The sequence below is a fragment of the Stenotrophomonas sp. 2201_Sma genome (assembly GCF_056486685.1).
The window spans coordinates 1,628,078-1,682,827 of sequence record NZ_CM151329.1; the positions used below are offsets into that span (position 1 = coordinate 1,628,078).

The 54,750-nt window shown below is 66.3% G+C and carries 51 protein-coding genes, 9 tRNA genes, 1 pseudogene and 1 riboswitch (2 of these 62 only partly in view); of the genes and pseudogenes, 45 read left to right on the top strand and 16 right to left on the bottom strand.

Translation table 11 applies throughout. From position 1 onward, the window contains the following. From ACZLIF_RS07625 to ACZLIF_RS07640, 4 genes are all read right to left on the bottom strand, one after another. On the bottom strand, nt 1-213 hold the 5' portion of the coding sequence (locus ACZLIF_RS07625; RefSeq protein WP_053516603.1) for a DUF3301 domain-containing protein. 138 nt of this gene lie to the left of the window's left edge; the window shows 213 of its 351 coding nt (coding positions 1-213); the start codon lies at nt 211-213; its stop codon lies off the left edge, out of view. Between the two features lie 68 nt (nt 214-281). Further along, entirely contained in the window at nt 282-1,268 is a 987-nt protein-coding gene (locus ACZLIF_RS07630; RefSeq protein ID WP_053516604.1) for a DUF2272 domain-containing protein, read from the bottom strand. Between the two features lie 168 nt (nt 1,269-1,436). Beyond that, complete coding sequence (nadC, locus tag ACZLIF_RS07635; RefSeq protein WP_111186038.1) at nt 1,437-2,288, bottom strand: carboxylating nicotinate-nucleotide diphosphorylase; 852 nt, start codon at nt 2,286-2,288, stop codon at nt 1,437-1,439. Then, the gene (locus ACZLIF_RS07640) at nt 2,285-2,554 is read right to left on the bottom strand and encodes a Trm112 family protein (RefSeq protein ID WP_005408847.1); all 270 of its coding nucleotides are present in this window, start codon (nt 2,552-2,554) and stop codon (nt 2,285-2,287) included. Before ACZLIF_RS07640 ends, nadC begins: the two co-directional genes overlap by 4 nt. Before the next feature lie 58 nt (nt 2,555-2,612). Here ACZLIF_RS07640 and purE point away from each other — a divergent pair, with 58 nt between their 5' ends. The 3 genes from purE to ACZLIF_RS07655 all read left to right on the top strand — a co-directional run bounded on the left by purE (nt 2,613) and on the right by ACZLIF_RS07655 (nt 4,697). Beyond that, entirely contained in the window at nt 2,613-3,116 is a 504-nt protein-coding gene (purE, locus tag ACZLIF_RS07645; RefSeq protein WP_053516607.1) for a 5-(carboxyamino)imidazole ribonucleotide mutase, read from the top strand. Then, entirely contained in the window at nt 3,113-4,258 is a 1,146-nt protein-coding gene (locus tag ACZLIF_RS07650; RefSeq protein WP_128989559.1) for a 5-(carboxyamino)imidazole ribonucleotide synthase, read from the top strand. The genes purE and ACZLIF_RS07650 overlap by 4 nt, the downstream gene beginning before the upstream one ends. 97 nt (nt 4,259-4,355) lie before the next feature. Continuing rightward, nucleotides 4,356-4,697, top strand: coding sequence for a carboxymuconolactone decarboxylase family protein (locus ACZLIF_RS07655; RefSeq protein ID WP_111186039.1), 342 nt, complete (start codon nt 4,356-4,358; stop codon nt 4,695-4,697). 58 nt (nt 4,698-4,755) lie between these two features. Here ACZLIF_RS07655 and ACZLIF_RS07660 read toward each other — a convergent pair whose 3' ends face one another. Beyond that, nucleotides 4,756-5,334, bottom strand: coding sequence for a superoxide dismutase (locus tag ACZLIF_RS07660; protein WP_128989561.1), 579 nt, complete (start codon nt 5,332-5,334; stop codon nt 4,756-4,758). A 121-nt stretch (nt 5,335-5,455) separates the two neighbouring features. Between ACZLIF_RS07660 and grxD the strand changes: the two genes are divergently transcribed. From grxD to ACZLIF_RS07715, 11 genes are all read left to right on the top strand, one after another. Beyond that, a complete protein-coding gene (gene grxD, locus ACZLIF_RS07665) occupies nt 5,456-5,776 on the top strand; it encodes a Grx4 family monothiol glutaredoxin (RefSeq protein ID WP_053516610.1) in 321 nt (106 codons plus the stop codon). Continuing rightward, nucleotides 5,773-6,549, top strand: a complete 777-nt coding sequence (locus tag ACZLIF_RS07670) for an SDR family NAD(P)-dependent oxidoreductase (protein WP_128989563.1) — start codon at nt 5,773-5,775, stop codon at nt 6,547-6,549. Before grxD ends, ACZLIF_RS07670 begins: the two co-directional genes overlap by 4 nt. Nucleotides 6,550-6,784: 235 nt before the next feature. Beyond that, nucleotides 6,785-10,018, top strand: coding sequence for a TonB-dependent receptor (locus tag ACZLIF_RS07675; protein WP_128989565.1), 3,234 nt, complete (start codon nt 6,785-6,787; stop codon nt 10,016-10,018). Between the two features lie 252 nt (nt 10,019-10,270). Further along, the gene (ppnN, locus tag ACZLIF_RS07680) at nt 10,271-11,659 is read left to right on the top strand and encodes a nucleotide 5'-monophosphate nucleosidase PpnN (protein WP_053516614.1); all 1,389 of its coding nucleotides are present in this window, start codon (nt 10,271-10,273) and stop codon (nt 11,657-11,659) included. Between the two features lie 162 nt (nt 11,660-11,821). Continuing rightward, nucleotides 11,822-12,340: a GspH/FimT family pseudopilin gene (locus tag ACZLIF_RS07685; RefSeq protein WP_065181387.1), complete on the top strand. Its 519-nt coding sequence runs from the start codon at nt 11,822-11,824 to the stop codon at nt 12,338-12,340. Beyond that, nucleotides 12,337-12,804, top strand: coding sequence for a type IV pilus modification protein PilV (pilV, locus tag ACZLIF_RS07690; RefSeq protein ID WP_128989567.1), 468 nt, complete (start codon nt 12,337-12,339; stop codon nt 12,802-12,804). The genes ACZLIF_RS07685 and pilV overlap by 4 nt, the downstream gene beginning before the upstream one ends. Next, a complete protein-coding gene (locus ACZLIF_RS07695) occupies nt 12,804-13,991 on the top strand; it encodes a PilW family protein (RefSeq protein WP_239519813.1) in 1,188 nt (395 codons plus the stop codon). Before pilV ends, ACZLIF_RS07695 begins: the two co-directional genes overlap by 1 nt. Nucleotides 13,992-13,998: 7 nt before the next feature. Further along, nucleotides 13,999-14,487 carry a pilus assembly PilX family protein gene (locus ACZLIF_RS07700; protein ID WP_065181230.1) on the top strand — a complete coding sequence of 163 codons (489 nt, stop codon included), beginning with the start codon at nt 13,999-14,001 and terminating at the stop codon, nt 14,485-14,487. After that, nucleotides 14,484-19,061 carry a pilus assembly protein gene (locus ACZLIF_RS07705; RefSeq protein ID WP_128989569.1) on the top strand — a complete coding sequence of 1,526 codons (4,578 nt, stop codon included), beginning with the start codon at nt 14,484-14,486 and terminating at the stop codon, nt 19,059-19,061. The genes ACZLIF_RS07700 and ACZLIF_RS07705 overlap by 4 nt, the downstream gene beginning before the upstream one ends. Nucleotides 19,062-19,084: 23 nt before the next feature. Continuing rightward, on the top strand, nt 19,085-19,438 hold the full coding sequence (locus tag ACZLIF_RS07710; RefSeq protein WP_478462496.1) for a type IV pilin protein: 354 nt from the start codon (nt 19,085-19,087) through the stop codon (nt 19,436-19,438). Nucleotides 19,439-19,562: 124 nt separating this feature from the next. Further along, a tRNA-Asn gene (locus ACZLIF_RS07715) sits at nt 19,563-19,639 on the top strand. 57 nt (nt 19,640-19,696) lie between these two features. On the opposite strand, the gene ACZLIF_RS07720 is transcribed toward ACZLIF_RS07715, so the two are convergent. Further along, nucleotides 19,697-20,227: a GspH/FimT family pseudopilin gene (locus ACZLIF_RS07720; protein ID WP_128989573.1), complete on the bottom strand. Its 531-nt coding sequence runs from the start codon at nt 20,225-20,227 to the stop codon at nt 19,697-19,699. Between the two features lie 128 nt (nt 20,228-20,355). Here ACZLIF_RS07720 and uvrB point away from each other — a divergent pair, with 128 nt between their 5' ends. From uvrB to ACZLIF_RS07735, 3 genes are all read left to right on the top strand, one after another. Next, entirely contained in the window at nt 20,356-22,380 is a 2,025-nt protein-coding gene (gene uvrB / locus ACZLIF_RS07725; protein WP_128989575.1) for an excinuclease ABC subunit UvrB, read from the top strand. 105 nt (nt 22,381-22,485) lie between these two features. Further along, nucleotides 22,486-22,560, top strand: a tRNA-Val gene (locus ACZLIF_RS07730). Nucleotides 22,561-22,657: 97 nt separating this feature from the next. Then, nucleotides 22,658-22,732, top strand: a tRNA-Val gene (locus ACZLIF_RS07735). Nucleotides 22,733-22,825: 93 nt separating this feature from the next. On the opposite strand, the gene ACZLIF_RS07740 is transcribed toward ACZLIF_RS07735, so the two are convergent. After that, entirely contained in the window at nt 22,826-23,167 is a 342-nt protein-coding gene (locus ACZLIF_RS07740; protein ID WP_053519972.1) for a hypothetical protein, read from the bottom strand. A 181-nt stretch (nt 23,168-23,348) separates the two neighbouring features. On the opposite strand from ACZLIF_RS07740, the gene ACZLIF_RS07745 reads away from it, so the two are divergent. Beyond that, nucleotides 23,349-23,489 (top strand): hypothetical protein, encoded by a 141-nt coding sequence (locus ACZLIF_RS07745; protein WP_164972405.1) that lies wholly within the window; start codon nt 23,349-23,351, stop codon nt 23,487-23,489. An 84-nt stretch (nt 23,490-23,573) separates the two neighbouring features. Here the strand turns inward: ACZLIF_RS07745 and ACZLIF_RS07750 are convergent, their stop codons facing one another. Both ACZLIF_RS07750 and ACZLIF_RS07755 read right to left on the bottom strand, forming a co-directional pair. After that, nucleotides 23,574-23,858: a hypothetical protein gene (locus ACZLIF_RS07750; RefSeq protein WP_065175865.1), complete on the bottom strand. Its 285-nt coding sequence runs from the start codon at nt 23,856-23,858 to the stop codon at nt 23,574-23,576. A gap of 28 nt (nt 23,859-23,886) precedes the next feature. Next, nucleotides 23,887-24,654 (bottom strand): MipA/OmpV family protein, encoded by a 768-nt coding sequence (locus ACZLIF_RS07755; protein WP_128990403.1) that lies wholly within the window; start codon nt 24,652-24,654, stop codon nt 23,887-23,889. A 137-nt stretch (nt 24,655-24,791) separates the two neighbouring features. Here ACZLIF_RS07755 and ACZLIF_RS07760 point away from each other — a divergent pair, with 137 nt between their 5' ends. The 19 genes and pseudogenes from ACZLIF_RS07760 to ACZLIF_RS07850 all read left to right on the top strand — a co-directional run bounded on the left by ACZLIF_RS07760 (nt 24,792) and on the right by ACZLIF_RS07850 (nt 43,233). Then, on the top strand, nt 24,792-25,463 hold the full coding sequence (locus tag ACZLIF_RS07760; protein ID WP_065175867.1) for a response regulator transcription factor: 672 nt from the start codon (nt 24,792-24,794) through the stop codon (nt 25,461-25,463). A gap of 1 nt (nt 25,464) precedes the next feature. Beyond that, nucleotides 25,465-26,808 carry a sensor histidine kinase gene (locus ACZLIF_RS07765; RefSeq protein WP_053519968.1) on the top strand — a complete coding sequence of 448 codons (1,344 nt, stop codon included), beginning with the start codon at nt 25,465-25,467 and terminating at the stop codon, nt 26,806-26,808. A 59-nt stretch (nt 26,809-26,867) separates the two neighbouring features. Continuing rightward, nucleotides 26,868-29,266, top strand: a pseudogene (locus ACZLIF_RS07770) (DNA internalization-related competence protein ComEC/Rec2). A 3-nt stretch (nt 29,267-29,269) separates the two neighbouring features. After that, a complete protein-coding gene (locus ACZLIF_RS07775) occupies nt 29,270-29,938 on the top strand; it encodes a MotA/TolQ/ExbB proton channel family protein (RefSeq protein WP_053519966.1) in 669 nt (222 codons plus the stop codon). Nucleotides 29,939-29,941: 3 nt separating this feature from the next. Beyond that, nucleotides 29,942-30,364: an ExbD/TolR family protein gene (locus tag ACZLIF_RS07780; RefSeq protein WP_111186049.1), complete on the top strand. Its 423-nt coding sequence runs from the start codon at nt 29,942-29,944 to the stop codon at nt 30,362-30,364. After that, a complete protein-coding gene (msbA, locus tag ACZLIF_RS07785) occupies nt 30,361-32,109 on the top strand; it encodes a lipid A export permease/ATP-binding protein MsbA (RefSeq protein WP_053519964.1) in 1,749 nt (582 codons plus the stop codon). Before ACZLIF_RS07780 ends, msbA begins: the two co-directional genes overlap by 4 nt. After that, on the top strand, nt 32,109-33,128 hold the full coding sequence (gene lpxK, locus ACZLIF_RS07790; RefSeq protein WP_053519963.1) for a tetraacyldisaccharide 4'-kinase: 1,020 nt from the start codon (nt 32,109-32,111) through the stop codon (nt 33,126-33,128). Before msbA ends, lpxK begins: the two co-directional genes overlap by 1 nt. A 75-nt stretch (nt 33,129-33,203) precedes the next feature. Continuing rightward, a complete protein-coding gene (gene kdsB, locus ACZLIF_RS07795; protein WP_111186050.1) occupies nt 33,204-33,977 on the top strand; it encodes a 3-deoxy-manno-octulosonate cytidylyltransferase in 774 nt (257 codons plus the stop codon). Next, nucleotides 33,974-34,462, top strand: a complete 489-nt coding sequence (locus ACZLIF_RS07800) for a low molecular weight protein-tyrosine-phosphatase (RefSeq protein WP_065175871.1) — start codon at nt 33,974-33,976, stop codon at nt 34,460-34,462. Before kdsB ends, ACZLIF_RS07800 begins: the two co-directional genes overlap by 4 nt. After that, nucleotides 34,459-35,871, top strand: coding sequence for a hypothetical protein (locus ACZLIF_RS07805; protein WP_128990401.1), 1,413 nt, complete (start codon nt 34,459-34,461; stop codon nt 35,869-35,871). Before ACZLIF_RS07800 ends, ACZLIF_RS07805 begins: the two co-directional genes overlap by 4 nt. Continuing rightward, nucleotides 35,868-37,712, top strand: a complete 1,845-nt coding sequence (uvrC, locus tag ACZLIF_RS07810; RefSeq protein WP_128990399.1) for an excinuclease ABC subunit UvrC — start codon at nt 35,868-35,870, stop codon at nt 37,710-37,712. Before ACZLIF_RS07805 ends, uvrC begins: the two co-directional genes overlap by 4 nt. Before the next feature lie 18 nt (nt 37,713-37,730). Next, nucleotides 37,731-38,360 (top strand): CDP-diacylglycerol--glycerol-3-phosphate 3-phosphatidyltransferase, encoded by a 630-nt coding sequence (gene pgsA / locus ACZLIF_RS07815; RefSeq protein ID WP_053519958.1) that lies wholly within the window; start codon nt 37,731-37,733, stop codon nt 38,358-38,360. 113 nt (nt 38,361-38,473) lie between these two features. Beyond that, nucleotides 38,474-38,549: transfer RNA gene (locus ACZLIF_RS07820), tRNA-Gly, on the top strand. Between the two features lie 179 nt (nt 38,550-38,728). After that, nucleotides 38,729-38,804: transfer RNA gene (locus ACZLIF_RS07825), tRNA-Gly, on the top strand. Between the two features lie 155 nt (nt 38,805-38,959). Further along, nucleotides 38,960-42,271, top strand: coding sequence for a hypothetical protein (locus ACZLIF_RS07830; protein ID WP_164972376.1), 3,312 nt, complete (start codon nt 38,960-38,962; stop codon nt 42,269-42,271). Between the two features lie 55 nt (nt 42,272-42,326). Beyond that, nucleotides 42,327-42,402 (top strand) — tRNA-Gly (locus ACZLIF_RS07835). A 155-nt stretch (nt 42,403-42,557) separates the two neighbouring features. Continuing rightward, nucleotides 42,558-42,633, top strand: a tRNA-Gly gene (locus ACZLIF_RS07840). Nucleotides 42,634-42,700: 67 nt separating this feature from the next. Further along, a tRNA-Cys gene (locus ACZLIF_RS07845) sits at nt 42,701-42,774 on the top strand. A 189-nt stretch (nt 42,775-42,963) separates the two neighbouring features. Beyond that, nucleotides 42,964-43,233 (top strand): hypothetical protein, encoded by a 270-nt coding sequence (locus tag ACZLIF_RS07850; protein ID WP_053520307.1) that lies wholly within the window; start codon nt 42,964-42,966, stop codon nt 43,231-43,233. On the opposite strand, the gene ACZLIF_RS07855 is transcribed toward ACZLIF_RS07850, so the two are convergent. Both ACZLIF_RS07855 and ACZLIF_RS07860 read right to left on the bottom strand, forming a co-directional pair. Then, nucleotides 43,230-44,309 (bottom strand): alpha/beta hydrolase, encoded by a 1,080-nt coding sequence (locus tag ACZLIF_RS07855; protein WP_111186054.1) that lies wholly within the window; start codon nt 44,307-44,309, stop codon nt 43,230-43,232. The two genes, ACZLIF_RS07850 and ACZLIF_RS07855, sit on opposite strands and share 4 nt — an antisense overlap. A 73-nt stretch (nt 44,310-44,382) precedes the next feature. Then, nucleotides 44,383-44,877: a DUF6265 family protein gene (locus ACZLIF_RS07860; RefSeq protein ID WP_128989009.1), complete on the bottom strand. Its 495-nt coding sequence runs from the start codon at nt 44,875-44,877 to the stop codon at nt 44,383-44,385. 133 nt (nt 44,878-45,010) lie between these two features. Between ACZLIF_RS07860 and ACZLIF_RS07865 the strand changes: the two genes are divergently transcribed. Further along, nucleotides 45,011-45,844, top strand: coding sequence for an AraC family transcriptional regulator (locus tag ACZLIF_RS07865; RefSeq protein WP_128989011.1), 834 nt, complete (start codon nt 45,011-45,013; stop codon nt 45,842-45,844). 4 nt (nt 45,845-45,848) lie between these two features. Here the strand turns inward: ACZLIF_RS07865 and crcB are convergent, their stop codons facing one another. Continuing rightward, on the bottom strand, nt 45,849-46,241 hold the full coding sequence (gene crcB, locus ACZLIF_RS07870; protein ID WP_053520303.1) for a fluoride efflux transporter CrcB: 393 nt from the start codon (nt 46,239-46,241) through the stop codon (nt 45,849-45,851). A gap of 81 nt (nt 46,242-46,322) precedes the next feature. Continuing rightward, nucleotides 46,323-46,386: riboswitch (Fluoride riboswitch) on the bottom strand. Between the two features lie 22 nt (nt 46,387-46,408). Further along, nucleotides 46,409-46,810, bottom strand: coding sequence for a hypothetical protein (locus tag ACZLIF_RS07875; RefSeq protein ID WP_053520302.1), 402 nt, complete (start codon nt 46,808-46,810; stop codon nt 46,409-46,411). Between the two features lie 111 nt (nt 46,811-46,921). Between ACZLIF_RS07875 and ACZLIF_RS07880 the strand changes: the two genes are divergently transcribed. Together ACZLIF_RS07880 and ACZLIF_RS07885 are read left to right on the top strand one after the other, a co-directional pair. Continuing rightward, a complete protein-coding gene (locus ACZLIF_RS07880) occupies nt 46,922-47,131 on the top strand; it encodes a helix-turn-helix domain-containing protein (protein ID WP_065175879.1) in 210 nt (69 codons plus the stop codon). A 349-nt stretch (nt 47,132-47,480) separates the two neighbouring features. After that, complete coding sequence (locus ACZLIF_RS07885) at nt 47,481-47,717, top strand: hypothetical protein (protein ID WP_019337197.1); 237 nt, start codon at nt 47,481-47,483, stop codon at nt 47,715-47,717. A 1-nt stretch (nt 47,718) separates the two neighbouring features. Here ACZLIF_RS07885 and ACZLIF_RS07890 read toward each other — a convergent pair whose 3' ends face one another. Further along, complete coding sequence (locus ACZLIF_RS07890; protein ID WP_478462501.1) at nt 47,719-48,765, bottom strand: 4Fe-4S dicluster domain-containing protein; 1,047 nt, start codon at nt 48,763-48,765, stop codon at nt 47,719-47,721. After that, nucleotides 48,762-49,049, bottom strand: coding sequence for a hypothetical protein (locus ACZLIF_RS07895; protein ID WP_053520310.1), 288 nt, complete (start codon nt 49,047-49,049; stop codon nt 48,762-48,764). The genes ACZLIF_RS07890 and ACZLIF_RS07895 overlap by 4 nt, the downstream gene beginning before the upstream one ends. A gap of 180 nt (nt 49,050-49,229) precedes the next feature. Here ACZLIF_RS07895 and ACZLIF_RS07900 point away from each other — a divergent pair, with 180 nt between their 5' ends. Further along, nucleotides 49,230-49,670: a group III truncated hemoglobin gene (locus tag ACZLIF_RS07900; protein WP_128989015.1), complete on the top strand. Its 441-nt coding sequence runs from the start codon at nt 49,230-49,232 to the stop codon at nt 49,668-49,670. Nucleotides 49,671-49,714: 44 nt separating this feature from the next. Beyond that, on the top strand, nt 49,715-51,124 hold the full coding sequence (gene hemN, locus ACZLIF_RS07905) for an oxygen-independent coproporphyrinogen III oxidase (RefSeq protein WP_128989017.1): 1,410 nt from the start codon (nt 49,715-49,717) through the stop codon (nt 51,122-51,124). Between the two features lie 50 nt (nt 51,125-51,174). Here the strand turns inward: hemN and ACZLIF_RS07910 are convergent. Further along, nucleotides 51,175-51,261, bottom strand: a tRNA-Leu gene (locus tag ACZLIF_RS07910). 131 nt (nt 51,262-51,392) lie between these two features. On the opposite strand from ACZLIF_RS07910, the gene ACZLIF_RS07915 reads away from it, so the two are divergent. The 3 genes from ACZLIF_RS07915 to ACZLIF_RS07925 all read left to right on the top strand — a co-directional run. Next, the gene (locus ACZLIF_RS07915; RefSeq protein WP_128989019.1) at nt 51,393-51,827 is read left to right on the top strand and encodes a BLUF domain-containing protein; all 435 of its coding nucleotides are present in this window, start codon (nt 51,393-51,395) and stop codon (nt 51,825-51,827) included. 135 nt (nt 51,828-51,962) lie between these two features. After that, entirely contained in the window at nt 51,963-53,249 is a 1,287-nt protein-coding gene (locus tag ACZLIF_RS07920; RefSeq protein ID WP_128989047.1) for a nucleotide sugar dehydrogenase, read from the top strand. 55 nt (nt 53,250-53,304) lie between these two features. Beyond that, nucleotides 53,305-54,750 carry the 5' portion of an FMN-binding glutamate synthase family protein gene (locus tag ACZLIF_RS07925; protein ID WP_128989021.1) on the top strand. 177 nt of this gene lie beyond the right edge of the window, so only the first 1,446 of its 1,623 coding nucleotides appear in the window; its start codon is at nt 53,305-53,307; the stop codon falls past the right edge of the window.

A 54,750-nucleotide genomic window follows, 5' to 3' on the forward strand; every position in this document is an offset into this window, starting at 1 on the left:
GAATTTGAAGGTGCGCTCGAAACCGAGCCGGCCATCCTCGCCGCGCGACAGGCGCAGGCCGGTGGCATGCACCGCCTGGTCCAGCCACTGCACATTGGCGGCGCGGCAGGCGTTGCGTCCCAGCTCGACCGCGCGCTCGGCGGCGGAGCGGGCAGCGTTCCAGAAGAAGTAGACGATGGCGCCGGCAATCAGCAACAGCAGCAGGGTGGGCATGGTTCCAGGGCGTCGGGTGTCGATGCGGCAAAGATGGCGGCGAATGCCTGCTGGATCAAGCAGAAGATTCAGTTCATCCGCTGCGGATCACCGGAAGCCGGCTGCACTGCGGGCGCTGTGGTCATCGGTGGCGTTGCCGCTGCCGGTGCCGGTGCGATCAACGGCGCGGTCGCAGTCAGCTGCAGCAGTGCGGCCCAGTCCTGGCGGTTGAAACTGCATTCGTCCTCGCGCCCCGGCGTGCAGCTGGGCTCGATGCCGGTGCTGTCGCGTTCGCGGGCCGCAGGCAACTGGATCAGTCCGGTCCGATCCAGCGGCAGCAGCCGCATCGCCACGGTGTTCATGACGTTGCCGCCTACCAGGTACAAGGTCTGGTCACCGCCGAGATTGGCCGCGACCACCACTTCGCAGTGCGACTTCCAATGGCCGACCGAGCCATTGCCAAGCGCCTGTACCAGTCCGCTGTAGCTGAGCGTGGTGCTGCGGTCGCGCAGGAAGCACAGAAGATCACCGGGGGCCGGCTTAGCCGTGGCTGGATCGGCCAGCCGGTAAGGCACGCCGGAAGGGCCACCCTGGTAGGCAGCACGGATGTAGTCGATGTGGCGCGGCGAGGTGTTGAAGCCGGGGACACCGGCACGCACCATCACCCAGGAAATGAAGGCAGCCGACCAGGGATTGTCGATCAGGAAGGCACGGCAGTCGCTGTCGGTATAGCGCGAGCCCAGTGGTGCGGCACAACTGCTGGCACCGGCGATGCTGCCCATGGCGTTGAGCGTGCCGCTGTCACGCCAGTAGTGGGAGACGCGCTGCCAGGCAATCAGGCCGTTGTCGGCCAGATGCTCGTTCTCGGCTTCCGTGACGCTGAGGCTGGCGGCGCGGCCATCGCGGTCGATGAAGGGGCGGAACCACAGCCGATGCTCGTTGCACGCCGCGTTGCGGATGGCAATGGCCAAGGGGCTCAGGCCGAAGCGCGGCGGGACATCACAGGCCTCGGCCGCTGCGGCGGACAAGGGCATTGACGCGAGCAGCAGACAGGCAGGCAACAGCATCCGGCGCATGCGCGGCTCCAGTGGGGGATGCGCGCAGCGTCGCAGCGCCGTCGTGAACGCCGGGTGGATCCGTCAATGTCGGCCGGTCATGGCCGGGCGCTCCCCAGTGCATGACGCGTCCGGTAGCGCCGGGCCATGCCCGGCGGGCAACGCGGTTGCGTCAGGCGTTACCGGGCCTCAACCCGGCGGTGGGCCCAGCTTCAGTGACAGATCGATGGCCTGTACATGCTTGGTCAGGCCGCCGATGGAGATGCAGTCCACGCCGTCCTCCGCGATCGAGCGCAGGCCGCCAAGGCCGACGCTGCCGGACACCTCCAGCGGAATGCGGCCGGCGGTGATGCGTACGGCTTCACGGCGCAGGTCGGGGCTGAAATCATCGAGCAGGATGCGCTCGCAGCCGGACTCCAGCGCCTGACGGAGCTGGGTCAGGTCTTCGACCTCGACCACCAGTGGTAACCGTGGCCATTGCCGACGCGCGGCCGCCACCGCAGCGGCCAGCGAACCGGCGGCACGGATATGGTTTTCTTTCAGCATCACCGTGTCGTACAGGCCGAAACGATGGTTTTCCCCGCCTCCGCAGCGCACTGCGTATTTCTGTGCAAGGCGCAGGCCGGGCAGGGTCTTGCGGGTGTCGAGAATGCGCGTGCCGGTGCCGGCCACGGCGGCCACGTAGCGTGCCGTGGTGGTAGCGGTGCCGGACAGGGTCTGCAGGAAGTTCAGCGACGTGCGCTCGGCGCTGACCAGGCTGCGGCTGCGGCCGTGCAGCAGCGCAAGTACCGTACCAGCAGTGACGGACTCGCCTTCGGCGATGCGCCATTCGATGCGCACGTCCGGGTCGAGCGCGCGGTGGGTGGCATCGAACCACGGCCGGCCGGCAATCACCGCATCCTGTTTGCACAGCAGGTAGGCGCTGTCAGCCTGGTCGGGCAGCAGGGCGGCGGTGACGTCGCCGCTGCCCAGATCTTCTGCCAGTGCGCGGGCGACATCGGCGGCGACGACGGCCGCATCCGGCGTCGGCAGCATGCTCATGCGGCCGGGAAGTCAGCGATCTGCGCGGTTGGAATGGCCTCCTCGGCCAGCAGCACCGGGATGCCGTCGTCGACCCGGAACACCTGCTTGCGGTCACGGGTGACCAGGGCCTCGCGCAGCGGCTGTGCCAGCGGGTTGCCGTCGGCCTTGTTCACCGCGCCGGCGGAAATCGCCTTGTTGAGGGCTTCCAGGCCCTTGCCATCCAGCAGGGACAAGGGCTGGCGGGTGTCCGGCGACACCAGCAGGTCGAGCAGCTTGCGATCCATGGTTCTTCGTCTTGCGTGGAAGACGGCTAGAATACGTCTTTAAGGCAGGTGACGGCCAATGACCCCCAATCCGAACGCGCCGCTCGTCGGCATCGTCATGGGTTCCCGCTCCGACTGGGAAACCATGCAGCACGCCGCCCAGAAGCTTGAGGCCCTGGGTGTTCCGTTTGAAGTGAAGGTGGTGTCCGCCCATCGGACGCCGGATGTGTTGTTCAGCTATGCCGAACAGGCGGGCGGACGTGGCCTGCGCGCGATCATCGCCGGCGCCGGCGGTGCCGCGCATCTGCCGGGCATGATCGCGGCCAAGACCGCGGTTCCGGTGCTGGGCGTACCGGTGCAGTCCAAGGCGCTCAATGGCATGGACTCGCTGCTGTCGATCGTGCAGATGCCGGCCGGCATTCCGGTGGCTACCTTCGCCATCGGCAATGCGGGTGCCTCCAACGCCGCGCTGTTCGCCGCCGCGATGCTGGCCAGCGACCAGCCGGCCATCGGCCAGGCGCTGGATGCCTTCCGCACGCGCCAGACCGAAGATGTGATGGCCCACGACGACCCGCGCCAATGAACCTGACTGTCGGCATCCTCGGCGGCGGCCAGCTGGCCCGCATGATGGTCCTGGCCGGTGCGCCGCTGGGACTGCGCTTCGAACTGTACGATCCGGCGGCGGACGCCTGCAGCGGGCCGCTGGCACCGCTCACCGTCGGTGCCTTCGATGACCGCCAGGCGCTGGCGGACTTCGCCGCCAAGGTCGATGTTGTGACATTCGACTTCGAGAATGTGCCCGCGGACAGTGCGCAGTGGCTGGCCGAGCGGGTGCCGGTGTATCCGCCGCCCGCAGCGCTGGCTGTAGCGCAGGACCGCCTGAGCGAGAAGACACTGTTCCAGCAGCTGGGCATTCCGCTGCCGCCGTTCGCCGATATCCGCAGCCGCGAGGAGCTCGCCGCGAAGGCGGCCGCGTTCGGCCTGCCGTGCATCCTCAAGACCCGTCGCCTCGGCTATGACGGCAAGGGCCAGTTCCGGTTGCGCAGCGAAGCCGACATCGACGCTGCCTGGCAGGCCCTGGGCGCCCAGGTCGAGCATACCGGCCTGATCCTGGAGGGCTTCGTGGCTTTCCAGCGCGAGGTCAGCGTGGTGGCCGTGCGCGGCCGTGACGGCGGTTTCCAGGCCTGGCCGGTGACCGGCAACTGGCATGTGGATGGCGTGCTGTCGGCCAGTGTGGCGCCTGCCGTGCTGTCGGCCGCCGAACAGGACGCCGCCATCGGCTATGCCCGTCGCCTTGCCGAACATCTGCAGTACGTGGGCGTGTTCGCCCTGGAGCTGTTCTGCCGCGACGGCGAACTTCTGGCCAACGAGATGGCGCCGCGCGTGCACAATTCCGGCCATTGGACCATCGAAGGCAGCGAGACCTCGCAGTTCGAGAATCATCTTCGTGCCGTGCTCGGCCTGCCGCTGGGCAGTACCCGCATGCTCGGCCACGCCTGCATGCTCAACTGGCTGGGCGAGATGCCGGACCCGGCGCCAGTGTTGGCCCAGGCCAGCGGCCATTGGCACGATTATGGAAAGCAGCCCCGCGACGGCCGCAAGGTGGGTCACGCCACGCTGCGCGACGACCAGGCCGGCGCACTGGCCACGGCGCTGGAACAGGTGGGCGAGGCACTGGGGCGCCAGTTGCAGGTCGAACCGGCCGTGCGGTCGCTGCGCGGTTGACCGCGACGCGGAAGCGCAACGCTGTGGCGCGCCGATGCACGCATCGGCGCATCATCCAGGGTGATAGCGTGAGGCTCCTTTCCCCGGAGTCATTGTCATGCTCGACTGGAACGCATATCGCAAGGAACTGAAGGGCCGTATCGGCGAGATCGGCAAGCTCTCGCCGGATACCATCAAGGGCTACGCCACGCTGGCCAATGCCGGTGCCCAGACCCACCATCTCGATGCAAAAACCCGCGAGCTGATCGCGCTGGCGGTCGCCGTGACCACCCGTTGCGATGGCTGCATCACGGTGCACGTCGATGCCGCGCTCAAGCAGGGCGCCAGCCGTGAGGAGATCGCCGAGGCGCTCGGGGTGGCAGTTTCGCTCAACGCCGGTGCGGCACTGGTGTACTCGGCCCGGGTCATGGATGCGGTGGCGGCGCACGAGAGCGCCTGATGCCCGCCGTGTCGCCAGGCATGGCCCGGTGCTGCCGGGCCGCGCCCGGCGGATGCTCTCAGCGCAGCCGGCTCTCGGCGAATTCCCAGTTGGTCAGCTGCCAGAATGCCTCCAGGTAGCGTGCACGGTCGTTCTGGTAGTCGGTGTAGTACGCGTGTTCCCACACGTCGCAGCACAGCAGCGGCGTGCTGTCGCCGGTCAGCGGGGTGCCGGCGTTGCGGGTGGCCTGGATGCCAAGCTGGCCGCCCGGATGCTGCACCAGCCACACCCAGCCGGAGCCGAACAGGCCCAGCGCGGTGCGGTTGAACTCCTCGCGCAGGCGCTGCACGTCGCCAAACTGGCGCTTGACCAGCTCGCCCAGCCGTCCCTGCGGCTCACCGCCGCCGCGCGGGCGCAGGCACTGCCAATAGAACCCGTGGTTCCAGGCCTGGGCCGCGGCGTCGAACAGAGCGCCCTGGGCATGGCGGACGATCTCCTCCAGCGAGGCCTCTTCCCATTCGGTACCAAGGATGCCTGCATTGACCGTATCGACGTAGGCACGGTGGTGCCCGCCGTGATGCAGTTCCACGGTCTGCGCGGAAAGATGGGGCTGCAGGGAGCCGGACAGGTAGGGCAGGGCAGGCAGTTCGACGGGCATGGACAGGTTCGTGGCCAGAGGGGCGGCGGCAGCCGGTTCCATCCGCTTACAATGGCGGCTACCTTGGGCAGTCTAGCCGACCATCGCGGTCGGTTTGTCCGGCGAAGCAAGGAGTGTGGTTGTGGCGGTAATGCAGCAAATCCAGGCCGAGGTCGATCGTTACCCGCTCGTGCTGTTCATGAAGGGCACCCCGCAATACCCGACGTGCGGCTTCTCCAGCCGCGCCGTACAGGCGCTGATGGCTGCCGGCGCCGTCTCCCTGCGCACCGTCAACGTGCTGGAGGAGCCGGAAATCCGCGCGAACCTGCCGCGTTTTTCCAACCTGCCGACGTTTCCGCAGCTGTTCATCAACGGCGAGCTGATCGGCGGCTGCGACATCATCATGGAGCTGTTCGAATCCGGCGAGCTCAAGCGCATCGTCGAAGAGGCGACCCTGGGATGAGTGCGCAGCCATCGACGTCACCGACCAACGGGGCGCTCGATGGCCGTCCGTTGCAGGACCGCGTGGTGCTGGTGGCCGGTGCCGGTGGTGGCCTCGGAAGTGCCGCCGCGGTGGCCGCCGCCAGCGCAGGCGCGACCGTGGTCCTGCTGGGGCGCAAGCCGCGCCGGCTGGACCGGGTCTACGCCCAGGTGCAGGCAGCCGGTCCCGAGCCCCTGCTGTATCCGCTGGATCTGGAAGGGGCCGGTCCCGATGACTATGCCGACCTTGCCCAGGCGCTGCAGACGGAGCTGGGGCGACTGGACGGGCTACTTGTCTGCGCCGCCCACTTTCCGGGCTTGACCCCGTTCGAACTGGCCGACCCGGCAAGTTTCGCCCGCGCCGTCCACGTCACCCTGACCGCACCCGCCTGGCTGGCGCAGGCCTGCCTGCCGCTGCTGCGCCAGCGCGACGACGCGGCGCTGGTGTTCACGGTCGACGCCCCGGAACGGGTGGGGCAGGCCTACTGGGGAGGCTATGGCGCCGCCCAGCATGGCCTGCGCGGCCTGATTGCCAGCCTGCATGATGAGCTGGGCCGCAGTCCGGTCCGGGTCAGCGGGCTGTACCCGGGGCCCCTGCGCACGGCCCTGCGCGCCCGCGCCTATTCGATCGACCAGGACCCGGCTGCGCAGGGGCCCGAGGCCGCCGCCGCCGCGGCCGTGACCCTGCTGTCCAGCGCCGGCTCGGCCTGGCGGGGGCAGATCCTGGATGCAGGCAGCGCACGCCCGGCAGGGTGAAGGGCGACGTAAGGCGGGATGAAGATCCCGTCATGATTGCGTTGCGATCCGGTGCCGTTTGTCGCACAACCGTCACATTGATGGCGTAGCGTGTTAATCTAGTGTTAACCGTTATGGCTGCCTTCAGCCAACACGGTCGGGAACCCCAGATCACTGTCCAGTCGGCCACCCGCAAGGCCGCTTGGATGCGCCTTTTTTTTTCCGCCATCGCCAACTCGTATCGAGGCTACCCTAGATGACCCACCCACTCCGGATGTCCAAGCTCACCCTTGGTCTCGTGGCCGCACTTGCTGCCGCTCCCGCCTTCGCCCAGAGCACCTCTGCAGGTGTCGGCGGCCAGGTCGTGTCCGCCGCAGGCCAGCCTGTCGCCGGTGCTGAAGTCACCATCACCCACACCGAGTCGGGCACCGTTTCGCGCGCCACGACCGATGCGTCGGGTCGTTACAACGCGCGCGGCCTGCGCGTGGGTGGTCCGTACACCATCACCATCACCAAGCCGGGTGAAGGCACCAAGACCGAAGAGGGTGTCTACCTGAACCTGAACCAGGTCAACACCGTCAATGCCAACCTGACCGGCGACGTGGCGGCCACCAACCTGGACGCCGTGAACGTTGTCGCCACCGCGGGCGGCCTGGACATCTTCAGCGCCACCAAGATGGGTACCGGCTCGAACGTGACCCGCGAAACGATGGACGCGCTGCCGTCGGCCAACCGCAACATCCAGGACTACATCCGCCTGGACCCGCGCATCTCGCAGGTCAGCAAGGCTGACGGCGCGATCTCGGCTGGCGGTCAGAACACCCGCTACAACGCGATCCGTATCGACGGCATCAGTGCCTCCGATCCGTTCGGCCTGGGCTCCAACAACCTGCCGACCGAGCGTCAGCCGGTGTCGATGGATGCCATCCAGGAAATCAACATCGATCTCGCGAACTACGACACCACCATCGCCGGTGGTACCGGTGCGGTGATCAATGCCGTGACCAAGTCGGGTACCAACGAGTTCCATGGCACTGTCTACGGTTCCTACCGCGACAAGGACATGGTCCGCGAGGAACTGCGTGGCGAGAAGTTCAACGGCTTCGAGGACGAGAAGACCTACGGCATGACCTTCGGCGGCCCGATCGTCAAGGACAAGCTGTTCTTCTTCAGCAACTACGAGAAGTACGAGCGTTCGGCCGCTGGCATCAGCCTGAGCGACACCCCGATCGGCAAGGGCACCATCACCCAGCAGCAGATCACCGACGTCCAGAATTTCCTGGGTGGACTTGGCTATGACCCGGGCAGCCTGACGGCACCGAACAGCAAGACCGAAATCGAAGAGTACGCGGTCAAGCTGGACTGGAACATCAATGAAAACCACCGTGCGGCCCTGCGCTACAACAAGATGGAGCAGAACGTCGTCCGCTTCCCGCAGGTCAGCACCAGTGCGATCTCGCTGAGCAACTTCTGGTACCAGCAGCCGACCGAATACGAAACCTGGATGGGCGAACTGTTCAGCGACTGGTCCGAGAACTTCTCGACCGAGTTCAAGGTCTCGCACAAGGATTACTCGGCCAACCGCGTTCCGCTGGTCGACATGCCGCAGATCCGCATCCGTTCGGGTAACGACTCGCTGTACGTCGGTACCGAGCAGAACACGCACGTCAACATCGTGGAATCGAAGGAACTGAGCGCCTTCGGTGCCGGTACCTGGTACATCGGCGATCACACCGTCAAGTTCGGCTTCGATTACTCGAAGAACGACCTGATGAACTTCTACGGCCGCAACCTCAACGGCGTCTACGAGTTCAACAGCGTCGAGGACTTCCTGAACGGTCGCATCGCGCGCTACCAGCTGCGTGCCCCGCGCGCCGGCGGCAGCCGCAGTGATATCCCGGCAGACTTCACCCTGAAGAACACCGGTGTGTTCGTCCAGGATACCTGGGCGATCAACTACAACCTCAGCCTGATGTTCGGTGTCCGCGTCGACATGCCTGACTTCAGCAGCCAGCGCCTGTACAACCCGCGCATCGAGCAGCTCTACGGCTACAACAACACCCAGCTGGTCGACAAGAACCTGGTGCAGCCGCGCGTCGGCTTCAACTACACCTTCGACAGCGAGCGCCCGACCCAGCTGCGTGGTGGCGTGGGCCTGTTCGGTGGCGCTGCCCCGAACGTGTGGCTGGCGGGTGCCTACCAGAATACCGGCCTGAACTACATCGAGTACGACGAGCGCAACCTGACCAGCGGCTTCACCCCGGACGGCAACAATCCGTACATTCCGGCTGGTGGCCCCGCAGCTGCGCGCCAGAACGTCGACATCATCGCCCCGGGCACCCGCCTGCCGTCGGTGTGGAAGGCCAACCTGGCGTTCGACCATGAGCTGCCGTGGTACGGCATCGTGGCGTCGGCCGAAGTGCTGATGACCAAGGTCAAGGACGGTATCTACTTCGACCGTCTCGACGTTTCGGCGCCGACCGCTTACGGCCAGGACGGTCGTGCGATCTACTGGGATGCGAATGGCCGTAATCCGGCAAACAGCCGCATGTCGGGTGGCACCAACTTCGGCATGACCACCGGCACCAACCGTGCCACCGACCGTGCCAACCGTCCGAGCGACATCGGCGACGTGCTGGTCATGCGCAACACCGACAAGGGTCGTGGTACCCAGGCTACCTTCTCGCTGGCCAAGCCGCTGACCGAGAACTGGGGCTGGTCGCTGGGTTACACCTATACCAAGTCCAAGGAAGTCAGCCCGCTGACCAGCTCGCAGAACACCTCGAACTGGAACAACACGCTGATCTTCAATGCCAACGAAGACGTGGCCTACGACTCGCGTTATGCGATCAAGGACCGCATCACCGGCACCCTGGAGTGGAAGCACAACTTCTTCGGTGACAACGCCACCCGCGTCGGCCTGTTCTACGAAGGTCGTTCGGGCCGTCCGTACAGCTACATCTTCTACAACGATGCCAACGGCGACGGTGCTACCACCAACGACCTGTTCTATGTGCCGAGCGGCCCGGGTGACGTGCTGTTCGGTTCGGTGGTCGGCGGTCGCTTCGTGCAGAGCGCGCAGATGGAGCAGGACTTCTTCAACTGGCTGGCGCAGAATCCGGAGCTCGATGCCTACCGTGGCAGCGTGGTCCCGGCCAACTCGCACCGTGCCAAGTGGATCAACACCTTCGACGTCCGCATCAGCCAGGAGTTCCCGGGCTTCGTGAAGAGCCACAAGGGTGAGATCGCGCTGGACATCATGAATGTCGGCAACCTGCTGAACAAGAAGTGGGGCCTGATCGACGACTACGGCTTCTACGCTACCCGTCGCGTCGCCAACTACGCGGGTATCGACCCGGCGACCGGCAAGTACGTGTACTCGTTCACCGGTTCCACCGACAACCCCGCGATCCAGGAAAACAACAACGACAAGGGCAACACTGCCGTGTCGCGCTGGTCGATGCAGCTGACCCTGAAGTACAAGTTCTGATCCGTCGGAACATCACGCAGTAGACGGAAACGGCCGGGGCAACCCGGCCGTTTCCCGTTCGGGTGAAAGTTCTTGCAGTGGTCACGACATCGGCGTAGCATCCGGTTTCGTGCGCGGCGCCGACGCCGCAGATGCGGTCCCGGAATGGCGAACGCGGTCAGCACACATCCAACGGTCGGGATTCCCGGCCGTTTTGCTTTTTAAGGGGGCGGCAGTACAGTCGGAAACCTTGAAGGAAGCGAAACGTTGGATATGACCACGAACGAAAAGGCAGCCCGTGCGCTGCCGGTGCAGGACGCGCGGATCTACCCGCGCGGTGGGCTGGATGTGCTGTCGCGGGCAGAGGTGGCGCGCCTGCGCGACGCCTCCGGCGGCGGCATGCACGAGCTGCTGCGCCGCTGCGCGCTGGCCGTGCTGACCAGCGGCAGCGCATCGGATGATCCGCGCGCGGCGCGCGATCTCTATCCCGACTTCGACATCCAGGTCGCGCAGCAGGATCGCGGTGTGCGCATCGACCTGGTCAATGCGCCGGCGATGGCCTTCGTCGATGGCGAAATCATCCGCGGCGTGGCCGAGCTGCTGTTTGCCGTGGTCCGCGACCTCGCCTACATGGCCATCGAGATGGGCCCGGCCTACGCGGCCGAACTGGAGTCCTCCGAAGGCATCACCAACGCGGTGTTCGGCCTGCTGCGCAACGCGCGCATCCTCAACCCCGGTGACCCGAACCTGGTGGTCTGCTGGGGCGGTCACTCGATCTCGCGCGATGAATACCTGTACACCAAGCAGGTAGGCTACGAGCTGGGCCTGCGCGGCCTGGACATCTGCACCGGCTGCGGACCGGGTGCGATGAAGGGCCCGATGAAGGGGGCCACGATCGCCCACGCCAAACAGCGCAAGACGGTGACGCGCTACATCGGCCTGACCGAGCCGGGCATCATCGCCGCCGAATCGCCCAACCCGATCGTCAACCACCTGGTGATCATGCCGGACATCGAGAAGCGCCTGGAGGCGTTCGTCCGCATCGGTCACGGCATCATCGTGTTTGCCGGTGGTGTCGGCACCGCCGAGGAGATCCTGTACCTGCTCGGTATCCTGTTGCGCGACGAGAACAAGGACCTGCCGTTCCCGCTGATCCTGACCGGCCCGACCGTGGCTGCACCGTATTTCGAGCAGATCGACCGCTTCATCCGGCTGACCCTGGGCGATGCTGCCGCCGAGCGTTACGAGATCATCATCGGCGACCCGGTTGCCGTGGCCAGGAAGATGTCCGCCGGCATCAAGCGCGTGCGCGAGCATCGCCTGGCGCAGAAGGATTCGTTCTTCTTCAACTGGTCCATCGAGATTCCGTGGGAGTACCAGCAGCCCTTCGTGCCGACGCATGAGGCCATGGCTGCACTGGATCTGCACCATGGGCGTGCGCCGCATGCCCTTGCGGCGGACCTGCGTCGTGCCTTCTCCGGCATCGTTGCCGGCAATGTGAAGGAGGATGGCATGCGCCGCATCGAGCAGTTCGGGCCGTTCCAGATCCACGGTGACCCGGACATGATGCAGGCCCTGGACGCGCTGCTGCGCGCCTTCGTCGAGCAGCGCCGGATGAAGATCTCCGGCGAGTACCAGCCCTGTTACCAGGTGCTGGCCTGAGACCGTGCCGGCGCGATGGGGATCGCGCCGGCAGCGGTGGGGAAGGGCGGTTCGTCAAGCGTTTGACGCCCGTCGCCCCGGATTGACCGTTCATCCTGCCGCCGCTTGCTGGCGGCAGGGTGATGGCCCATGGTGGCGATCAATACGCTGGGGAGCGTCCACATGTCTTTGCGCCGGCAGAACGGCTTCACGCTGGTTGAGTTGATGATCGCGGTGGTCGTGCTGGGCGTGCTGGCGACGATCGCGTTTCCGAGCTTCCAGAGCACCATCCGCTCCAACCGCATCGCCACCACCAGCAATGACCTCATCGCGTCGATGGCGCTGGCCCGCAGTGAAGCGGTGAAGAACCGCAGGGGCGGCGGGGTGTGTGCCTCTGCCGGAGGCACGTCCTGTGATGGCGACAGCTGGACCGATGGCTGGCTGGTCTGGGCCGACAGCAACGGCGACGGCGCGCTCAGTGCCGGCGAAACCGTCCTGCGCTACAGCCCCGGACGTTCGGCGCTGGTCGCCGTCGGTACGCCCGACCTGTCGGTGAGTTTCGACCCGCGGGGCCGCAATCGCGCCAATGCCACGCTCGACCTGACGCTGCGCCCGGACAACTGCGGCAAGCAGCCGCTGCAGCGCACGCTGCGCCTGTCCCCGACCGGGCAGGTGCGTCTGTTGAAGGAGGACTGCAAGTGAGAACGTCCCGTTTCCGTTCCCCGCGCAACGCACAGGGCGGCTTCAGCCTGATCGAGGTATTGATCGCGATCCTGGTGCTGGGGGTAGGTTTGCTGGGTTTCGCACTGCTGCAGACGATGAACGTGCGCTTCGTGCAGAGCGCCAACTATCGCACCCAGGCGACCAACCTGACCTACGAAATGCTTGATCAGCTGCGGATGAACCGCTCGATGGCACCGTCCTACGTGGGCGACTACACCGCGACCACCGCGGCCAAGAACTGCCTGCCACCGGTCGGCAACGACATCGGCAAGGACGCGTTCACCCTGGACTGGACCTGTCGTCTCGGCAAGGCGCTGGGGGACGGGGCCACGGCCAAGGTCGCACGTGCCGGTACCCAGTACACGGTCAGCGTGACGTGGGGTGACGAGCGATGGAACGCGGACGCCAGCGATACCACCTTCAGTGCCGGGAGCCGCCTGTGATGCGTGTGTATTCCCCGGCCCGTCGCATGGCCGGCCTGTCCATGGTCGAACTGATGATCGCGCTGACCATCGGCGTGATCGTCATGCTTGGTGTCGTCCAGGTGTTCGCGGCCTCGCGTGCTGCCTATCAGCTGTCCGATGGCCTGGCGCGCGTGCAGGAGAACAGTCGCTTCGCCATGGATACCCTGCAGCGCGAACTGCGCATGGCAGGTCATTTCGGCTGCGTCAACGATCAGGCCCGGCAGTCGCCGGATGGCGTCTCGCTGTTTACGACGTTCGCGGCCACGCCTCATCCGGCGCTGGACTTCCAGCGATCCATCCAGGGCTACGAGGCGACCGATACGGCACCCGGCGATGCGGTGACGCTGCCGGCCACTCCGGCGACGGGCGGCACCGCGTACACGCCCGCATTGCCCGATGAATTCGCTGCGGCGCTGCCCAACCGGGTCAACGGCAGCGACATCGTCGCCCTGCGATACCTGATGCCGGACGGCGTGCCGGTCACGGCTTCCGGCGGTACCGTCGCGCAGCCGGTTTTCAGTTTCGACAAGGCGCGACTCGCCGTCCTGCAGAGTGGCGTTGCCGATTCGGGGCTGTACGGCGCTGCCGACTGCGCCAGCGCCACCGTTTTCCAGGCGCGCAGCATCGACAAGGCAGGGGGCACGATCACCTTCGGCGATGCACCGAACAATGCGAGCAACTTCATCCGTCCGGTGACCGCAGGCCAGGCGATGCTGCATCGTGCGGAAAGCGCTGTGTACTACGTGGGCTACGACGCTGCCAGCGCACGTTCCTCACTGTACCGTGTGCGTTTCAACGCCACGCCCAACGGTGCGCTGGTCGCCGGCGCGCCTGAGGCCCTGGTGGAGGGTGTGGAGAACATGCAGCTGCTGTACGGCCAGGATCGTCGCCTGACCAGTGCCTACCCGACCGGCTTCATTGATCGCCAGGGTACCGCTGCCACCGTGCAGGCATCGGCCAATCCCAACATCAACGCCTGGCGGCGCGTGGGCGCCGTGCAGATGGGCCTGGTGATGGCCAGTCCCGATCCCTCGGCCGCCCCTCAGGCCGACCAGAATGCGGTACTGACCTCGATGGGCGTGACGTTCACCGCGCCCGAGGACGGCCGCATGCGCGCTGTTTACCAGACCACCATCGCCCTCCGCAATCGCCTCTTCGGCAACTGAGGCCACCATGCATCCGCGCCCGCGCCCCCCCTCCTTCGCATCGCACCGCCAACAGCGCGGCGCGGTGCTGTATGTCGCTCTGATCATGTTGATCCTGCTGGCCCTGATCGGCATCGCCGGCATGCAGGTGACCGGCATGCAGGAGCGCATGGCCGCCAACTACCTGCGCTCGAACCAGGCGTTCCAGAACGCCGAGGCCGATGTACGTTCGCAGGAAGCGGCGATCCAGGCGGTCATCGACAGCGGCAAGATCTTCGAGGCCAACCAGGAAGAGTGCAGCCCGGTGTTCGACCCGGCGACCTGGGCCGATGGCAAGACCACGGCAACGGCGATCAATACCCGCCGCCTGGACAAATGCGTGCCGGTCGGGCCGCTGGGCCTGGGGCGGCGCAAGAACGAAGAGACCGAGAACATCTACCAGATCACCGTGTTGGCCAGTGACGATCCGGCCAATCCTTCTTCCAGCGCCGTCATCGACACGATCTTCATTCCATGAATACTCCGCGCCGATTCTCCCGCCTTGTCTCCTCCCCGTGGCTGCGTGCAGGCACCGCCGCTGCCGTGCTGGTGGGCGTGGGCGCACTGGTCTATCCGCTGTTCGCTGCGCTTGGCGACTATGACATCGCGCAGGAGCCGCTCTACAGCAAGAAGACACAGCCGCCGCTGATGATGATGGTGATGTCGCGCGACGAGCAGCTGTTCAACAAGGCCTACAGCGACTACAGCGATCTGGACGAGGACGGCACGCTCGACACCACTTACCAGGACAAATTCGACTACTCCGGGTACTTCGACTCCAATCTCTGCTACACGTACAGCAGCAGCCAGTTCAAGGCCACGGCCAAGGCGACCGGCACGCAGAGACACACCTGTTCGGGTACCTGGTCCGGCAACTTCCTCAACTGGGCGACCATGAGCCGCCTGGATGTGATGCGCTACGTGCTGTACGGCGGCCATCGCATCACCGATACCGCCAGCAAGACGGTGCTGGAGCGGGCGCAGATTCCCAACGACCTGCACGCCTGGGTCAAGGTGTACAGCGGCGCCGACATCAACAACTTCACCCCGTACAAGACGACCATGTCGTTCTGCAATGCCAGCATCAGTGCCACCGGCGCACCGCTGATGCGCGTTGCCAGTGGCAGCTGGGGTGAATGGGCCTCGACTGCCGGCTATCAGTGCATCGTGGGGCGCAGCGACGAGGGCAAGGATGACTCCCCCCGATCGGTCGCGGCCGACCTGAATGTCCGGGTTGAAGTCTGCGCCACCGGTTCTGGAACCTTCCAGGAAGCGTTCTGCCGCAAGTACAACGACGGCACCCGGGACTACCTGAAACCGGCGGGACTGCTGCAGTCCTATGGTGAAAGTGGCCGTCTGCGGTTTGGTCTGGTCACCGGCACCTATGTCAATCCGCGCGATGGCGGCGTGGTCCGTCGCAACATCGGCAAGATCGCCGGCAACGGCACGACCTTCTGCGCAGCCGGCGACGAGATCAACCTGTCCAATGGCCAGTTCTGCAACACGCTGACGGGCGGGGCCGAGGGCATCATCAATACGATCTCCAACTTCCGCATCGACCAGTGGAACTGGAAGGACAAATGGACTGACTGTGACGACTACAGCATCCTGAATCGCCAGGGCTTCGACGGCCGGGGCAACCTGACCGACCCGGGCAACGCATCCAAGAAGTGCAGCGCCTGGGGCAATCCGTTGGCGGAGATGTATGCCGAAGCGCTGCGCTACATCAAGGGGGAAACGAAGGGAATCTACAGCGCCAGCGGTGATCTCAGCGGCCTGCCCAATTCGGTGGCCTGGAAGGATCCGTACCGCTCGCCGAACGACGGCGGCAACTCCTACTGCGCTACCTGCAACATCCTGGTGATGTCCTCGGGCCTGCCGTCCTTCGACAGCGACAACATCGGTACGGTCACTGGCCTGACCACGGCAGCGGCGGCGACCGATGCGATCGGCAACCAGGAGAACATCACCGGTGGCAGCTACATGGCAGGCCGTGTCGGCCTGACCAATCGCTATGCCTCGATCAACACCCATGAGGACATCTGCCGTGCGGTCAAGGTGACAGGCCTTTCGCTCGTGCGCGGCATCTGCCCGGACGTGCCGTCCACGGAAGGCAGCTACCTGATCTCGGGGCTGGCCAAGGCTGCTGCCGAGACCGATCTGCGTCCGGGTGTGCAGAGCAAACCCAACACCTACAAGCTGACCGCCACCACCTACACAGTGGCCATGGCCGAGAGCCTGCCGAAGTTCGAGATTCCGGTGGGCAATGGCAAGATCACCCTGGCCCCCCTGTGCCAGGCCAACAACACCGAAGGGGCGGGCATCAACAGCAGCGGCTGGCGCAGCTGTTTCCTCGGCTCGGTCGGCGTGGGCACCAAGGCCTCGTCCGTTGACCCCAAGTACGTGTATGGCCGTAACTATCGCGCAGACGGCAAGGCCGGCAGTTTCTCGCTGGTCTGGGAAGATTCGCTGTGGGGCAACGACCACGACAACGACGTGGTCTCCATGCTCAGCTACTGCGTAGGCGACACCTGCGACGAAGGCAGTGCAACACCGTTCCGCAACATCTGCTGGCGCTCGACCAGCGCCGAGTGCCGCAACAATGCGGTGCGCAACAAGGTGGGCGCGGATGAGGTCCTGGTGCGCATCGAGAATCTGTCTGCGTATGCGGGCAACGCGATGCTGACCGGCTACACGATCGTGGGCTCCAATGCCGCTGACAACGTGCAGCGGCTGGTGTTGCGCCCCGGCAACCGCAATGGCTCGGTACTGAGCACCACCGCCGATCCGCCAAGCAGCTGGACCGGTGCGGTCGTGACGCGCTACAAGCTGGGCAGCGGTCAGGCCGGGCAGCTGGAAAGCCCGCTGTGGTACGCCGCCAAGTACGGCGTGCCGGAAGGCAAGAAGTGGGACAGCAAGGTGCCCGGTGTACCGGACAACTACTTCCTGGCGCGCAATCCGGCCAAGCTGAAGTCCGCGCTGGAATCGATCTTCGACAGCGCTGCGGCTGGCGAGGCCCCGGTCGGTGGCAGCGGCACCGGCGCCCGTGTCAACGCCGGCTCCTTCACCGTGTCCGCGCACTACACGGTGCCGTCGGGCTCGAACGACTGGACCGGTGATGTCATCGCCAGCCAGACCACGAACACCGGTGGCGCCGGCGCTGAACTGTGGCGTGCGTCGACCAAGATGAGCGCCTCCGGGCGGACCATCGTGATGTCGACCGCACCGACCTATGTAAACACGTCCAACCAGCTGGTGCCGGTGGCAGCGGCCGATTTCACTGCCGACAACGTTCCCGGGCGTGATCGCGCCGAGAAGCTCGGCAACATGGGGCTCAACACGGTGCCGAACTGGTTCGGTTCGCACAGCGTGGCGGATCTGGTCAGTTACCTGCGCGGCTCACCGGTGAGCGGTTTCCGCCCGCGCAGCTCACTGCTCGGCGATATCGTCAATTCCAGCGTGGAGATTGTGTCCAACAAGGACGACTACGGCTTCACCTCGTGGCAGGCGCAGGGCGGAGTGAGCTGGAAGACCACGCTCGGTTTGAGCTATCGGGCCTACCTGGCGACCAAGGTGGCAAACGGTGGCCCACCGTCGATGGTCTACGTCGGTGCGAACGACGGCATGCTGCATGGCTTCAATGCCAGCACCGGCACCTCGGCGGGCAGCGAGCAGTTCGCCTTCATTCCATCGGCCTCGCTGCAGCACATGGCGGAGCTGGCCAACCCTACCTATGGTCATCGCTACTACGTGGATGGCGGACTGACCTCGTCGGACGTCTACTACGGCGATGCCTGGCGCACGGTACTGGTCGGTTCGACCGGCGGCGGCGGCGCGTCGCGCGGGCCGTCGGCCACGGCAGTGGGCAACGGTTCGGTGTTTGCCCTGGATATCAGTAATCCCACCGGATTCACCGCCAGCAACGTGCTGTGGGAGATTTCCGGCAAGACCGAATCGGACCTGGGCTTCGTCATGGGCAAGCCGGTCGTGGTGCCCGTCGCCGGCCCCAATGCGGACAGTCCGCCCCGGTTCGTCGCCCTGTTCGGCAATGGCGTCAATTCCAGCACCGGCCGACCGGTGCTCTATGTGGTCGACATCCGCACCGGCGAGATCCTCAAGCGCGTATACCCTACGGCGGGCAAGTATGCAGTCGCCAATGGCCTCAACCATGTCACCGCGGTAGCGCTGCACAACAGCAGTGGCCTGGCCGACACCGTCTACGGCGGCGACATGCAGGGCAACATGTGGCGATTCGACCTGCGTGGCGGTGATCCCAGCGCCTGGAATGTGGCCCTCAACGGCACGCCGCTGTTCACCGCAGTGCGCAGCGCTGTCGCCCAGCCGATCACCGGCGCGATCGAAGTCTCGGCGGGGCCGGGCGGTGGCGTCAGCCTGTTCTTCGGTACCGGTCGCTACTTCACCGCTGACGACAATGCAGTCACCCGTAATTCGCCGGTGCAGACGCTGTATGGTCTCTGGGACAACCTCTCCACTGCCATTTCCAGCCGTGATTCGCTGGTGGGGCAGACCGTCAGTGCCAACGGTGCCGGGTTCCGTGACGTGTCGGGCAACGGCGTGGACTACGCGAGCAAGCGCGGCTGGTACGTCGACCTGATCGTGGGTTCCAATGTGGAGGGTGAGCGCTTCTTCGGCTATCCGACGCTGCAGGGCGGCGCGGTGATGTTCACCACCTATGTGCCCGGGCAGGCGGTCTGCGGCACCGGCGGCGGCACCAACTGGCGCTATCGCCTGAACATGCTGACCGGCCAGCCGGCGATGAGCGGCTTGACCGACGAGGTCGGCGGAAACGCGCTGTGCGGCGCCAACTGTGGTGCCGGTGCGCTGACCCGCGGCGGAGACATCGCAACCGGTGCCCCGGTGCTGTCCACCAATGTCAACAGCACTACCTTGAAGGGCTGCGATCCCAGCGATCCGAAGTGCACGGTCGATGGATCGCTGGACCGCTGCATCGTGGCCCTGAACACGCCGGGCGCGGATACCGCGTATGGCCAGCGTGCCTGTGGCCGCCAGTCGTGGCGCCAGATCCGATGATTACCAGGAATACGGGAGCTGCCATGCGCACATCCAGCAGACAACAGCAGGTGACGGGCTTCACCCTGATCGAACTGATGATCACCGTTGCCGTCATCGCGGTGCTTGCGGCCGTGGCGTTGCCTTCCTACCAGCGACATGTGCTGAAGACGCACCGCGCGATGGCCAAGGCTGACCTGGTCGAGATCGCGCAGCTGCTCGAGCGGCATCACACCGTGCAGAACAGCTACGACGGATTCTCGCTGCCGTTCAGCCAGTCGCCGCGGCAGGGCTCGGCCCGCTATGCCATATCGTTCGACGGCAAGGCGACCGCCGGGACCTATACCCTGCAGGCGGTTCCGGAAACCGGCCAGGACAAGGCGCGTGCGGCACGCTGAAACTCGATCAGGCGGGCCGAAAGACGCCGGACAGCAAGACCAACCCGGAGTGCTGGTAGACGGCAGCGGTGAGTGTGGAAGGGGCTTGCACCCCGCTTCTGGAATTGGCTAGAATGCGCACCCCGCCCGAATAGCTCAGCCGGTTAGAGCACTTGACTGTTAATCAGGGGGTCGTTGGTTCGAGTCCAACTTCGGGCGCCAGTTTCGAGAAAGCCGCGAGCAATCGCGGCTTTTTTCGTTGGGGCATGCCGCGCCGGATCAGCAGGGCGTAGGCACGCGTGGGCGCAGGCTCCGGATCCGCCCGGGGATGTTGATGATCACGCGGCTGTGTTCCAGGCCCTGCACGCACAGCACGATGGACTGGTTGGTGCCGGCATTGCGCCCGTCAGCACGGAATCGGATGTGGGCGCGATGGTCGCTCGCTCTCAGTTCCACATGGCGATGGCGGTTCTCATGGGTGTGCAGCAGGGTGGTCATTCCCCCGCTGGCCACCCACGGCTCAACCTGAACGCGCCAGCCCTGGCTCCAGCGGTTGTCGCAGCGGCTGCCGTCGCCGGAGCCGCACACGGTGACCGGGCGTCCCTCGGTGATGGCGGTGCTGCGCGCCAGCGACAGGCTGCCGACCAGCTGGGCACGCAGGGATTCGGCCTGCAGCTGGCGCATCGCCCGCTGCCAGGGGCGCCAGGCCACGGCCAGCAGTACACACAGGATCATCAGGACCACCAGCATTTGAGGCAGGTGGAGCCCCCGGGCCTTGCGCGCGGGGTGGTTGCAGAGGGTCTGGAGCATGCCCCCAGCCTGCCGGCCCCGCCGGCCGGTCTCCATTGGAGGTTGGCGCGTCGGGGTGTCCGGCTTCCCCTCAGCCGGCCGTCACCGGATGCCCCGTATACTGACCGCTCCCGGGATCTGGCAACATCATGAGCGACAGTTTTGAACTCGTCTCGCCGTATTCACCGGCGGGCGACCAGCCGAACGCCATCGCGAAGCTGACCAGCAATTTCGAGTCCGGCATCGCCAAGCAGACGCTGCTGGGTGTGACCGGCTCGGGCAAGACCTACACCATCGCCAATGTCATCCAGCAGATCCAGAAGCCGACGCTGATCATGGCGCCGAACAAGACGCTGGCCGCACAGCTGTACGGTGAATTCAAGGCGTTCTTCCCGCACAACGCGGTGGAGTATTTCGTCAGCTACTACGACTACTACCAGCCCGAGGCCTATGTGCCGTCGTCGGACACCTTCATCGAGAAGGACAGTTCGATCAACGAGCACATCGAGCAGATGCGGCTGGCGGCGACCAAAACCCTGCTGTCGCGGCCCGACGCGATCGTGGTGGCCACCGTGTCGGCGATCTACGGCCTGGGTGCGCCCGAGGATTACCTGTCACTGCGCCTGATCCTGTCCAAGGGCGAACGCATCGACCAGCGCGACCTGATCAATCATCTGACGCAGCTGCAGTACACCCGCAACGAATACGAGCTGCAGCGCGGCACTTTCCGCGTGCGCGGCGAAGTGATCGACGTGTTCCCGGCGGAGTCGGACAGCGAGGCGCTGCGCATCGAGCTGTTCGATGGCGAGGTCGAGAAGATCACGATGTTCGATCCGCTCACCGGCGAAACCCTGCGCAACCTGATGCGCTTCACCGTCTACCCGAAGACCCACTATGCGACGACCCGCGAACGCGTGCTCGCGGCGATCGAGACCATCAAGGTGGAACTGAAGGAGCGGCTTGAGCAGCTCTACGCTCAGAACAAGCTGGTCGAGGCGCAGCGCCTTGCCCAGCGCACCCAGTTCGACCTGGAGATGATGGCCGAGGTCGGCTACTGCAACGGCATCGAGAACTACTCGCGGCATCTCACCGGCAAGGGCCCCGGCGAGCCACCGCCGACCCTGTTCGATTACCTGCCGGCCGACGCGCTGCTGGTGATTGACGAATCGCACGTGACCATTCCGCAGATCGGCGCGATGTTCAAGGGCGACCGGTCGCGCAAGGAAACCCTGGTCGAGTTCGGCTTCCGCCTGCCCTCGGCGCTGGACAACCGCCCGCTGCGTTTCGAAGAGTGGGAAGCGCGCTCGCCGCGCAGCATCTACGTGTCGGCCACGCCGGGCCCGTATGAAATGCGCGAGTCGGGCGACGAAGTGACCGAGCTGGTGGTGCGGCCGACCGGCCTGATCGACCCGATGGTGGAGATCCGCCCGGTCGCTACCCAGGTCGACGATCTGATGAGCGAGGCCAACGAGCGCATCAAGGCTGGCGACCGCGTGCTGGTCACCACGCTGACCAAGCGCATGGCCGAGAACCTGACCGAGTACCTCACCGAGCATGGCATCCGCGTGCGCTACCTGCACTCGGACGTGGACACCGTCGAACGCGTGGAGATCATCCGTGACCTGCGCCTGGGCAAGTTCGACGTGCTGGTCGGCATCAACCTGCTGCGCGAGGGGTTGGACATGCCCGAGGTGTCGCTGGTGGCGATCCTGGACGCGGACAAGGAGGGATTCCTGCGCTCCACCGGTTCGCTGATCCAGACCATCGGCCGTGCGGCCCGCAATGTGCGCGGCAAGGCCATCCTGTATGCCGACAAGGTGACCCGTTCGATGCAGGCCGCGATCGACGAGACCGACCGCCGACGCGCCAAGCAGGTCGAGTACAACCAAGAGCACGGCATCATTCCGCGCTCGGTGGCGCGTCCGATCACCGACGTACTGGAAGGTGCCCGATCCGAAGCGGCCGAGAAGGAATCGCGCAAGGGAAAAGGCAAGGGCAGGCCTGGAGTGGCCGAGGATGTGGCCGACTACCGCGCGCTCGGGCCGGCGCAGCTGGCGGCGCGTCTCAAGGCTCTGGAACAGCAGATGTACCAGCACGCCAAGGACCTGGAATTCGAGGACGCGGCCCGCGTCCGCGACCAGATCCGACAGCTGAAGGAGGCCAGCCTGGGCTGAACGCGACAGTGCCGCACGTCTTCACAAAAGTGTTGCGCTTCCGGGCCGGCATCCGTAATATACGCGGCCTGCACCGACGCATTCGCGGACGTTCAGACCCCAAACGGGCGGTTAGCTCAGCGGTAGAGCACTACCTTGACATGGTAGGGGTCACAGGTTCGAACCCTGTACCGCCCACCACGACGTTCTCGAAAGAGGGCGGTCGTGAATTGAAAGCCCGGCCCTGGCGCCGGGTTTTTACGTAAAGAGGCCCGCTGGCGGGCCGCAGTAACACGATGGGCGGTTAGCTCAGCGGTAGAGCACTACCTTGACATGGTAGGGGTCACAGGTTCGAACCCTGTACCGCCCACCACCTGGCTCCCGGCCCTGCCGGTGCAGCGGTGGTAATACGAAAAGCCGGCGATCGCCGGCTTTTTTCATGACCGCACGCAATGGTCGCGTGATGTCACGTCCGCGTGGCCCGGTGGTCAATGACGAGCGTCCGCCGTATCCGCCAGTGCCCATCGATACGCTCCCACAGCTGGATGATGCGTGCCTCGCCGACGATTTCGCGATGGCCATCGGCCAGTTCCTGCGACAGGCATTGTTGTCCCACCCGCAGCAGTCGATCCTGCCGCAGGTGGAAGAGCCGCAGGCTGGCAGGTTCCAGTTCGCGCTGCATGGCGGGCTGCGCCACCCTCGTCGATGATCCGGACTGCAGGGGCAGATCGACCAGCACGGGCTCGTCGGCACTGGTGGCGTGACCGAACGCGCCAGCGCACAGCAGCAACAGGGCAAGCATCGGCATGGCACGGTGCTCCAGCGGGAAAGTGCAGGCAGACTGGCACTTCGCCGCCGGGACCACAGCCGGCCTGCGACGAACACCGGGATCGAGCCGCCAAACGCAGCCAGGCGCCGATGAATCCGCGCCGGGCAGGCGTAGAATTGCGGCGACCGCGCAATCGCGGCCATCACAAGGAGCAGCTGCAATGAGCGATCACGTTCCCGTTTCCAGGCCCAACCCGCTGCTCGACCTGTTGTTCGGCGGCAACATGCTGGCAGGCACGTTCAAGGCCGTGGTCTGGGTGGCCATCCTGTGTGCCGTGCTGGCCTGGACGACCTGCCGCTGATGGCGCGCCTGCGTGCCGGCGTGCCGCACACTCGGACACGCGTGGCCCGCATCGGCTGCGGACGGGTGCCGTTCTGGGGGGCGGTCAGGCGCTGAAGGCCTGGCGCAGGCTGCGCAGTGTCGCCTGGCGGTGCTCCGTCGTGCAGGGCTCACCCATCTCCAGTTCCTGCAGGCGAAGGCCGATCAGGGTCATCGACAGGGCGTAGCCGCGTGCCGCGTCGGCTACCTTCGACAGGCCCACTGCACGACGGGTCAGCGCATCGACGTGGTCCAGGTCCGGCAGAAGGCCGAGATACGCGCGTTCGGCGCTGTCCAGATCGGGGGCGCGCAGGATCGCGTGCGCATCGGCTGCGGGGCTGGGGGAGGCCATGGGGATTCCTCGTCCGGGGAGCGCTCGGTCAGAACGAACGCATCAGGGAAATGAAGGCGGATGTCTGGCTGCCACGGCGCGCCATCGGGCTGTCCTTGACCGCATCGCCGAACCATTGGTTGGCCACTACGCCGGTGGCGCGCCATCTGCTGCCCAGTGGCGTGCTGACCGCGATCTGCACGCTCGGCGAGGTGGCGCTGCCGGGGCTGTAGGCGGCCAGGCCCGAACGCAGTGCTTCCTCGTCGCTGATGCCGTAGTAGTAATCGAGCAGGCGCGCACTGGAGTGCACCACTCCGGCCCTCGGCACCCAGGTGAAACGACCGGCCTGCAGCGGATAGCTGTAGTACAGGCTTGATTCCAGGCCGCCACCATGGCCGCTGATCTCGCGCATCACACTGGCTTCGACGATGCCCCAGTCGGCGCTGTATTCGGCATTGATGCCTCCCATCGCCGACATCTGCCGGCTGTGCAGGCGGCGCAGCTCTGGATCGTTCACGTCATCGGTCTTGAAGCGCAGCGTGTAGGGCGTGAGCGCCGCCGACAGGCGCAGGCCCTCGCCCTTGTACAGGTACATGCCCAGCGAGCCGGGGCTGGCGAAGAAGCGCTCGCCCTGCCAGGAGAGGGCGGGCACGACCAATGGCTTGACGTCGTAGTGCGCGTAGGCGCCCGATGTCGCGCCGACCGTGATCCCGGCCTTCACTCCGGGTGTCTGTTCCGCCGCCTGGGCCAGCAGCGGCATCGAAAGCACGGCGGAGAACAACATCGGGCGCAGCAGGGCAGAGGGCGACAAGGGCATCGATCGACAGCTTTGCAGGGGATGAGGCTGCATGCTGCGGTGTCAACATTGTCGCAACATTGCGTCGATGCACACGGAGCGCGACCGGGCCCTGGCTGGCACAATGATCCGAACCGTTTCCCGCAGCAGAGACCTCCATGCGCATTCTTCTGGTCGAAGATGATCCCGACCTCTCGCGGGCCCTGCAGTCCGGGCTGGAGCGGCAGGGCGTGGTCGCCGACGTGGTCGGCAGCCTCGCCGAAGCCGCCATCGCGTTGCGCGAACCGGTGCACCAGCTGATGCTGCTCGACCGCCAGCTGCCGGACGGCGATGGCGCCACCTTTGTGGCCACCGCACGCACGTTGCGGCCGAATCTGGCGGTGATCATGCTGACCGCCAAGGGCACGCTGTCGGACAAGGTCGAGGGCCTGGATGTCGGTGCCGATGACTATCTGGTCAAGCCGGTGGCGATCGAAGAACTGATGGCACGCATCCGCGCGGTATCGCGTCGGCCATCGGCGATGGTCACCCCCAGCCTGCGGCTCGGGCAGCTGGAATTCGACTTCGAATCGCTGCAGGCGCAGGTGCAGGGCCAGACGCTGGCACTGCCGCGCCGCCAGGTGCTGGTGCTGCAGGCGCTGGCGATGCGGCAAGGGCGCACGGTCACGCGCAGCGCATTGGAGGCGGCGGTCTACGGTTTCGATGACGAGATCCAGTCCAACGCGCTGGATGCGCACATCTCCAAACTGCGCAAGGCGCTGCAACAGGCGGGCGCTGGCGTGGAGATCCATGTCATCCGCGGCGTCGGCTACCTGCTGGCGGAGGCCTGACATGGCGCGACCGATCCGATCGATCACCCTCGGCCTGGCCTGGCGGTTGTTCCTGGCGCAGGCGTTCACCGTGCTGTTCGCCGTGGTCGCACTGATCCTCACCTGGGGTGACAAGGATTCCTGGGGCATGGACATGTTCACCGCCGAGGCGGTGGCCAAGGCCGTGCACAGCCAGGATGGGGGCCTGGCGCTGGACGAGGCACGCTGGCAGAAGCTGGATGCGCGCGCCGGTGGCAACCTCTGGTTCGCCGCCGTCGATGACCGGGGAGCCTGGCTCGAGCGTGGCAAGGTACCGGCGATCCATGCGCCGCTGCTGGCGCGGCTGCCGACGCTGGGTGCCACCGAACTGGGTTCACTGGTGCCGCCCTATCTGGACGTGGCGCGGGTGATGATCCGCAACGAGGACGGGCGTCGCATCACGGTGATGGTGGGGGGCGCACCGAAGGGCGGCCTGCTGGATGGCGCGCTGATGGTGCTGCGCCTGATTGGCCTGTGGTTCTTCCTGCCGCTGATCGTGGTCACCCTGCTGGTGATGCCGACCGTGATCCACCGCGCGATGCGAGGTGTCCGACGCTCCGCGCAGCAGGCCAAGGAACTGGACATCGGCCAGCCGGGCGCGCGGCTGGACGCGCAGCTGGTCTCGACCGAGGTAGCACCGCTGGTGGAGGCGTTCAACGATGCCATCGACAAGGTGCAGCAGGGCTATGCGGCGCGTGACAAGTTTCTTGCTGATGCCGCGCATGAGCTGCGCGTGCCGATTGCCGTGGTGCAGGCGCGCTTGTCGCAGCTGCCGCAGGGCGAGTTGAAATCGCAGTTGCTGACCGACATTGCTCGCCTGGGCAACGTGGCCGAGCACCTGCTGGATCTGCAGCGGCTGGATCGCAACACCAGTGCGATGCAACGGTTGGATCTGGCCCTGGTGGTGCGCGAAGCGGCGGCCGAACTGGCTCCGTTGGTGGTGGGCGCTGGCTACGGTTTCGAGGTGGACGCACCAGAGACGCCGGTGTGGATCCACGGCGACAGTCTGGCGCTGGGGCGGGTCATCGCCAATCTGGTGCACAACGCCATCGTCCATGGCGGCGGGCGTGGCACGATCTGCGTACGTCTCGACCGGACCGGTCTGCTGGAAGTCAGCGACCAGGGCGCGGGCGTGCCGGTCGGCGACCGCGAGGCGATCTTCGAGCCCTTCCATCGACTGCGTGCGGCGGGCAGTGGCAGCGGGTTGGGCCTGCACCTGGTCAAGGAGATCGTCCAGCATCACGGTGGCTCGGTCAGTGTGGGTGAAGCCGTCGGCGGCGGCGCCAGCTTCCGGGTCAATTTCCATCGCGGCAGCGTGCGGCGCTGACCGCTGCGCGGGTCGTTGCCTGATAGGAGGGCAGGGGCAGCACGCGGCAGGCTGATGCGATGGCCGCCGATACTCCGTTGCCCGCTCCCATTGGCGGGGTCTGCACTGCCGCGTTCGTCAGCGGCGCCCTGGCGTGCGTGCTGCTGCCCGCGTTGCCACCGCTCTGGAGCTGCGCGCTGGCCAGCACCGTGGCCGGCCTGGGGTGGGCGCTGCCGTGGCGCGGCCGCGCGGTTGCCGCGCTGCTGTTCGGCGCAGCGTGGGCGGCCCTGCATGGTCAATGGACGCTGCAGCAGCAACTGCCGCCGGCCATGCCGGTCCGCGATGCCGTGGTCAGCGGGCGCGTCGTCGATCTGCCGGTAACGGCGGGCGGCCATACCCGTTTCGTCCTGCAGGTCGGCGATGCACCGGGGCATCCCGCACTGGCGGGCAAGCGCCTGCAGATCACCTGGAGCGATCCATGGCCCGGAACCCGCATGCGCGTTGAGGGTGGGGGCCGTCATCAGGTCCGTGCGGGGGCGCAGTGGCGGTTGCCGTTGCGGCTGCGGGCGCCACGCTCGCGGATCAATCCTGGCGGCTTCGACGCCGAACGTCATGCCGTGCTGGCGGGCATTGCCGGTCACGGCACGGTGCGTGCAGCGGGCAGTGCGCGTGAACTGCAGGCGCCGGACGGGCTGCTGGCCTGGCGCGAGCGCAGCAGCGATGCGATTGCAATGCAGGTTCCCAGCCCCGCATCGCGCTTCATCCGCGCGCTCGCGCTGGGCGATACCCGATGGCTGTCCGACACCGATTGGAATCAGTTGCGTGCGCTGGGGCTGACCCACCTGATCGCCATCTCGGGCTTCCACGTGGGCCTGGTGGGTGGCTGCGCGGCACTGCTGTGCAGCGCAGTGTGGTGGCTGTTGCCGTCGCTGGCCCGTCATTGGCCGCGTCCGCAGGCCGCTGCGTGTTCCGCCGCGCTGGCAGCGGCCGGCTATGCCCTGGTGGCCGGCGCGGAACTGCCGACCGTACGCACGGCGTTGATGATCGGGCTGATTGCCCTGGCACGCGGGGGGCGGCGACCTCCCGACGTGGTCCAGGCCGTGTCACTGGCGGCCCTGGTGCTGCTGCTGCCAGCACCACTGTCCGTGCTGTCGGCCGGCTTCTGGCTCAGCTTCGGTGGCGTGCTCTGGCTGCTGTGGTGCCTGCCGACGGCAAGCGCCGACAGTGTGGGGAGCCGCCTGCAGGCCTTCTTCGCGGCCCAGGGGGTGGCCAGTCTCGGCCTCCTGCCGCTGTGCGTGGCCCTGTTCGGAGGCGCCGCGCGCCTGGGCCTCTGGTCAATCTGCCGGTCATCCCGTGGTGGAGCCTGCTGGTGGTGCCACTGGCACTGCTTGGCACCGCCCTGGATGCCCTGTACAGCGGGGCGGGACGATGGCCCTGGCGCGCAGCGTCCTGGCTGTTCGACCTCAGCTGGCAGGCCCTGCAGCCGCTGGCAGACCACCCGCAGGCGATGTGGTGGCTGGCCGAGGCTCCGGCGTGGACTGTGCCAGCGGCCTTGGCGGGCCTGTTCTGGTGGTTGCTGCCGCGCGGGGCCGGCGGCGTGCTGGCCGGCGCGCTGCTGTGCCTGCCGCTGTCATGGCCGTCACGTGACATACCGGCTGCCGGGGAGGTGCAGCTGCTGGTGCATGATGTCGGGCAGGGCACGGCGGTGCTGGTGCGTACGGCACGGCATGCATTGTGGTACGACGTCGGCCCTGCGATCGGTGGCGATGGCGACGAACGGGTCCTGCTGCCGGCCGTACGTGCGCTGGGTCAGGTGCCGCCCGGTCGCGTGGTGCTCAGTCATGACCATCTGGATCACACCGGCGCACTGCCGCGGTTGCGCCGGCAGCTGCCGCACCTGGAGCTGCTGGCACCCCCAGGCAGCAGCCTCGACGGTGCCGGCAGCTGCCATCGCGGCGTTCGCTGGCGGTGGGACGGGGTGGACTTCGAGGTGCTGCATCCCGGGCCCGACGTGCCGACGGCCGGCAACGAGGACAGCTGCGTGCTGCGCATCGCCAGCGCACATGGCGTGATCCTGCTGGCCGGCGACATCGGCGCGGCGACCGAACGGCGCCTGGTGGAGCGGGCGCCCGGCGAGCTGCGCGCGGACGTGGTCCTGGTGCCGCATCATGGCAGCGGGGGCAGTTCGGATCCGGCCTGGGTGGCAGCGGTGGCTCCCCGGCTGGCCGTGGTCTCGGCCGGGCACCAGAACCGTTTTGGCCACCCGAAACGTGACGTGGTGCAGCTCTGGCGCGCCGTGGGCGCCGAAGTGCTGGCTACGGCCGAATCCGGCGCGATCCGCATATGGCTTGGCGCACAAGGCCTGCAGCTGCGTGAACAGCGCATCCACGCGGCCCGGTGGTGGGATGCCGCTGGGCGGGCGCGGTCGGCTGCTATCCTATCGCCGATCGAACAGGCGGCCGCTGGGCCGGAGGGTTGAAACGTGTGGGAACTGGTCAAGGCCGGTGGCTGGCCGATGGTGCCGCTGCTGCTGTTGGGCGTACTGGCTTTGGCAATCGTCCTGGAGCGCTTCTGGTCCCTGCGGCGCGCTGAAGTGCTGCCACCGGGGCTGGGCCAGGAAGTGCGCAACTGGGCTGCGCGCGGCAAGCTCGACCCTGCCCATCTGCAGACGCTGCGCGCCAACTCGCCACTGGGAGCGCTGCTCGCCGCCGCGCTGGAAGCACGCAATCGTCCGCGCGACCAGATCCGCGAGCGTATCGAGGACACCGGCCGCCACCTGGTACACCGCATGGAGCGGTTCCTCAACGCGCTCGGCACCATTGCCTCGGCCGGCCCGCTGCTGGGCCTGCTCGGCACGGTGATCGGCATGATCCAGATGTTCCTGGGCATCCTCGACCACGGCGTGGGCGATGTGAACCAGTTGGCCGGTGGCATCGGCAAGGCCCTGGTCTGCACGGCTACCGGCATGATCGTGGCGATTCCTGCGCTGATGTTCCATCGCTATTTCAAGGGCCGGATCCACGGCTACGTAGTGGAGATGGAACAGGAAGCCAGCGCGTTGCTGGATACGCTCGATGGCCGTCCCGGCGTGATGGCGCCCGCACCGGCATCGGCTGCACGTGCCGCTGCGCCCGCCCCGGCGAAGGCCTGATCGATGCGTATCGGCAACGACCGATCCCAGGATGAGCCGCATATCGATCTGGTACCGCTGATCGATGTCATCCTGGTGCTGATCATCTTCTTCGTGATCACCACCACCTTCGATGCGCGTTCGACGCTGCAGGTGCAGCTGCCCACCGCCAGCCAGCAGCACACCGATGAACCACCGCGTTCGTTGAGCGTGCTGATCAATGCCGATGGGCGCTATTTCATCAATGACCAGGAAGTGCTGCGCAGCGACGTCGAGTCGGTCAAGCAGACCATTGCCGCTGTGGCGGGCAGTGATCGCGAACAGACCGTGCTGCTGCGTGCCGACGCGCGTACTCCCTACCAGGCCGTCGTGACCGCGCAGGATGCGCTTGGTCAGCTCGGTTTCCGCCGTATTGCAATCGCCACTGCGCCAGAGGTGCGTCCATGAGTTCCAAACACGCGCCGGTGTGGCCGATCTACAAACGCCTGCTGGGCTATACCCGGGCCTATTGGGTGTTCATGGTGGCCGCGGTCATCGCGATGGTGGTCGAAGCACTGGCCGGCTATCACTTCACCAAGCTGATGGAGCCGCTGGTCAACCGGGGCTTCGTCAACCCGGAGCCGCGCATGGCGGTGATCCTTCCGCTGACCATCCTGGGCCTGTTCCTGATGCGCAGCCTGGCCACCTGGGTCAGCGACTACACGCTGGCCAAGACCGGGCGCAGCGTGGTCCGCGACCTGCGCGAGCAGGTTCTGCAGAAGTACCTGCACCTGCCGTCTTCGCACTTCGACAACGAGGCGACGCCGGTGATGGTCAGCCGCCTCAACTTCGACACCGAGCAGGTCACCCAGGCCAGCGCCGACGCACTGAAGACCGTGGTCGCCGACACCCTGACCATCATCGCCATGCTGGTGGTGATGCTGCAGATGAGCGTGAAGGTGACCCTGGCGATGCTGCTGGTGGTGCCGCTGATCGGCGGCATCGTGTCCTATGTCGGCAAGCGCTACCGCCGCATCAGCCGCGGCATCCAGGACGGCATGGGCACGATGGCGCAGACGGCGGAACAGTCGCTCGCCGCGCAGCAGGAAGTGAAGGTGCATGGCACGCAGGCGCATGAGATCGCCCGTTACTCGCGCCTGGCCAACCGCATGCTCGCGCTGAACATGAAAGTCGAAGTGACGCGTGCCGCCGCGTCCAGCGTGGTCCAGTTCCTCGCTGCGCTGGCCCTGGCGGTGATCGTCTGGGTGTCCACCCGCGAAGCACTGGCCGGCAAGCTCAATGCGGGCCAGTTCATGGGCCTGATGACCTCGATGATGGCGATCATCCCTTCGCTGCGGCGCCTGACCAGCGTGCAGACCTCGATCTCGCGTGGCGTCGCGGCGGCCGAGCGCCTGTTTGGCATCATCGACATGCCGGTCGAGCGCGACGACGGCACGCATGTCGTGCAGCGCGTACGCGGTGAACTGTCGTTCGAGCACGTGATGCTGCGTTATCGCGAAGACAGCGGCATCGCCCTGGATGACATCAGTTTCGTTGCCAGGCCCGGAACGGTCACCGCCATCGTTGGTCGTTCCGGCAGCGGCAAGACCAGCCTGATCCGGCTGGTGCCACGGTTCTACGAGCCCAATGGCGGCGTCATCCGGCTGGACGGCGTACCCCTGGATGACTATCCGCTGGCTGACCTGCGCCGGCAGGTGGCGATCGTCGGGCAGAAGGTCATGCTGTTCGACGACACCATCGCTGCCAACATCGCCTATGGCATGGATGCGACCGACGAGCAGATCCGTGCCGCGGCCGAAGCGGCCAATGCCTGGGAATTCATCGCACGCATGCCACAGCAGCTGCAGACGCCGGTGGGCGAGAACGGTGCGCTGCTGTCCGGTGGCCAGCGCCAGCGCCTGGCGATCGCCCGCGCGATCCTGCGTGATGCGCCGATCCTGATCCTGGATGAAGCCACCGCGGCGCTGGACAATGAATCCGAACGGCTGGTGCAGGACGCGCTGCAGCGACTGATGCCGGAGCGCACCACGCTGGTGATCGCCCACCGCCTGTCCACCATCGAACACGCCGACCAGGTGCTGGTGATGGATCACGGCCGCATCGTCGAACGTGGCACCCATCATGAGCTGCTTGCCATGGGTGGCCTGTACCAGCACCTGCACAGCATGCAGTTCCGCGAAAGGCAGGACTGATGGCAGGCAAGGGTACCCAGACCCCGCCGTACTGGTATGACGGCAGTTCGGTTCCATGGCCCATGCGCCTGCTGGCTCCGTTGTATGCCGGCGTCACCGCGCTGCGGCGACGCCTGTACCAGCGTGGTTGGCGCAAGCGCCACACGTTGCCGGTGCCGGTCATCGTGGTCGGCAACATCACCGCTGGCGGCACCGGCAAGACGCCGTTGACCATCGCCCTGGTCGAGCGGCTGCGCGCGGCCGGCTGGACGCCAGGCGTGGCGAGCCGTGGTTATGGCCGCGAGAACGCCGACAAGGCGCAGTGGGTAAAGGCCGATACGCCGGTTGCAACCGGCGGCGATGAGCCGGTGCTGATTGCCTGGAAGACCGGCGTGCCGGTGCGCGTCGATCGCGATCGGGTGGCGGCGGGCCGTGCGCTGATCGAGGCCGGTTGCGATGTGATCGTCTGCGACGACGGCCTGCAGCACTACCGGCTGGCGCGTGACATCGAAATCGAAGTGGTGGATGCGCAGCGCCGCTACGGCAACGGCCGGATGATCCCGGCCGGCCCGTTGCGCGAGCCGGTCAGCCGCGCTGCCGAGTGCGATTTCCGCGTGGTCAACCTGGGCCAGACGGATGAGGACGGCGCGGCGCAGGCCTGCGGATTCGGTCAATGGCCGATGGCCCTGCATATCGACACCGCACAGCCTCTCGCGGGTGGGCGTGCGCGCCCGCTGGGCTATTTCAAGGGCCAGCGCGTGCATGCCGTGGCGGGCATCGCCCATCCACAGCGCTTCTTCGACATGCTGCGCGCGCGTGGCATCGGCGTGGTGCCGCATGCCTTCGCCGATCACCATGCCTACCAGCCGCAGGAACTGTCCTTTGGCAGCCAGCTGCCGGTGTTGATGACCGAGAAGGACGCCGTGAAGTGCCGCGCGTTCGGCAATGACTGGCATTACGCCGTGCCGTTGCGCGCTGAACTGCCTGCCGCGTTCTGGGTGGCGCTGACCGATCGCCTGGACAAGCTGCGACCGAACTGAGCGGCCGGGCGACGCTTGCAATCAGGCGCCGCTGGCCACATTCCCGTTGTAACGAGCCTGCCGAGTACCGCCCGCATGACTGAATTCGTCGTTGCCATCCCCGCCCGCTATGCCGCCTCGCGGCTGCCGGGCAAGCCGCTGCGCCTGCTCGGCGGCGATCCGCTGGTGCTGCATGTGGCGCGCCGTGCGCTGCTGGCTGGCGCGCGCGAGGTATGGGTGGCCACCGACGATCAGCGGATCGCCGACGCACTGGCGGGCCTGGGCGAAGTGAAGGTAGCGATGACCGCCGCATCGCATGCGTCCGGCACGGATCGCCTGGCCGAGTGCGCGCGCATCGCCGGCTGGGACGACGACACCGTGGTGGTGAACCTGCAGGGCGATGAGCCGTTCGCGCCGGCGGCCGGCATCCGCGCCGTGGCCGAGGCGCTGGTCGATGGCGCGGCGCCGATGTCGACCCTGGCTACGACGGTCGAGGACGCCGAGACCTTGTTCGATCCGAACGTGGTCAAGCTGGTGCGCAATGTGCGCAACGAGGCGCTGTACTTCAGCCGCGCCCCGATCGCCTGGCACCGGGACGGATTCGCACGCAGTCGCGAGGCCCTGCCTGAAGGCCACCAGTGGCTTCGTCACATCGGCATCTACGGTTATCGCGCCGGCTTCCTGCAGCAGGTCGCGGCGATGCCGCCGGGCCGGCTGGAGCAGATCGAAGCGCTGGAGCAGCTGCGCGTGCTGGAAGCCGGCTTCCCCATCAGCGTCGCCATCTCGCCTGAAGCGTTTCCGCCTGGCATCGACACCCCGGAGGACCTGGAGCGGGCCGAGGCGGTGCTGCGGGCCATGACCCCGCAATGAAGCTGCTGGTCGTCTGCCTGGGCAACATCTGCCGCTCGCCGATGGCCGAGGGGGCATTGCGCGCGCGCCTGGAGGCATCCCCATTGGCCGGCCGTGTGCAGGTCGATTCGGCCGGCACCGGCGACTGGCACGTGGGCGAGCCGCCGGACCGGCGGGCGATCGCCTGCGCAGCCGGCCATGGCGTTGACATCAGCGGGCTGCGTGCCCGCCAGCTGCGCGCCGATGACTTCCAGCGCTTCGACTGGATTCTCTGCGCCGATGAGGCCAACCTGCGCGATGCCGGACGGTTGGCCACCGCGCAGGAGCGCCAGCGCCTGGCCCTGTACCTGCCATGGTCAGGCGGGCAGGGCGCGGCCGCCATTCCGGATCCGTACACCGGTGGCAGCGATCATTTCGAGCAGGTCTGGACCCTGGTTGACCAAGCGGCAGAACGTGCGGTGGCACGACTGTTGCATGACGTCGACTCCGGCATAATCAGGGCATGAACGCCCAGCCTGTCCCGGACCTGCCCGAGTTCGCCACCTGGCTCAATGCCACCCCCTGCACCCTGGCGGAACTGCGCGGCCGGCCGGTCGCGCTGCTGTTCGTCAACGCTGCCTCTGCCTGGAGCACACAACGCCTGGCCGAGTTCGGCCAATGGCTGTCGCGCCATCCGGGCAAGCTGCAGCCGCTGGTGCTGCAGGTGCCGCGCTTCGACTTCGAGCGCGACGCCGATGCCGCGTTGAAACTGCTGCGCCGCCAGGGCCTGACCGCCCCGGTACTGCTGGATGCGGATTGGGACGGCTGGCGCCGTTTCGGTGTCACCGCGTGGCCGACCCTGATCCTTCTTGACGCGCAGGGACGCGAGCGGCAGCGGCTGGTCGGGCAGGGCGCTGCCGGCGAGCTCGAGCGCGCGCTGAACGCACTGTGCGAGGGTGCACCCTCGGCCCCGCCGCGCGGTGGCAACGAGCTGCACCCCGAGCCGCGGCATGCGTTGCGCTTTCCGCTGGGCCTGGCGGTCAGCACCGAGCGCCTGTACATCGCTGATAGCGGCCATCACCGCATTCTCGAATGCAGCCACGGCGGCCGCGTGCTTCGTCAGTTCGGGCTGGGGACCGCGGATTTCATGGATGGCAATCTGGCCGAGGCCGCCTTCCACAGGCCGCAGGCACTGGTGCTCGAGCGCGACGCCCTGTACGTCGCCGACACCGGCAACCACGCCATCCGCCGGATCAACCTGTTGACCGGTCTGGTCGACACCCTGTGCGGCAATGGACGCCCGGGCGCGCCGGTGGAAGGGCCTGTCGCCCAGCCGCGGCAGGTGCCGCTGGATCATCCGGTCGGCCTCGCCATCGCCGACAACCAGCTGCATATCGCCATGGCGGGTGACAACCGGATCTGGAGCTACCACCTCGGCCAGCGCAGCCTGCAATGGCGCGCAGGCAGTGGCGCGATCGACGAGCGTGACGGCAGTGGGCATCTGGCTGCCTTCGCGCAACCCACCGCGCTTGCCGTCGTACAACAGGTCCTGTACGTGGCCGACGCGCTGGGGTCTTCGATCCGCGCGCTGCAGCTGCGTGGGGATCTGGTGCAGACGCTGCTCGGGCAGGGCACATGGCGCTTCGGTGAAGCCGACGGCCCGCGTGCCCACGCCAGCCTGCAGTTCCCGCAGGCGATTGCGCTGAGTCCGGGCGCACCGCTGCTGTGGATTGCCGATACCGGCAACGGTCGCCTGCGCACGCTGCGCCTGGGCGGCGGCGAACTGACCACACAACCGTTGCCACGGCGCCTGCATGGCCCGGCCGGCCTGGCCGTGGGCGCGGGCGCGGTGTGGATCGCCGAGACCGACGCGCACGCCGTGCTGCGTTTCGACCCTGACAGTGGCGTACTCAGCGAAGTACCGATCAGCGAATGACCGACGTTCCCGTCCCGGCCTTCGACGGCAAGGCCTTCGCGGCCCAACTCAGTACCGCCCCCGGGGTGTACCGCATGTACGCCGCCGACGACACCCTGCTGTACGTCGGCAAGGCACGCGCGCTTCGCAACCGGGTGGGCAGCTATTTCAATGGCAGCCCGAAGAACGCGCGGATCATGTCGATGATCTCGCAGATCACGCGGATGGATGTGACTGTCACGCGCTCGGAGGCCGAGGCGCTGCTGCTGGAAAACCAGCTGATCAAGTCGCTGGCACCGCGTTACAACGTCTCCCTGCGTGACGACAAGACCTACCCGCACGTGCTGCTGACCCGCGAGGAATGGCCGCGCATCGCCCTGCACCGGGGGCCGCGTGCGATCCCCGGCCGCTATTTCGGGCCGTATCCGGGTGTCACCGCGGTGCGCGAGACGCTGAACCTGATGCACAAGCTGTTCAAGTTGCGCAGCTGCGAGGACAGCGTGTTCCGCAACCGCTCCCGGCCGTGCCTGCAGTACCAGATCGGCCGCTGCAGTGCCCCGTGCGTCGAGCTGGTGCCGGCAGGCGAGTATGCCGAGTCGGTGCGCCGCGCGGCGCTGTTCCTGGAAGGCAAGAGCGATGAGCTGACCCGTGAACTGGGTGAGCAGATGCAGGCCGCCAGTGAAGCGCTGGAGTTCGAGCAGGCCGCGCGCCTGCGTGATCTGATTTCGTCGCTGCGCAGCATGCAGACCCGCCAGTACGTCGATGGCCGCGCCGCCGACCTGGACGTGCTGGCCGTGGCCATGCAGGGATCGCAGGCCTGCGTGCTGCTGCTGGCATTCCGCGATGGGCGCAACCTGGGCACCCGCCCGTTCTTCCCCCGCACCAATGGCGAGGACAGCCCGCAGGAAGTGCTGGCGGCGTTCGTCTCCCAGTACTACATCGAGTTCGAGCCACCGCGCGAGATCCTGCTGGATCGCGAGATTCCGGATGCCGATCTGCTGATGGCCGCGCTGTCTGCTTCGGCCGAGCGCAAGGTGCAGCTGAAGTGGAGCGTGCGTGGCGAGCGCGCCGGTTATGTGGAGCTGGCCAGCCGCAACGCGCAGCTGACGCTGGCCACCGAGCTCAACAGCCGCAACGCGCAGCACGTGCGCAGCGAAGCCCTGCGCGAGATGCTGGGCCTGGCCGAGCCGGTCAAGCGCGTGGAGTGCTTCGACATCAGCCACACGCTGGGTGAGGCGACCGTGGCGTCCTGCGTGGTTTTCGATGCGGCCGGTCCGGTGCGTGCCCAATATCGCCGCTACAACATCAGCGGCATCGAGCCGGGCGACGACTATGCCGCCATGCGTCAGGCCATCGATCGCCGCTTCCGCCGTGCCGTGGAAGAGCAGGGCGTACTGCCCGACGTGCTGCTGATCGACGGTGGCGCCGGCCAGCTGGCGCAGGCGCAGGCTGCGCTGGCCGACCTGGGCGTGGAGGGCGTATTGCTGGTGGGCGTGGCCAAGGGCGTGGAGCGCCGCGCCGGTCATGAGGCGCTGGTCATGCCCGACGGCCGCGAGCTCCGCCCCGGTGCCGCCAATCCCGCCCTGCAGTTCATCCAGCAGGTGCGCGACGAGGCGCACCGCTTCGCCATCACCGGTCACCGCGGCCGCCGGCAGAAGGCGCGCATGACCAGCAGGCTGGAAGACATCCCGGGCATCGGCCCGCGTCGTCGTGCCAGCCTGCTGAAGCATTTCGGTGGGCTGGTCGGCCTGAAGGCGGCCGGTGAAGCGGAGATCGCCAAGGTGGAAGGCATCAATGATGCCCTCGCGGCCCGTATCTACGCTAACCTGCACGGGTTGGCCACGCCCGATGCGGCCGATTAGAGAGAGAAGCGCGCAAGCATGAAGTTGACCCTGCCCACCTGGCTGACACTGTTGCGGATCGTGATGATCCCGGTGCTGGTGCTGGTGTTCTACCTGCCCTACACCTGGACCAACTTCGCTTCGGCGGCGATCTTCGGCTTGGCCGCGATCACCGATTGGCTCGATGGCTGGATCGCCCGCCGCTATCAGCTGGAATCCGCGTTCGGCGCCTTTCTCGACCCGGTGGCGGACAAGCTGATGGTGGCGGTGGCGCTGTTCCTGATCGTGCAGGGGCATCCGACGCCGTGGATGGCGTTCTGGGCCGCCGTCATCGTTGGCCGCGAAATCGCGGTCTCGGCATTGCGCGAATGGATGGCCGAGCTTGGCCAGCGTGCCAAGGTGCGGGTGGCGATGATCGGCAAGGTGAAGACAACCGCGCAGATGGTCGCGCTGCTGTGCCTGCTGTACTCGGTCGCGCCCAGCGTGGCGGTCGAGGACATCTGGATGGGCTGGCCCATCTTCCACATCGGTGACTGGACGCTGGCCATCGCGGCAGTGCTGACGCTGTGGTCCGGCCTGCAGTATCTGCACGCGGCCTGGCCGAGCCTGCGCGAGGACGAGCGTGCCGCACGCGAGCGCTCACGACAGAAGAAGCTGGGCAACGGTTAATCGGCGGCACACGGGATGCCCGTCAGGTTGCGAAGCGCGCTGGTTGCTGGATGCGCGCGGTTGAAAAAAGGCCTTGACGCCCCTTCCAGAATGGGTAGAATTTCGCCTCCCAAGCGGGAATAGCTCAGTTGGTAGAGCGCAACCTTGCCAAGGTTGAGGTCGCGAGTTCGAGTCTCGTTTCCCGCTCCAGATTCTGAAAGAGAGGCCTCTGGCCTCTCTTTTTTTTATGTCGTGCCGGCCCTGGATTGCCGGGCTTTCCGCTCATCCGAACCTGAACGGAAAACGGGAATCGCCGAGGAGATTTCTGTTGACGCATTGCTGCAATCTCGACACAATAGCGCTCCTTCGACGCAGGTCGAACGGAATCTGCGGGAATAGCTCAGTTGGTAGAGCGCAACCTTGCCAAGGTTGAGGTCGCGAGTTCGAGTCTCGTTTCCCGCTCCAGATTCAAGAAAGAACGCTCCCGCAAGGGGGCGTTTTTCGTTTCCGGTCAGGCCGGACCCTCCTGCCCGCCATTGCGGACCGGGCCGAATGGATATCATCCGCTGTAGTCGTCGGGGTGACGCAGGGAGCGGGGCAAGGGCTGGCAGATGGAGGCTGTGCACGAAACGAGGCAGGGCGGTGGGCAGACCGCCTACAGGGCGTACCGTAATCGGATGCTGGAGCGTTGCCGGGGACGATCCGCCGGTGCGTTCCACGACGACATCGACGACGAGCGGACGGAAGACCAGCCCGAAGCACCACGCAATCGCATCCGCAGCTTCCGCATCGCTGTGGCCGATGCGCTGCGTGGGCAGGACCCGACTGTGGTCACCGAGGAAGACATGGCGCGCCGTGCGCTGGGCATTCCGGCGGACATCGCGCTGCATCCCGGCAAGGGCCGCGGGTGGCCGCTTCTGGTGCAGGTGTTCATGCCGTTCCCATGGGTGCTCAGGTACGTGCGACATGCGCTGTCGCGGATCCGGACGTTCGAGGGCCGCCAGTACGTGTACTGCCAGTTCCACGCACGGCTGTTCCTGCATGCGGAAGCACGCATGTACAGCCGCAGCCTGGACATCGCCCTGCGCCGCTTCGAAGCCACGTCGTGGGAAGAACTGCGGGCGCTGCAGCTGCGGGATGCCGGCTGGCTCATCGCTGCCCATCGCCTGGGCCTCCGTCGGCTGGCGGACCTCGACCGGTGTGCTGGACGGTCTGAAGCGCCTGGATGGTTTGCGCGGTGGATGGTGGATGAAGGCATCATCCAGCACAAGGAAGAGCTGCAGTGGCTGCAGTCCGCGCACACCGCGCACAGGACATGGAGCGTCGGCTGGCGGCCGCGGAGAACGCTGCGCGAGCCGGTGCGTTCCGTTGTACGCCAGCTGAGGCGCGCGGGCGTGGCGCGGCCGCACCTGGCGCGCCTTCATGATGTCGATCTGGAAGAATCTGATGCGGCGCGTCTGGCCGCGAATCTGACACTGCTGGCGGGTGCCGGCGTTGCGCCCGTGCACGGGGTATTCGATTCTGCACGTGATCTGTTATGGCGCACGCCGACGAAGACGTGGGCCTGGGTGCTGGGTGCAGCCGGCGCACGCACACCTGCCGATATCCGCACGCTGCGCGGCTACCTGGGGTTTCATGCTCCACCGCCTGACTGGATCGCCCATCATCTGATCGCGTGTGGTGCAGGCCTCGATGCACTTGCCACTTGCTGTCGGTTGCTGGGCGAGCTGAGCGATGATGTCCCGGCCGAAGATGTGGAGGCCGCCATCGATCTTCTGCTGGCAGCACCTCATTGCCTCGACTTCACGCAGTTGGGGGCCTGCAGCCAGTATCTGCGACGGCCCGATCGGCTGGATCGATTCCTGCAGGTGCTGGTTCGCCATGATCTCGGTGCAGCGGGCCACGTTGTTGCGTTCCAGGCCTGCTATCGCGTCGGTGACGCCGATCGCCTGGACGCGTGGTTGACCCTCATTGCGGGGCGCACAGCGGGCATGGACGTCGATGTCCTGGTCGAATGGGTGGGTCGAATGCTTGCACAGGGGAGCCTGGACGCATTCCAGTACCTGCATTCGGCCATTGCGCCTGCTGATTTTGCAGAGCTGCGGAAGCTGGAAGTGCTGGCGTCCCTCGGTCCGGGACTGCTGCGTTACCTGGTTGAAGACAAAGGCCTGGATTCGGTAAAAGCGCTGCGCGACTGGTACTTCGCTACCCGGGGCCTGCACGGGGTGACCTGGTGGAGCGGCAGCGATCCCGAACTGTGTCGGCTGCTGGCGGATGACGCCTTCCAGCGCCACAACTTCGGCTTCATGATGCAGAACCATCGATGTGTCCTGGAGGTGGTCGAACGACGGGCGCACCAGGTGATTCCGTGCCCGCAGAGAACCGTCGATGCAGATGCCATGGCGCGCTACTCCGATGCGCTGGCCACGCAGCGTCGCGAAGAGATGGCGCGCCTCCTGCCGCAGTTGCCCGCGATGCTGGAGGGAACCGGCGGACTTCTGCTCGCATCGGTCCTTCGCGCAGGCGCAACCTCGACGACAGCACTGCAGGACAGGCTGGGCCAGTTGCAGCCCGCGGTCGATCAGTTGCTGGCCGGGCAGGGAACAACGTCAGTCGAGCTGGACGAGGTGGATGCGGAGCTCATTTCGATGGTCTACCGCACGTCCGTGGATGTTGTCCGTGGCAGTTGGGCGGCGGCACGCGGATTCCAGTCGCACCTGGATGGATGGAGGCTGGAGCCGTTCCATCCGATGGCCTGGCAACGCTCGATCAGAAAACGCACAGGCGTGCTGGAGCGCAGCAGCCTGCTGGCGCTGAAACGTGCCAGCGAACATGCAACGCGGTTCCAGCACGGCGCGGATGAGGGGCCGCGAACGTTCCGTGACCTGCGATCAAAACGGCTGCGGGATCCCGCGGGGGATCCGTGGTCGGTCTCCGCCCATCTCGGCCTGCTGCTGGCTGCCGCAGGCAATGATCCAGAGATCCTCCAGTGGCGGCGCAGCACCTTCAGCGAAGTCGCCAGCATGCCGGAGGACGGTGCGCAGACCAGCGAGTACCTGGAGCAGCTGGATCGGTTGTTCAACAGCGCATTGCCGGATGCCCTCGACGAACATGCGCAGCGTTTTCTGCATAGCCTCGCTCCCAATGACGCCGCGCGGCTGCTGCAGCGGCTGCTGCCGCCATCGCGGTCCGCTCACACTGCGGTACCGGTCATGTCACTGGATCAGGCCTTCGCGCAGATGCGCAAGCACGTTCTGGATGTCTGCCTGCGCTGGGTGAAGCGCGAGAAGGGCAGGTATGGCCGCCCGGACCCATCCGGATCGTGCACGCATCTGCAGGCGATGTTGACCAAGCACCCGGCGGCGTACTTCGCCAAGCATGCCGCCAATCTATGCTCACGCGATCGCGCTGCGATGTGGCAGGAGGCGCGTCACGCCCACCTGGTCGTGTTCGATCCGAGGCAGCGACGATTGGCGGGCATGGCCATGGTGAACATCGAGGTCGTGCCGTCCCTGCACGCTTCCGGCAGCTGCCTCATCATCCGCGCGATCAATCCCATGGAAGACATGCTTGCGACGCATTGTCTCCGGTCCATCGTGGAGTCCTTCCTGGACATCGCCATCCAGATCGCAGAACGCAACGACCTGGTTGCGGTACTGATGCCCTGGCACAACGGGGCCCATCTGTTGTCGAACCTTCCCGGGATCGAGAAGTACCTCGAGAAGCAGTACCTGCAGAAGGCTCAGGCGGCACCTGCAGACCGGTCTGGCGAGCTGACGGCCAACAACGACCTGCGCCGCCGGCCCCGCAAGGTGCAGGCCAGATTCTCGGCATTCGAGCAGGGAATGGAGATCGTCGGGACGCTGTATGCAATCTGGCAGCGGGCCCCGGCCGATCCAGCCGCGCGTCGCACGCCATCGGAAGACGGTTGACGGCGTGAAGGAACTTCGACACAATAGCGCTCCTTCGACGCAGGTCGAAGAATCTGCGGGAATAGCTCAGTTGGTAGAGCGCAACCTTGCCAAGGTTGAGGTCGCGAGTTCGAGTCTCGTTTCCCGCTCCAGATTCTACAGGGCCCCGGTTGGGGCCTTGTTTTTCTCCCGCACTTGGCAAGGCGGGGCCCGTTGAGCCACAAGGCTTTTCGCGCAGTCAGAAAAGTGAAATCAGGTATGAAATCGCTGGTGTGAGTTCCGGGCTTCCGGTATCATGACAGCCTATGCGGGAATAGCTCAGTTGGTAGAGCGCAACCTTGCCAAGGTTGAGGTCGCGAGTTCGAGTCTCGTTTCCCGCTCCATGTTCCGACAGGCCCCATCGCGGGGTTTTGTCATGTCAGGGGCTCCATTCCTGGCGCGCAGTACGTTGGCCTCATGGCAGAGTGGCTATGCACCGGATTGCAAATCCGTTTACAGCGGTTCGATTCCGCTTGAGGCCTCCAATTGAAAAGCCCTGACTTCGGTCGGGGCTTTTTTTTTGCGCCGTCATCGTGCGCTGCCAAGCGTGCCTGACATCCCAGTCTCAGCCACCCACGACATGGGAAGGGGGTATGGTCAGTGCAGAGGCCTTCGGGCGCGGCAATGGCAGGCAGGGAGACTATGGCGCGTGGCGGACAGGCGGTGGATCGGCAATGAGCAAACCCACAACGGAAGTACGCTGGCTGACATTCCGGCTGATGAACGGACAATCGATCGGACCGGAGCGCCTGCGCGATGGCTGGAGCACCGCTTCGGAAACCCGCCACTGCGGGGTCCGGCGCGAGGCCATCGAGGGGGCAGGTGTGGTCTACGCGCTGTACGGGCCTGCCAACTTGGCATCGCCGCGTCGTGCCGAGATGCGCATGCGTGAGTTCCTGATGAGCAGCGGCTACACCTTCACCATGGGTACGCTGGGCGGCTAGCGCATCGCGGCAGCCTTCAGGGCCGCGACCACCTGTTCTCCGGAGAAGCCACAGTGGCCCGTGCCTGCTGCGGGCAGTACGCGCGGCAACGGCGTCGCGCCCGCATGCGCGGCCAGTTGCGGGTAGCGCTCCTGCATGCGCGGTGCGATGGTGGGATCGTCGTTGTTGAACTGGATCACCAGCGGCCGCTTCAGCGCCCCGGTCAATCCGAGTGTTTCGCGCACACGCGCCTGTGCTGCGGGAACGGCAGCGATGCGCTGCACCCCTGCATTGAACGCAACGTCATCGCCGAATCCACGATAGACGACGCCGATGTTGCCGACTGGCATGCCGCCACTGCGCGTGGCCAGTTCGTGCAGGACCAGCGCGTGCAGGCTGATCGTTCCGGGCAGCGCATCGGATGCGACCTGCAGTTGTGCGGCCAGCAGTGCAGCGGAGTGCGGCGCGCGTTGCAGGGCGTTGACGATGCCTTGGTACAGCTCGCCCTGTGGTACCGAAGCGGCTTCGCTGGATGCCAGGCCAGCAGCAGGCAGTCCTTCGGCATGCGGGAAGAAGTAGTCGAACGCGACCACGGTGGTGAGCAGGTCGCCGGCCAGCTGCTCGCCTGACAGGTTGGCGCCGCATAGCGAAACACCACCGGCGTAGTGGGCCGGATGCCGTTCGAGACTGGCCACGGTCACCGCACCGCCCATCGAAAAACCGAGCAGCCAGGTATTGCGCACGCCCTTCAAACCGGCCAGCGTGTGTTGACGCAGGCGCTCCACATCATTGATGGCATCGGCCACCGCCCACCCCTGGCTCGCGTAGGCGCTTTGTGCGACCGCGTAGCCGGCCGCCAGCAGAGGTGCGGTCGCCTCGTTGGCGGCCATCGGCGATTCGCGTGGCGTGCCCACCGGCTCGTAACCGTGCGCCAGCATCACCAGATCGCCGTTCCAGTCCGCAGGGATGTCCAGGCGCCACGGCGCACCCTGCAGCTCGCCACTGAGCATGCGTGGTGGGGCGGGCGGCGCCGCCAGCAGCGGCACGGAAGGCAACGCCAGGGCCAGTGCCAGGGTCAGTCGGAGAAGGGCACGCATCGTGTTCATCCGGGCAGGTGATACGCCGAGCATAGAACCGGCCGCGGTGCCGTGCCCGCTGCAATGCGTCAGGTCAGGGGGCCACCACCGGCCCGCCGCAGGCGACGCGGTGCATCGGAAAATCCATGGCCTGTGCCGGATCGTCCTGTGCGATCTCGATACGTGCGTGCAGGCGCTGCCCAGTGATGCGGCGATAGGTGATCCGTTGCGGGAAATCATTGGCCGGATTCTCGAAGACGACCTCGTCGGCCTCCACCCGGACGGCACTGAAATCAGTAGCGTTGCGGCCGGAGGGCAGCGCGGTGAACACCAGCCGCCCATCGTCGTGCTGGCGCAGCTGCATGAACTCGAAACCCACGGTGCGCCCGTCGCGCAGGCTGCGGCTGCTGCCGAACATCGTTCCGCCGGCCACGGTGGACCACTGCTCACCGGCTCCAGGTGGCTGCCCGTCCAGCTGCCAGCAGCCGGAGAGCCAGCCGAGCTGTTCAATGTCTGCGGTTGCAGCGGCGTGCGCATGGGCGGCGAAAAGCAGCAGAGGCAACACGGCGCGGGCGATCCGGTTCGACATCGTGGGCTCCATGCGCGGGACGGTGGCCCCTGTATAGCGCCGCGCAGCGCCGGCGGCCAGCGCCGCACGCAATGACGTCGAATTCGATACGATCTGCGGGTTCCTCCCCCTTCTGCTTGCCCTGGAGTCCGACATGGTGGATCGCCTCGCCGTCCTGCTTGAGCGTTTCGCGGTCACTGCGTCGGTCTTCCACGCCGGTGCACTGTGCGGCATCAACAGCCTGGAGGGGGAGGACGAAGCCGGCCAGCTGCATCTGGTACGGCGTGGACCGGTGCAGGTCAGCCATGGACAACAGACCGTGCAGGTCGAGGTGCCCAGCCTGCTGCTGTACCCGAGGCCGATGCCCCACCGTTTCCAGACCGACCCGCACCTCGGTGCCGACATGGCCTGCGCCAACCTGCATTTCGAAGGCGGCCGGCTCAATCCGATCAGTGCCGCATTGCCTGATTTCATCTGCCTGCCACTGGCGGACCTGCACGGCAGCGATGCGGTGCTGGAATTGCTGTTCGAGGAGGCGTTCGAGCAGCGTTGTGGCCGTGCGGCAATGGTCAATCGTCTGTTCGAGGTGGTGATGATCCAGGTGCTGCGGCAGCTGATGGAAGGCGGTGAGATGCGCGGCGGTCTGTTTGCTGGCCTCGGTCATCCGCGCCTGCGTCTGGCATTGGTCGCGATGCACGAGGCGCCGTCGCAGGCATGGACGCTGGAAGACCTTGCCGACGTCGCAGGAATGTCGCGCAGCGTATTCGCGGCGAGCTTCCGTGAGGCGATGGGCACCACCCCCGGCCAGTACCTGCAGGGCTGGCGCGTAGGCCTGGCGCAGCAGGCCCTGCGCCAAGGCCGACCGCTGAAGCGGATTGCCGACGAGGTGGGCTACGGCAGTGAAGCGGCGCTTTCGCGTGCGTTCAAGGCGCACACCGGGCAATCGCCCCGGCAGTGGCGGGGGCAGGTGCGGACCTCCGCGGCCTGAGCGTTCAGCCCAGTGCGAGGCGGGCCAGCTTCATGCCCACGAACAGGCCGGCCAGTCCCAGTGCGATCGATCCCCCTGCATACAGCGCGGCCAGTCCGTGCTGCCCCCGTTGCAGCAGCAGGCCGATCTCCAGCGAATAGGTGGAGAAGGTGGTGTAGCCGCCCAGGATGCCCGTGGTCAGCAGCAGCCGCAGCTGCGGCGATGCGCCGTTGCGCAGGGCGAAGGCCTCGACGACCGCCCCCATCAGCAGGGCGCCGCTGATGTTGACCAGGAAGGTGGACCAGGGCCATGGACTGCCGACGGCGAACCGCGTACCGATCAGGTTGCAGGCATGGCGCAGGCAGGCGCCGGCGCCGCCTCCCAGGAAGACCAGGACGTAATTGTTCAGTGCTTGCATGGCGGGCCTCGAGTACGTGTTCGCAGATGCGGAGGCGAACGCGATGGCGGGCACGGCCTGCCATCGACGAACGCCAGGTTCGTCACAGCAGGAGCCATCAGCCATGCCTGGCGGTTATCGGGGGAGCCCCATCCCCATCGGTCACCATGCTACCAGCGCCGACCCGGTCAGGGCAGGGAGGTCATCACCACGCGCGCCACCCTGCTGCGGCTGACGCCATCCATCAACAGTTCGAATGCCAGCAGATCCAGTGCCGCGTGGCGCCGGTGGTCGATCTCCAGGCCCTTCTCGGCGACCAGCACGCTGACCAGCTCATAGGCATCCTGCCAGACATCCAGGTGCGCTTCGCTGGGCATGTAATAGCTGGTGCGTTCGCCGACGCCCCGCCCATGGATGCCGTACAGCAGTTCGCGTGCATCCAGCTTGGCTGCGTCGGCGATCCGGAACAGCTGTTCGGCCTTCACATGTGAGGGGCTGACGTGGTCGTTGAGCCAGTTGCTGATGGTCGCCGTCGTTGAAGCGGCGGCGCGGGCCAGATCGGCCGGGCGTGGGTGCCCGGCTTTCTTCATGGCAATGGCGAGTCGTTGGCCGAGAGTATTCATCTATGCAAGCCAGCTTAACGCGTGGAAGCGAAAGAATCCTTGCCGCAAGAATAAGTCTGGTTAACGACAGGACCGACCATGACCGATTTCTGGAGCAAACGGCAGGTGCGCGCGCGCCTGGGATTCCAGACCGACGCCGAGCTGGCGCAGTTCTTTGGCATAACGCGATCCGCTGTGTCGCAATGGCCCCAGGAAGCGCCCATTCCTCCATTGCGACAGTTCATCCTCCACCAGCGCCATCCCGACCTGTTCCCTTGGGCTGAGGCCTCTGAAGACGAATCAAGCTAGGTTGCGTCTGCAAATGTCGTATTTAGCACGCTTTGCGGCATGTGTTAAGCATGCTTATCAATATAGGGAAAATTGATCGAAACCCGCGTTGCGATTGATCGCGCCACGAGGCTGCCCTGGCGACGGACGCACCACGGCGTCGGGATCGGCCCCTTCTTTTGCCTGTGCCGATCACAGACCGTTATGTGAACGATTAATAATTTCAATCGAAAAAGTCGCCGCATGTAATTGACCTGTCGTGAAATCTGTGAGTAATTGAGGTCAACCGGTCGTGAAGCCCGGGAGTCTTTCAGCACGCAAGTGAGTCGGTAGACCGTCAACGATGCAGGACAAGTCCAACGGAGGTCGTATGGAATACGGCATGCATGGCTTGGCTGAACGGGTACGCCGCGAACTGGAAGCCAGCTATCACAAACACGGATGCGGCCCTGCCTTCTGGGACACGTACCAGCAGGTGCTGGACCGGCTTGTCCCGCAGGGGACCGAGCGCACGGAAGTGACCAATGAAATGGCGCTGATCATCGAGCAGCTCGGAATCGTACGGCGTGCCCAGCTGGTGCCTCCGCACGCCAACGGGTCGCGCTGATTCAGAGCAGGTGCCAGGCGCCAGCGCTCAGCAGCACCAGCAGCAACGATGCCAGAACCACGGTCCGCGGTCGCCACCCGCGCCGCGGCTGCCCTGCCATCGTCTGCGGGCTGCAGTAGCGGATCAGTCCCGGACCGAAACCGGCCCGGGACTGTTGCTGCTCGCAGGCATCCAGGCAGGCGCCGCAGGCCAGGCAGTCGGTCTGCGGGCCCTGGCGGATGTCGAGCTGCATCGGGCAGGCGTGGAGACAGGCCGCGCAATCGGTGCAGTCGCCGAGGCGGTCGGCGCTGAAGGTCGGCATGGGGCCGGCCAGCCATGGGTGCGCGGCGCGGAACACGTAGTCCTGCGCGGAGGTCGGATCGAGCAGGCCGCGACCGCGGCCGATCACGCCGCCAAGGCCAGCGGGCCGGGGCCCGCGGGGTTCGCCACGGCGCGCGTCATACAGCATCCGGGGGGTCTGGGGGTCGACCAGCAATGGCTGCGCGCGCGCGAAGGGGCACAGCGAACGGCAGACCTGCTCCCGCAGGAAGCCGGCGTTGCCCCATGTGGCTGCCGCGTAGAACAGCACCCAGAAGGTTTCCCAGCCACTCCAGCCGCCCTGGACACTGGCGGTGACGAGGCCGGTGATCGGGCTGAACAATCCCACGAAGGTGATGCCGGTCCATAGCGACAGCAGTAACCATGCGGCCTGCGTGGCAGGACGCGCCAGGGCGCGTGGCAGGCGTTGGGCAAGAAAGCTGTCGATCAGGCTGAAGGCGTAGCTCCACACCGTCTGCGGGCAGGCATGGCCACACCAGATGCGGCCGGCGAGGTGGGTCAACAGCGCCAGTGCCATCGCCAGCGCCAGCAGCAGGCCCAGCAGCAGGCCAACGTCGTCGGGCCACAGGGTCCAGCCGAACAGGTCGAAGCGACGTGCGTCCAGGTCCAGCAGCAGCGCCTGGCGGCCGTCCCAGCGCAACCAGGGCAGCCCAAGGAAGCCAACCAGCACACCGAGCCGCAGTGCGCCACGCCATCGCCACGGTGGGGAAGGGGGCCTTGGTGCGTTCATCCCAGAGGCAGCTCATCATCTGCGTCTGCCGGCATCGGCCGCAGCAGATATCCGGTGATCGCGCTGGACAGCGCCGTCACCGCCCAGAACATGAAGAAGCCGACCGTGTAGCCGAGTTCGCGACTGATCGCCGTGCCCGGAAAACTGATGGCCTGAAGGCGCAACGGGTCGACGAAAGCGAAGAACACCACGCTGGCCAGCCCGGCGGCGATGAAACTGGGCCAGAGGATGGCACCCCAATGCTGGATCAGGCGCTGACGCGGGGAGGAAGTGGGTGTATTCATGCGGTCGCGGGTCGGGAAGGGGGCGGCGCGTATACTCCGCCATGGCTGGCGCAGCATCCGCAGGGCATGTTTCCTGCTGGCATGTCAGCCTAGGCGCGCCCACGCGCGCCGACATTGATCTGGATCAACGGCGGTGCCGGCCGGTTGGCGCACTCTGCCGGCAATCGCCTGGTGCCTCAGATGAACGCAACGCCATCGCTCGTCCCGCCTGTCGCCTCGCCCACGCTGTGTACCGAAGAGGACGTGACCCGTCTGGTCCACGACTTCTACGCACGCGTGCGTGAGGAGGAGCGTCTGGGCCCCGTGTTCGACGCGCATGTGCACGATTGGCCCGGGCATCTGGCGCAACTGGTGGATTTCTGGTCCGCGATGCTCAGGGGAACGCGTCGCTTCAAGGGATCGCCCATGTCCAAGCACATGGCCATCGCCCTGGACAAGGACCTGTTCGACCGCTGGCTCGCACTGTTCCGGCGCACCACCGCCGAATGCGGCAATCCACCGATGCAGGCGTTGGCCGATGATGTGGCCGTGCGCATTGCGGAAACGTTCTGGCGCCGGTACCAGATGCTGCGCTGGCCGCAGGTGGCACTGCCGGTGCTGGGCGTTCCTGCGCGGGATTGATCTGGGTCAAGGCGGCACTGACCGTCCGGCGCGATGCTGGCGGCATGGACACGTTCTCTCCCGCTGCCGGCGGCCTGGCCTGGACCTTCGACCCCGATCTGCTGCGCCGGCATGACCGGCCCGGACCGCGCTACACCTCCTATCCTACCGCTCCGCACTTCCACGATGGATTCGGCGCGCCCGCACTGCGCCAGGCGATCGCGGACAGCGACCTGCTGGCGCGCGCACTGTCGCTGTACGTACATGTCCCGTTCTGCTCCAGCCCGTGCTTCTACTGCGGCTGCAACCGTGTGATCACCCGTGATCGAAGCCGTGGCCACAGCTACGTCTCACGAGTCCTGGCCGAGGCCGATCTGCTGGCGCCGCAGTTCCAGAAGGGCCGTGAGGTGATCCAGCTGCACCTGGGGGGCGGAACGCCGAATTTCCTGGACGCCGAGGCAATGACCACGCTGATCGACGGCCTTCGCCGGCGTTTTGACTTCAGCTGCTCGGCCGAGCGCGATTTCTCGATCGAGCTTGATCCACGCTTCATCGAAACGCGTGACGTGGCGATGCTGGCACGGCTGGGCTTCAATCGCGCCAGCCTGGGCGTGCAGGACTTCGATCCCTCGGTCCAGGCGTCGATCAACCGCGTGCAGGGCGTGCAGCAGACCCTGGACATCCTGCATGCCTGTCGTGACAGCGGCATGCGCTCGGTCAACGTGGATCTCATCTACGGGCTGCCGGGACAAAGCCAGGAAGGATTCGGCCGCACTCTCGAGCAGGTGCTTGCACTGCGACCGGACCGACTGGCGGTGTATGGCTACGCGCACCTTCCGCATCTGTTCCGCGCGCAGCGGCAGATCGACGAGCGCGCGCTGCCCTCGCCGGAGGACAAGCTTGCGTTGCTGGGACTTGCCGTGCAGCAGCTGTCCGCAGCGGGCTATCAGTACATCGGCATGGATCATTTCGCGCTGCCGGAAGAGGATCTTTCACGCGCCCAGCGCGCTGGCCAGCTGCATCGCAACTTCATGGGCTACACCACCCATGCCGATACCGACCTGCTGGGCCTCGGGGTCAGCGCGATCAGTCATATCGGTGCGACCTACAGCCAGAACCCACGCGACCTGCCATCCTGGGAGAGCGCGGTCGATCAGGGTCAGCTGCCGGTCTGGCGTGGCGTGGCGCTCAGCGCCGACGATCAGCTTCGCGCAGACCTGATCCAGCAGCTGATGTGCCAGGGAGAGGTCGATGGACGCGCGCTCGGCGATCGCCACGGCATCGTGTTCGACGACTACTTCGCCGAGGACCTGTGCGCCGTTCGACGGCTGCAGGACGATGGCCTGGTCGAGTATCGCGATGGCGTGGTCCGTGCCAGCGAACGCGGCCGGCCGCTTCTGCGCCTGCTGGCGATGTGCTTCGATCCCCATCTGCGTGCAGCGCACGAGCAGCCGCGCTATTCGCGCGCGATCTGAAGTGGTTGGGAGGTTCACGCCACTGCGTGTCGCAAACAGCCCGAAAGCCCTGGTGCCCGGAGCCGGAATCGAACCGGCATGACCTTGCGGTCGGCGGATTTTAAGTCCGATGCGTCTACCAGTTTCGCCATCCGGGCCTGCAGTGCGGCGCCGATTGTAGCCCAGCGGGAGCCCCAGCATCGGCGGCCGCGCGTTGCACGGCGTGCTTAACTGTATCGCCTATTCATGCCATAGTCCCGACCATCGTTCCCAGGGGGGGAGCCACCTGATGTCGCTCTACGCGATCGCCTACGTCAGCGATGCCCGCGCCGATCTGCGGACATCCGATCTTGACCGCCTGCTGGCCGATGCCACGGCGTTCAATCGCGTGGCTGGCGTCACCGGGGTACTGATGTTCGACGGTGCACGCTTCCTGCAGTATCTCGAAGGTCCGCAGGATGGTATCGATTCGGTGTTCCCGCGCATCCTCAATGCCCGCAGCCATACCCAGCTGAAGGTGCTGTGCCGGGCGCCCGTGCCGCAGCGGGCGTTCCCCCGCTGGAACATGGGGACGCGACGCATCGAGGCGGAGCTGCTGGCACAGATCGTCGGTGAGGCGTGGCCGGGGTTGACGCTGGGCAGCGTGGGGTTCGAGCGCCTGCTGCAGGCCTGGACCGGGGCCGACGGCGAGCTGGAGCCTGCCGCGGTCGCACTGGGCTCCTGACCTTGGCGACAAGGTCCTGACACCGTTACGCTGTAGCCCTCTTGCGAAGACTTCCCGGAGTGGGCAGCGAATGAGCGTGATGGCCGAAGCGGCGGCAGTGGGCGATCCGCCGCTGCCGGCATGGCGGGTACATTGATGAGCGTGGCGGTGTCGGCGGCGGAAGCGCCCCGGTTCGCGGTGATCGGCCTGGGTTACGTGGGCCTGCCACTGGCGGTGGCATTCGGCCGGGAACAGCCGACGCTCGGCTTCGACATCGACCCCGAACGCATCGCCGAGCTGCGCGCGGGCCAGGACCACACGCTGGAGGTGGAGGCCGGGGAACTCGCCGCTGCACGCCAGCTGGAGTACAGCAGCGACCCTGCGCGGCTGGACGAGTGCAACGTGTACATCGTCACCGTGCCGACGCCCATCGATGCCTACGAGCAGCCCGATCTGGAACCCCTGCGCTCGGCGACGCGGTTGATCGCCAGCCATCTGCGCGCCGGCGATCTGGTGATCTACGAGTCCACGGTCTATCCCGGCACGACCGAGGAAGTCTGCGTGCCCTTGCTGGAGCAGGGTTCGGGCCTGCGATTCAACGAAGATTTCTACTGCGGCTACAGTCCGGAGCGGGTCAGCCCGGGGGACCGCCAGCGCCGTCTGGCCGACATCCGCAAGATCACCTCGGGTTCGACACCGGAGGTGGCGTCGGTGGTCGATGGGCTGTACCGCCGCATCATCGACGCAGGCACCTTCCCGGCGCCATCGATGCGCGTGGCCGAAGCGGCCAAGGTGGTCGAGAACATCCAGCGCGACGTCAACATCGCCCTGGTCAACGAGCTGGCGCTGATTTTCGACCGTCTCGGCATCGATACCCAGGACGTGCTGGACGCCGCGGGCAGCAAGTGGAATTTCCTGCCGTTCCGTCCCGGTCTGGTCGGTGGCCACTGCATCGGCGTGGATCCCTACTACCTGCTGCACAAGTCGGAAAGTGTGGGTTACCACCCGGACCTCATCCACACCGCGCGGCAGGTCAACAACCGTGTCGGCGAGCACGTGGCCATGCGCGTCCTGGCCATGTTGGCCGAGCGCGGGCGGACCGCGGCCCAGGCGCGCGTGCTGGTGCTGGGCGTCACCTTCAAGGAAGACTGCCCCGATCTGCGCAACAGTCGTGCGCTGGAGCTGGCGCAGCGCCTGGCAGACGCAGGCGCCCAGGTCGATGTCAGCGATCCATGGGTGGGCCCGGCGGCCTTGGCCGATGCCGGTGTGCGGTGGCTGGCCGAGCCGAAGGCCGGCTGTTACGACGCGGTCGTATTGGCAGTGGCGCATGCCAGTTTCAAGGCGATGGATGAAGCCCGCATCCGCGGCCTGCTGGCGCCCGGCGGCCTGGTGTATGACGTGAAATCGGCCTGGCCGCGCAGCGTGGTCGACGATCGCCTGTAGGCGTCGATGATGGCGGGCGCGGTAGACTCGGCTGCAGTTGCAACCAAGGAACGCCATGCACCGGTATATCGTCTACCTGCTCGCCATCCTGATGTTCCCCGTCTGCCTGTGGCTGGTCACGATATGGCCTGCCTGGTACTGGGGCGTCGGTCTGACCGCCGCGATGGTGGCGCTGGGGACCTGGGATCTGCTGCAGAAGCGCAGCACCCTGCGCCGCAACTATCCGGTCATGGCGCACTTCAGATACGGGCTGGAATCGATCGGCCCGGAGATCCGTCAGTATTTCGTGCAGAGTGATCTGGAAGACGTGCCCTTCTCGCGCCAGCAGCGTGCACTGATCTACCAGCGTGCCAAGAACGAGATGGATACGGTGCCGTTCGGCACGCTGCGTAGTGCGTATGCGGTGGACTACGAATGGATCAACCATTCGCTGGCACCGACCACCATCGCCCGGCACGATTTCCGTGTGCTGATCGGCGCAGGCTGCGCCAAGCCCTATTCGGCGAGTGTGTTCAACATCTCGGCGATGAGCTTCGGCTCGCTGTCGGCCAACGCGATCCGCGCGCTCAATGAAGGCGCACGCCGTGGCGGCTTCTATCACGATACGGGCGAAGGCTCGATCTCGCCCTACCACCGTGAGATGGGCGGCGATCTGGTCTGGGAAATCGGTTCGGGCTACTTCGGTTGCCGCGACGAGAAGGGCGGTTTCAGCGAAGAGCGGTTCGTCGCCAACGCCACCCATGACCAGGTGAAGATGATCGAGATCAAGCTGTCCCAGGGGGCCAAGCCCGGTCATGGCGGCGTATTGCCCGCGCCGAAGGTGACGGCCGAGATCTCCGTGACCCGGGGCGTGCCGATGGGGGTGGACTGTGTATCTCCGTCGCGGCACTCGGCGTTTTCCACGCCGGTCGAACTGCTGCAGTTCGTCGCCCGCCTGCGTGAACTGTCCGGTGGCAAACCGGTCGGCTTCAAGCTGGCCATCGGCCATCCCTGGGAGTGGTTCGGTATCGCCAAGGCGATGCAGGAGACCGGCCTGTTGCCGGACTTCATCGTTGTCGATGGCGCCGAGGGCGGCACGGGCGCGGCACCGGCCGAGTTTGTCGATCATGTCGGCGTGCCGATGCACGAGGCACTGCTGCTGGTCCACAACACCCTGGTCGGGCTGGACCTGCGCGAGCGCATCCGCATCGGTGCGGCCGGCAAGATAACCAGCGCATTCGACATTGCCCGGACCATCGCGCTCGGCGCGGACTGGTGCAATGCCGGTCGTGGCTTCATGTTCGCACTGGGGTGCATCCAGTCGTTGAGCTGCCACACCGACAAGTGCCCGACCGGCATCGCCACCCAGGACCCGGCGCGCTGGAAGCACCTCGACGCGCCTGACAAGGCCACGCGCGTGCACAGCTACCACGAGCACACGCTGCATGCCCTGAAGGAGCTGTTGTGTGCCGCCGGCCTGAATGATCCGGCCGAGCTGGGGCCGGAGCACATCCTGCGCCGC

Excerpts from the sequence above, each read along its gene's own strand:
- ACZLIF_RS07630 (WP_053516604.1), bottom strand. The coding sequence starts at position 1,268 with ATGCGCCGGATGCTGTTGCCTGCCTGTCTGCTGCTCGCGTCAATGCCC.
- nadC (WP_111186038.1), bottom strand. The coding sequence starts at position 2,288 with ATGAGCATGCTGCCGACGCCGGATGCGGCCGTCGTCGCCGCCGATGTC.
- ACZLIF_RS07640 (WP_005408847.1), bottom strand. The coding sequence starts at position 2,554 with ATGGATCGCAAGCTGCTCGACCTGCTGGTGTCGCCGGACACCCGCCAG.
- purE (WP_053516607.1), top strand. The coding sequence starts at position 2,613 with ATGACCCCCAATCCGAACGCGCCGCTCGTCGGCATCGTCATGGGTTCC.
- ACZLIF_RS07650 (WP_128989559.1), top strand. The coding sequence starts at position 3,113 with ATGAACCTGACTGTCGGCATCCTCGGCGGCGGCCAGCTGGCCCGCATG.
- ACZLIF_RS07655 (WP_111186039.1), top strand. The coding sequence starts at position 4,356 with ATGCTCGACTGGAACGCATATCGCAAGGAACTGAAGGGCCGTATCGGC.
- ACZLIF_RS07660 (WP_128989561.1), bottom strand. The coding sequence starts at position 5,334 with ATGCCCGTCGAACTGCCTGCCCTGCCCTACCTGTCCGGCTCCCTGCAG.
- ACZLIF_RS07670 (WP_128989563.1), top strand. The coding sequence starts at position 5,773 with ATGAGTGCGCAGCCATCGACGTCACCGACCAACGGGGCGCTCGATGGC.
- ACZLIF_RS07675 (WP_128989565.1), top strand. The coding sequence starts at position 6,785 with ATGACCCACCCACTCCGGATGTCCAAGCTCACCCTTGGTCTCGTGGCC.
- ppnN (WP_053516614.1), top strand. The coding sequence starts at position 10,271 with ATGACCACGAACGAAAAGGCAGCCCGTGCGCTGCCGGTGCAGGACGCG.
- ACZLIF_RS07685 (WP_065181387.1), top strand. The coding sequence starts at position 11,822 with ATGTCTTTGCGCCGGCAGAACGGCTTCACGCTGGTTGAGTTGATGATC.
- ACZLIF_RS07695 (WP_239519813.1), top strand. The coding sequence starts at position 12,804 with ATGCGTGTGTATTCCCCGGCCCGTCGCATGGCCGGCCTGTCCATGGTC.
- ACZLIF_RS07700 (WP_065181230.1), top strand. The coding sequence starts at position 13,999 with ATGCATCCGCGCCCGCGCCCCCCCTCCTTCGCATCGCACCGCCAACAG.
- ACZLIF_RS07705 (WP_128989569.1), top strand. The coding sequence starts at position 14,484 with ATGAATACTCCGCGCCGATTCTCCCGCCTTGTCTCCTCCCCGTGGCTG.
- ACZLIF_RS07710 (WP_478462496.1), top strand. The coding sequence starts at position 19,085 with ATGCGCACATCCAGCAGACAACAGCAGGTGACGGGCTTCACCCTGATC.
- ACZLIF_RS07720 (WP_128989573.1), bottom strand. The coding sequence starts at position 20,227 with ATGCTCCAGACCCTCTGCAACCACCCCGCGCGCAAGGCCCGGGGGCTC.
- uvrB (WP_128989575.1), top strand. The coding sequence starts at position 20,356 with ATGAGCGACAGTTTTGAACTCGTCTCGCCGTATTCACCGGCGGGCGAC.
- ACZLIF_RS07740 (WP_053519972.1), bottom strand. The coding sequence starts at position 23,167 with ATGCCGATGCTTGCCCTGTTGCTGCTGTGCGCTGGCGCGTTCGGTCAC.
- ACZLIF_RS07745 (WP_164972405.1), top strand. The coding sequence starts at position 23,349 with ATGAGCGATCACGTTCCCGTTTCCAGGCCCAACCCGCTGCTCGACCTG.
- ACZLIF_RS07750 (WP_065175865.1), bottom strand. The coding sequence starts at position 23,858 with ATGGCCTCCCCCAGCCCCGCAGCCGATGCGCACGCGATCCTGCGCGCC.
- ACZLIF_RS07755 (WP_128990403.1), bottom strand. The coding sequence starts at position 24,654 with ATGCCCTTGTCGCCCTCTGCCCTGCTGCGCCCGATGTTGTTCTCCGCC.
- ACZLIF_RS07760 (WP_065175867.1), top strand. The coding sequence starts at position 24,792 with ATGCGCATTCTTCTGGTCGAAGATGATCCCGACCTCTCGCGGGCCCTG.
- ACZLIF_RS07765 (WP_053519968.1), top strand. The coding sequence starts at position 25,465 with ATGGCGCGACCGATCCGATCGATCACCCTCGGCCTGGCCTGGCGGTTG.
- ACZLIF_RS07780 (WP_111186049.1), top strand. The coding sequence starts at position 29,942 with ATGCGTATCGGCAACGACCGATCCCAGGATGAGCCGCATATCGATCTG.
- msbA (WP_053519964.1), top strand. The coding sequence starts at position 30,361 with ATGAGTTCCAAACACGCGCCGGTGTGGCCGATCTACAAACGCCTGCTG.
- lpxK (WP_053519963.1), top strand. The coding sequence starts at position 32,109 with ATGGCAGGCAAGGGTACCCAGACCCCGCCGTACTGGTATGACGGCAGT.
- kdsB (WP_111186050.1), top strand. The coding sequence starts at position 33,204 with ATGACTGAATTCGTCGTTGCCATCCCCGCCCGCTATGCCGCCTCGCGG.
- ACZLIF_RS07800 (WP_065175871.1), top strand. The coding sequence starts at position 33,974 with ATGAAGCTGCTGGTCGTCTGCCTGGGCAACATCTGCCGCTCGCCGATG.
- ACZLIF_RS07805 (WP_128990401.1), top strand. The coding sequence starts at position 34,459 with ATGAACGCCCAGCCTGTCCCGGACCTGCCCGAGTTCGCCACCTGGCTC.
- uvrC (WP_128990399.1), top strand. The coding sequence starts at position 35,868 with ATGACCGACGTTCCCGTCCCGGCCTTCGACGGCAAGGCCTTCGCGGCC.
- pgsA (WP_053519958.1), top strand. The coding sequence starts at position 37,731 with ATGAAGTTGACCCTGCCCACCTGGCTGACACTGTTGCGGATCGTGATG.
- ACZLIF_RS07850 (WP_053520307.1), top strand. The coding sequence starts at position 42,964 with ATGAGCAAACCCACAACGGAAGTACGCTGGCTGACATTCCGGCTGATG.
- ACZLIF_RS07855 (WP_111186054.1), bottom strand. The coding sequence starts at position 44,309 with ATGCGTGCCCTTCTCCGACTGACCCTGGCACTGGCCCTGGCGTTGCCT.
- ACZLIF_RS07860 (WP_128989009.1), bottom strand. The coding sequence starts at position 44,877 with ATGTCGAACCGGATCGCCCGCGCCGTGTTGCCTCTGCTGCTTTTCGCC.
- ACZLIF_RS07865 (WP_128989011.1), top strand. The coding sequence starts at position 45,011 with ATGGTGGATCGCCTCGCCGTCCTGCTTGAGCGTTTCGCGGTCACTGCG.
- crcB (WP_053520303.1), bottom strand. The coding sequence starts at position 46,241 with ATGCAAGCACTGAACAATTACGTCCTGGTCTTCCTGGGAGGCGGCGCC.
- ACZLIF_RS07875 (WP_053520302.1), bottom strand. The coding sequence starts at position 46,810 with ATGAAGAAAGCCGGGCACCCACGCCCGGCCGATCTGGCCCGCGCCGCC.
- ACZLIF_RS07880 (WP_065175879.1), top strand. The coding sequence starts at position 46,922 with ATGACCGATTTCTGGAGCAAACGGCAGGTGCGCGCGCGCCTGGGATTC.
- ACZLIF_RS07885 (WP_019337197.1), top strand. The coding sequence starts at position 47,481 with ATGGAATACGGCATGCATGGCTTGGCTGAACGGGTACGCCGCGAACTG.
- ACZLIF_RS07890 (WP_478462501.1), bottom strand. The coding sequence starts at position 48,765 with ATGAACGCACCAAGGCCCCCTTCCCCACCGTGGCGATGGCGTGGCGCA.
- ACZLIF_RS07895 (WP_053520310.1), bottom strand. The coding sequence starts at position 49,049 with ATGAATACACCCACTTCCTCCCCGCGTCAGCGCCTGATCCAGCATTGG.
- ACZLIF_RS07900 (WP_128989015.1), top strand. The coding sequence starts at position 49,230 with ATGAACGCAACGCCATCGCTCGTCCCGCCTGTCGCCTCGCCCACGCTG.
- hemN (WP_128989017.1), top strand. The coding sequence starts at position 49,715 with ATGGACACGTTCTCTCCCGCTGCCGGCGGCCTGGCCTGGACCTTCGAC.
- ACZLIF_RS07915 (WP_128989019.1), top strand. The coding sequence starts at position 51,393 with ATGTCGCTCTACGCGATCGCCTACGTCAGCGATGCCCGCGCCGATCTG.
- ACZLIF_RS07920 (WP_128989047.1), top strand. The coding sequence starts at position 51,963 with ATGAGCGTGGCGGTGTCGGCGGCGGAAGCGCCCCGGTTCGCGGTGATC.